Raw genomic sequence first — 57,671 nt, 5'->3', positions numbered from 1 at the left:
ATACGGAACCCTGTCCGGGCCGGCTTTCCACAACTATGGTGCCATCCATCCTGTCCACGATCATCTTTGTAATGGCCATTCCAAGGCCGGTGCCCTCTATCTTATTGACCCGGTCATCATGTTCACGGGTAAAGGAGTCAAAAATATGTTCCAGGAATTCCGGGCTCATGCCTATACCGGTATCTGACACACGGAATCTGAGATGAGCCAGGCCTTGACGGCGGGAAGGAAGCTCTGTCACGTCCACGCTGACGGACCCGCCCTCAGGGGTGAATTTTACCGCGTTGGAGAGCAGGTTCAGCAGGATCTGGTTTAGGCGGAGGGAATCAAAACACAATGACTCATGTTCGATCCCGTGGAGCCGTATATCAAAGGTCAGGTTCTTGGCAGCGGCGGAGGGCTGGATGATGCCCACAAGGCTGGTAAAGAGAGGCTCCAGGGAAGCGGTCTCCTGGTTCAGCACCATTTTCCCGCTTTCAATCTTAGACATATCCAGTATATCATTGATCAGTCCCACCAGCAGCTGGCCAGAAAGCCCAATCTTCTTCAGGTAATCACTGACCTTATCCGATTCATGGATATGATCCATGGCCAGCCTTGTCATTCCAAGGATGGCGTTCATGGGCGTCCGGATATCATGGGACATATTGGAGAGAAAACGGCTTTTAGCCGCATTCGCACTTTCCGCAGCCTTTCGGGCATTTTCCTCAGCCAAGAGGATCCTGCGGGCGGAATTACGGTAGATCATAAAAAATGCTCCCATGACAGAGGCACATGCAAAGATCAGAAAAAGAAACAGCAGGGAATCCTGGACAATGCTGTTTGCCTGCTCCATGATGACCCGGTTGGGGATGATGGAGACCACGTACCAGTCCGGAACCTGTTCCATGGGGACATAGCAGAATACATAGTCCTCCTTCTGGTACCGGAACCGGGCAGCGCCCCTTCGGCTGTTTTCCAGGGAAGCCTGGAAAGAATCAATTTCCCGGGAATCATTGCCCTGCAGGTCGATGATGTCAAAAAGGTTCTGGAAGGTGCGGTTGCTGTTGCGGTGTTGGGAGCGGATCAGTATATCCCCTTCCCGGTCCACCACGTAGGAGAATCCGGTATTGTTGTAAAAGGAAAGGGAGAACCGGTCTGCAATCTCCGACAGGGGCTGCGTTTTCTGGACAAAACCCTGAGAGCCGTCCGGCCATAAAAAACGTTCATAATACGCAAGGGTCCATACCCCTGTGCGTCCGTCCAGGAACGGCTTGCGGATTCCGCTGCCCTGAAGGCCCCTGAATATCTCCAGTTGATCCGGGTCCAGCGGCCATTCCCCTTCCAGCTGCGGTGTGTAGACGGTACCCGTATCCAGATTCACACAAAAGCAGGAGGAATTACCGGCACCGGCAAGTAGCAGCTTTTCATGGAGTTTATCCTCGTGAAAGGAACTCTCAGCGGCCAGGTCGGCGGCCAGCCAGTGGACCATCTCCTTATCCTTTTCCAGATAAGTATCAAGGGCATGACGGCCCTGGACCGTTACCTCCAGGATATCGGTCACGGATTTATTCCACAGGGCACGCTGTACGGAGGTAATATAATAAAGGCCTCCCGCAAGGGTCACGGCCACGGATAGGCATACCAGGATGATATTCCTTTTTTGTCCCTTTTTCATGATGCATCATCCCCCTGCTTTTCATTGTTCCAGGCCTCGGTCAATCCCTCCATGTGGGACACAGCCAGGTCCGCGCTGCCGCCCTCCAGCATGGTCCGGATACACTGGCGGGACATATCCCAGATTGGAAACTTCAGATTATCGTCAGAGCCGATCACACTGCGGCCATTGGTAAGGTAAGGGCCGATGGGCTGGATGGCTGCATCCTCCGCCAGCCGGTTTTCCTTCAGAGGACTGAAGGAACTTTGGCTGTCCACAAATTCCCACAGGACTTCGCTTTGAGTCAGATATTCCACAAACTCCATGGCCTCTTTCTGATGAGGGCTGTCCCCATTGATGCTGACACGGGTGTCCACATTGATGACAAGCACGCATCCATCATCCATAACAGGGTAAGGATGCACCTCAAAGCGGAAGCCGGGGTCCAGTTCACGCAGGCGTGTTACTGCCCAGGCTCCGGTGAGCATAAAGGGCTGCTTTCCGCTGGAAAACAGTACCAGATCATCCTTGGTCTTAGTGGTGGCAAGGGCTTCCTGGCGGTCGACCCACCCCAGGTCCAGCATCTGCTGCACAAGCTCAAATCCCGGACGCAGGGCTTCTGCCAGGCTGGTTTCCCCGCTGTTAAAGCGCGCCAGCCGGGAGACTGTATCCTGGGTCTGGTAGCAGGGGAGCAGGGATTTTGCGATCACAATGGTTTTTAGTGAGATGTCATTGTTTGCAACAATAGGTGTAATGCCCCGGGAGACAAAGTAGTTGCAGACATCCTCAAACTCCGTCAGGTTTTCCGGAACCTTTTGGCCATGTTCCTTCAACAGATCCAGGTTGCAGTACAGGCCAAAGGCGGAGATGGAAGTGGGAAGGTAATGAATGGTTCCATCCACAGTCATCTGGCTTTTGGCCAGGTCGCTGAAGTCATCAAGGGTGGAAATGCCGGAAAGGTCAGCCAGTCTGCCGCTGCCGCCCAGGTTCAGGACATGCTCGTGGTCTACCATGAAGATATCATCCCCATTTCCGGTGTCCAGCCTTTTGTCCAGGACTTCAAAATATTCCGGGCTTTTGATGCCGTCATAGGAGATAGAAATATGAGGATATACATCCATAAAACCGTGAAGTGCATCTTCAATTGCCATTACATTAAGTGCTTCATATTTATAACCGAAAAAAGTCAGCGGGATCATCGGTCCATCATCGGTTCCGGTACTGTCAAAAACAATATTTTCCCCCTGGTCTGCAGTGCATCCGCACATTGCGCCAACTGTCAGGATCGTGGATAAAGCGGCCGCCAGGGCCGTGGTCAGGATGTTTGCAAAGGAGCGCCTTTGTCTTTTCATATTCTTCCCCTTAGAGTTTCCCCTCATGTTTTTCTCATTTAAGTATAAACCTCATTGTATCACGATATCCGCGGCTGTACAAGGGGATTTGGATATGATATGAACAGAGTGCAAGGACGGCCTGGCAGATGACCGGGGATACCGGCCGGCAGGCGTTAAGGTGTTAAGATTTGAGATGTGAAGATTTAAAATATGAAGATGTATTGTATCAGGACAAGAAGGCGCGGACCTGCTGTTCCTCCTGTTCCCAGAGATGCTTCAGTTCGGAAGAAAACATTTCCGGTCTTTCCTCCTGGAGAAAGCTTGTAAGCCGGGATACACAGTCCCTGTACTCGGCATGTAGGCGGCGGTTTTTTAACCGTGATAATATCAGTGGATATTTCCATACCATCAGGACCTTGATGCTGCCATAACACTCCCGCACCGTGGAAAGGGGGCAGTGATCCTCTATGAATGTGAGGCATGCCTCAAAACACAGGTAGCTTTTTTCTTCTGACTGCAGAAACAGGAAATGTCTGATCAGGGCAGCTCGTTTTGCAGGGTCAGCTGATTCCCAGGTACACAGGAATATGTTTTGGACGGTCAGGTGCAGCAGCTGCAGGCTCTCCACATAAAGCCGGATTCCCTCACGGATGGAGGATCTGGAAAGATCAATGTCGGCCGGCTCCATACAGACCAGGGTTCCTTTCCCGTGGTAGGACCTGGTCATACCAAGCTCTTCCAGCAGCCCCAATGTCCGGCGCACGGTCATCAGAGGGATTCCATACCGGTCCACCAATTGGGGAAGGGACGGAAGATAGGTGCCTTGGGGGTAGGTGCCTTTTAGGATCTCCCGGATGAGCAGGGAGGCAAAGGAGTAGCGAAGCTGGGGCCTTTGCCTGTAAATGTTCCAGTGGAATGGAATTGGCGCGGCATCCTTTAGCCCGGGGTCCAGGGACATTTCGTCCATAAAAGCAAACAGAGCCTGAAGGGATCTGCCGTAGGAGTGAGCTGCCTCGGCGCGCAATGCCTCAATGGTCTCCTCACGGGAGAAGCCGGCCAGTTCCTTTCTGCCAGTCAGTGTCTCCATCCCATTGGTAAGGTAGGGAAAGCGGAGGTAGCGGACGGTTTCCCATAAAAGATTCATGGCCAGCCGGTTGTCCAGGGCGCCCACTGCCAGCAGATAGAATTCCACGGGTATGGATACCATGTTTAACGAGGGGTCCATGATACCGCGGCGAAGGGATTCCCAGTCATTGTCATCCCATTTGCGCAGCCCCTCTTTCCAGAGGGGTTCCAGGAGATAGGAGCCGGATTGGGAAATGCCCAGGATCCCCTCCCTTCTGGGTATGAAATATTCGGCAGCATTTTTTTTCATCTGGCCGGGGGACAGATCATAGGTCACAACCGCAGCTTTTCTGGCATCGACTTTTATCAGTTCCTCCTGCTCCAGCATGGACAGTGCGGAGCGTATGGTGGTGGGGGCCAGATGGAAGATATCAGATATTTTTGGAATGGATGGGAGCTTGTCACCGCAGGTATAACAGCCCAGGAGGATCCGGGCTTCGTAATATTCGTATACAAGTCTGTACAGACCATTGTCTTTTTTCATGTCATCACCTCGTTTCTCTATTTTATCACAAGGTTTTTCCCGTTTCTATCATATTCTTTATCTTCCCGCAAAAGCCTGATATTCAGTGCTGTATTATTCCCCCCACATCTGCTATAATGAAATCCGGGATTTTTAAGTCCGGTTAAAAAAAACGCAATAAAGATGGGGGATTGAGAAACAATGGCATCAGTTTTGGGAATCGATATAGGCACATCAAGCGTAAAGGTCATGCTGTTGGACGTTGAGAGAGGTGTGATCGGAGTTGAGAGCAGGGGCTATGATGTTTTGATCCCTCAGATCGGTTACGCGCAGCAGGATCCGGATACGTGGTGGGAGGCGGTGATTTCCTGCCTCTCCCGTCTTAGGACCCGATACAGCAGGGAATACCGAGAGATCGTCAGTGTGGGGCTTTCCGGGCAGATGCACGGACTGGTCATGGTGGACAGGAAAGGAAAGCCGGTGCGGCCGGCTATCCTCTGGCTGGATCAGAGGACAAAAGAGGAATGCGGGGAGCTGGACCGGATACTTTCAACGCAGCTGAAAGCAGATGTGCTGCGCAACCGGATTTTTACAGGATTCGCCCTTCCCTCCCTGCTCTGGGTAAAGAAACATGAGCCGGAATGTTTCAGGAACATCCATAAGGTCATGCAGCCAAAGGACTATATCCGTTATAAACTGACAGGGATGATGGGAGCGGAGGTCACGGATGCCTCCGCGACCCTGATGTTTGATGTGGTAAAACGCGATTGGGCGTGGCCTGTGATCGATCTGTGCGGGTTTCCCAGGGAACTATTTCCCCAATGCCATGAATCAGGGGAGATCCAGGGACCGGTGGACAGGGAGTGTTCTGAACTTACAGGCATCAGCCCCCGGGTCCAGGTCATTTACGGCATGGGTGACCAGCAGGCCCAGAGTATAGGAAACGGGGTTTTTAGGGAAGGGATGTTTATCTGCAATGTGGGAACCGGAGGGCAGGTATCTGCTTTTTCCAATGACCCTGTGTATGATGCCGGGTTCCGGACCCAGACCTTCTGCCATTGCACCGGGAAAGCGTATACCATATATGGAGCGATCCTGAACGCAGGAATGTCCCTTAAGTGGCTGAAGAACAATATACTCGGCGAATCAGACTACGACAGGCTCAGCCGCATGGCGGGGAGTGTGCCTGCCGGAAGCGGGGGGCTTATCTTCCTGCCCTATCTTACAGGGGAGAGGACGCCCCACATGGATGCGGATGCCAGGGGAATGTTTTTTGGACTGCATCTTGCCCATACGGGCAGCCATATGGCAAGGTCTGTGATGGAGGGGGTGGCATTTGCCCTGAGGGACTGCATGACGATCCTGGAGCAGGTGGGAGGTAGCTGCAAAGGGATGATCTCCTCCGGCGGCGGGGCAGCCAGCCCTGTATGGCTGCAGATCCAGGCAGATGTCCTGGACAAAGAGATCCATGTCTGCAGCGTATCGGAGCAGGCCTGCCTGGGGGCGTGTATGCTGGCCGGAGTATCCGCCGGGGTGTTGGACAGCCTTGAGGCAGCAGCAGCGCGTTTTGTGTCATACGGCGATACCGCATATCAGCCCATGCCGGAACATGTAAAACTGTATGACGGTATGTATGAAACATATGGCAGGCTTTATGAGCAGGTAAAGGAACTGCAGGTGAAAACAGTGTGACACGGCATGACCTGACACGGCTCTTAGCCTATTCGTCTTCCGCTCTCATCACGGTCACATATCCATCGACTTCCCCCAGCATCACATATCCCTGCTGGCTGCAGTCCTCCAGTATGTCCTCCTGGTCCTTCTGATATCCGGGCCTCCTGTCTATTACCACATACTGGGCGGAGTGACTGCTGTCGATCATATAGATCTCGTCCCGTCCGGATAATTGAGGGATAAAAAAGGTGGAGGAGCGCACGGACGCCTCCTGTGGGATCTCAGAGAGCAGATCTCTGGCAAGGGCTGCGCTTTCATGGCTGCGGGCATAGGTGCGGACATAAAACAGCCGGCTCTCGGCAATGATGCCGGTAAAGATAAGGCCGCACAACAGGCCCCAGACCAACAGATGAAAATTTAAGCCCAAGGCCGAAGGCCGGGATTCCAAGCCGCTGGATGAACGCCGGGACTTTACGTACAGGAACCTGTCCTGTCCCCTCCAATCGCGGAAATTCACAGCGGCCAGATAGATCAGCAGGGCGCCGGAACCGTAGGTATACTGGTAATGGATGGAGTGCTGGTACTTATAGTTGGACATCAGGTTGATGAGCAGGAAGGGAATCAGCAGCGGCCATTTTCTCCAGTTCTTTGTGAGGAGGGGCAGAAAGCCCAGGGGAAGGAGCATCTGAAGAAAGAAAACCACCTTGTCCTTAACTGCGATCTGTGACAGCACATAGGCGGGATTGACCAGTATGGTCTTAAACATGCTTATAAGGCCCAGGCGTTTGTCTGAGATGAAGTTGTCAAACCGGTTGATCATGGCACCGTCCCCAAATTGGTTGATGTACCAGATGGCCATACAGAAATACAGGCAGGAACCCACAAAGATGAGCGCTCCGTACCGGCGCTGTCTTTTACAGAAAAACGCGTAAAGACCTATACATGCCGCGTAAACCGGGGCATCCTCCTTTACCAGGAGCAGGAGGCACACCATGGCTGTCATGGTTTTGAACCGCCCTGTTTCCAGAAAATAAAAGCACCACAATATGATGACGGCGAGAAACTTATTCTCATGGAAATCGTAAAAACATCCCCCCATGAATGCGGGATACAGACAGTATGCCAAGCCAAAGCACAGGGTCTGGATATGGGAAAAACCAAAGGCCCTGGTCAGGAGATACAGGGGAACCATTCCGCTGATGACCAGGAGCGCCTGAAGCACCAGCAGGGTTTCCGGGCGGGGGACCAGCTTATAAAAAGGCAGCAGCACATAAAAGACAGGGGACAGATGCACTGCAAAATGGGATAAAAGCCCATCCCGCTCACAGGTGGTCAGAGGTTCCCACAGCTTATCCATGTAATAATACATCTGGGAAAATATTCCGAAATCGTAGGCGGATGCGTAATTGAGACGGTAGCGCAGAACCGTCATGGACGCAGTAAACAAAAACCACAGCAGGGCGGCACCTGCCAGGATGATGGGGAGTGTTCGGCCGGTCAGCCATTTATCTGTCCGTTCTCTCATTGGTTGAAATCCATTCTGTTATATTTGTTCTGGGTCTGCCCTGGCCTTAGCCGGGGCGTGTGCCTCTTACAGGATAACGCTGCCCTGAAGGGCCAGTGCTGCGATGTAGATAGCCGTGCTGGGAACCAGGGAAACATGCCTGGCGTTTGAACCGGTTAAAATAAGGTATGGAAACGCCATACACAGATAGATCCCCATCCAGATCCCTAAGAAACTTTCCAGGGATATCTGCCTTACAAAGTCCAGGGTAATGAACGGGACATGGCTGCCCAGCAGGAACATGGTGTTTGTTAAAAGCCAGCTGGCAATGCCAAGCCTGACCAGGTCCGTACCGTACTGCTTTAGCTTGAAACAAAGTTTTTTCATATGTATCATACCCGGATTCCTCCTTTTAAGCTGTGTGTACTCCCGGAATCTCCGAGAGTACACCTGTATACTAATCACTTCAACTTTAAATGTAAAGACAGGGGATGCAACTGTAAGAAAAATTAGAAAAGCCTTAAGAATTTGCATGAGGGAAAATAGAAGAATTCAGTAAGAAACTGGTTTCGGTTGATAGTTGGTAAAAATTGGTGTATCCTTAAAACGTGGGAGGCAGCGGGATCTCTATTCACTGGACGAAGTGGCCGGCAGGATAATGGAGGCCAAATCAGCCATACTTATCTATAAAAGAGATAAGGAGCTGAGAGGAACAATGACGGAACAGGATACCATAAAACTGCTGTGTGAGTGTGATGCGGGAACCCAAATGGGCGTTGCATCGCTGGATGAAGTGCTGGATTATGTTTCCAATAAGGAATTTAAGCAGTATTTGCTGGATTGCAAAGAGGATCACCAAAAGGTAAAAGAGGAAATACGATCCCTGCTGGCTGAACATCACCATGAGGGAAAGGCGCCGGGCCCTATGGCCAAAAGCATGTCATGGCTCAAGACGAATGTGAAGCTGGTCCTGAATGAATCAGATGAGACCATCGCGGACCTGATGACGGATGGGTGTAATATGGGGATCAAGTCCCTTAACAAATATCTGAACCAATATAAGGCAGCTGATGAAAAATCCAGAGCCATGGCGATCCGTCTCATCGGCCTGGAAGAGGGACTGGTGAAGGATATACGGGTGTTTTTATAACAGGATGCGGGACATGTGAGCGGCAGTACATGTCCTGTTTCCTACATAGTGCACTCCCGGAAACTCAGCCGCAAAGATGGGCCGAGGAGACTTAGAGAGTACACCATATTTGAACGGAGGAAAAAAAGATTGTCTACAGAATATTACATTTCTAACCGCAGAAAACGGGAAGAGATACTGGCATTTAACCGGTTTTGGGAAGAAAAACTCATTCCGGGGATCAAGGAACAGATCAATGAATATTGCGGAGAGGCCAACGGGATCCATGTGAACATGGGATTTGCGGAACGGGTCATGGAGGATGAGATCTCTAAAATTTGCCATGCGCCAGGAGATTCGCAGAGCTATGAGACCGCGCTCGGTTCATCCAGGTGGAATGGCAAAAGGACTCTTTTCCAGTGGGAAGGGTCTTATGTGGATGACCATATTATCAGGGATGAGGGCAGCCTGGTGGATTTCTTTTCCCATCAGGCGAATCAGGATCATTATTGTATTGTGGATGAACATGGCACCGAATATTCCATTGAAGATTTCTTGAAAAAGATCAAGTACAGCGGCGCATAGGGAACGGATATGCTTATGGACACAACCCCCCCGGCGTGATACAATGATAGTCAGAGTGTGCGTGAAAGCGGGTTCAGGACACATTTCAGGATATATTTCAGGATATCCAATAAGGCCAACGGGGGAAGAGAACCATGCCTGATATGATAAAATATGTAAAGTTTACAGCGGATGTCATTTTGGCACTGCTTTCCGAGACCACGGATGATTATCTATATCTGTGGGATATACAGAACGGGACCTTTTATATATCGGATCACGCATACAAAGATCTTGAGATCAGCCGCAGGATCGAAACAGATGTCGTATCAGTCTGGTCATCCATCATGATCCCCAAGGACCAGGAGCGCTGGCTGGCTGATATGCAGCTGATCCGGGACGGGGCCAAAGACTATCATGATATGGAATACCGCGTATATAACAGATCCGGCCAGATCATATGGGTCTCATGCAGGGGAACGGTGAAAAAGGATGAGGATGGCCGCCCTCTTTTTATGATCGGAAGGATTTCCAACATTGGAAAACAGAATAAATTTGACAATGTCACAGGGCTCATGAACCGGAGCCAGTTTGAACAGGACACGGAACTGCTCCTTAAGCGGGGGCAGGACGTGCAGGGGGTGATGGTAGCGCTGGACATTGACGATTTTAAAAATATTAATGAGAAATACAGCTACGCCCTGGGGGACAGGGCTTTGAACCTGCTGTCCGCCCTGATCTCGTCCCTGCTTCCAAAGGAGTGCCAGCTTTACCGCCTGGATGGAGATGAGTTTGTGTTCCTCCTGGAAAACGGTACGGAGGAGGGCGTGCGGTATATTTATGAAAACATTCAGATGATCATTGGCAGCCACTTTGTGGTGGAAGGCCGGCCGATCATGATCTCCGTGTCCGCAGGGGCGTGCTTTTTCCCAAGGGACGGAGAGACATGCCATAAGCTGTTTCGGAATGCGGAAAACGCGGTGGAGGTCGCCAAGATGAACGGCAAGAACCAGCTGGTGTTTTTCTCAGAGGAAATGTACAGACAGAAGCTGCGTATGATGGAACTGCAGGAAAGCCTGCATACCTGCGTCAAGGAAGGGTTTCGTGAATTTGAACTGTTTTACCAGCCGCAGGTGGAAACAGGAACGGGTGCTGTGATCGGGGCTGAAGCACTGCTTCGGTGGCATTCCCCAAAGCATGGGGAGGTATCACCGGCGGAGTTCATTCCTTTGCTGGAGGAGAGCCGCCTCATTACCCAGGTAGGGACATGGGTGCTGGAGGAGAGCATGAAGCAGTACAGGAAATGGGAAGCATATGCCCCGGATTTTATCATGAGCGTGAACGTTTCTTACATACAGCTAAAGGAAAATGGCTTGTTAAAATACCTGAAAGCAAGGCAGAGGGATCACATTCCCGCCAGGGGGATTATCCTGGAACTGACGGAAAGCTGCTGGGTGCCCAATTTGCATTTTTTGAATGAGGAATTCAGGGAGCTTCATCAGGCGGGATACGGGGTTGCCATTGATGATTTTGGGACCGGGTATTCATCACTAAGCCATCTAAAGGAACTTCCGGCCAATGTGCTTAAGATTGACCGGAGCTTTGTTACAGGAATCAGCAAGGGAAGCTACGAGTATATTTTCCTGGAGTATATTATCAAGCTTGCGCACAGCATCTCCCTGGAGGTCTGTGTGGAGGGCGTGGAGACATTGGAGGAGTTCGAGGTGGTGAAGCAGGCCGCGCCGGACTTTATACAGGGGTATCTGTTCGGAAGGCCTGTGAGTGCTTCTGAGTTTGAGACGCGTTACTTATCATAAGGCGGGCTGTGCCGGGGGGTGGATCACATGTATCATTGCAGACTTCAGATTGCTGTTTTCAGCAGGGATCCCATGGTTGGGGAAGTGGCTGGTTCCATTCAGCCAATGGAGCATTTTTCACATAGTTTGGCAGTCAGGGACATGCCGGATCCGGGGACGATCCGGGAGAGCGGTCTCATCATCTGGAATCTGGATACGGGGGAGCTTCCCTCAGAACTTCGCCTGCATTGCAAAAAGGACGCAGTACTGGTGGTGTGCGGGGAACGGCAGTGGACGGACCGGCTTGCAGCCTGTGATCTGGAGGCGGCGGACGAGGTGTGGACGCGGCCTCTGATCCGGGAGCAGGTCAGGGTGAGGATCAAGCGCTTTCTGGAGGTGATAAAGCTGCGCCGCGATCTGTACATGACCCAAAATTATCTGGATACGGCCATTGACAGTATTCCGGACATGCTCTGGTTTAAATCCTTGGACGGAACCCATGTGAAGGTCAATAAAGCATTCTGCTCCGTTGTGGGCAGGGAGCGGGAGGATGTGACAGGACGCGGTCACTGTTATATCTGGGGAGTCTCACCGGATGATCTTGAAAACGGGGAAGACTCCTGCAAGGAATCCGAGGACGCGGTCATCCGGGCCCGGCGCACCCTTCAGTTTACGGAGGAGGTCAAGTGTTCCCAGGGCATGCGGCAGCTGCGCACCTACAAATCACCGATCATTGATATGGATGGGACTACCATACTGGGCACGGTGGGGATCGGCCATGATGTGACGGACCTGGGAAATATGAGCACAGAGATCGAGATCCTGCTGCAGAGCATGCCTTACGCCATCCTGCTGTGGAACAACAAGGGAATGATCGTCAATGTGAATGCAAAATTTGAAGAGTATTTCCAGACGCTGAAAGAACAGGTGCTGGGGGAAGACTATTATAAATGGCGGGCCGGCACCTTTGAGGAACAGCATACCATCAACAGCGAGGGATATCTGGAGGCCAGGGCTGCCTTAAGGGATGGAACGGAAAAGATGCTGGAGATCCATGAGAACTCTATTTACGATATTTTCCACCATGTGGTTGGAAAACTTTGTATTTTTCGGGATGTTACCACGGAACGCGATCTGGAACGCCAGATTTTGAAAAGCTCCAATACGGATTTCCTCACCGGACTGTACAACCGCAGATACTTTTACCAATACATTCACGATCATCGGTGGAACAGGGCCGTAAGCCTGATGTACATTGATCTGGACCGCTTTAAGGGGGTCAACGACACCTATGGACACAAGGTGGGGGATGCGGTTTTGTCGCGGACGGCAGTCCTGCTGACGGAATGCTTTCCCAATGATTTTGTGGCCCGTCTGGGAGGGGATGAATTCCTGGTGGCCCGCCTGGGGGATTGTACCGTGGAACGGCTGGAGCTGGAGGCAGGCGGATTCCTGGACAGGATGACAAGCGCTTTTCAGGAATCGGATCAGATGTGCACCGTGTCGGCCAGCATTGGAATTGCCCAGAGCAACAGGCCGGACCTGGATGTGGATGTGCTGCTGCAGCGGAGCGACCTGGCCCTCTATGAGGCAAAAAGGAAGGGCAGGTCCCGGTACTGCGTATATCAGGAGAAGGATGAATAACCCCTTTTCCCTGTTGCTGCTAAACGCAGCGGGAGGGAAAAGGTTTTTTTATTTCATAACCTGTTACTATGGTAAGTATTCTTATCATGTATTATTATTATAGTAAACTCTGTGGTAGAATAGATAAGCAGAGACGAAACACGTATTTGGTCAATATATTTTTAACAGGAGGACTACCTTATGTCGGGCGGAACTATATTTAAATTTCATAATGATCTGGATACGGATCAGATTATTGCATCGCAGTATCTTTTACTGCCAACCATTGACGAGATGAAGGTGCATACATTTGAATCCCTGGATCCTGATTTTCCCCAAAAAGTAAAAGAAGGGGACTATGTGGTGGGAGGGGAAAACTTTGGCTGCGGTTCCTCCAGGGAACAGGCGCCAAGTGTCCTGAAAGCATTGGGTGTCAAGGCAGTGGTTGCCAAATCATTTGCCAGGATATTTTATAGAAATTCCATTAATATCGGACTTCCTGTGATTGTGTGCAAGGAACTTCCGGATGAGGTTGAGACAGGAGACGCCATGGAGCTTTCCCTGTCAGAGGGAGTTGCCCGGGCCAATGGGAAAGAATACCCCTGCACCAGGCTTCCTGAATATATGCAGAATATACTGAATCAGGGCGGACTGATCGCATCACTGAACAAGGAGGAGGCATAGCCATGGGAATGACAATCGCGGAGAAAATCATAGCAGCAGCAGCCGGCGTGGACAGCGTGAAGCCGGGGGATATACATACTGTGAAGCTGGACCGCCTTATGAGCAATGACGGCACCACGCATCTGACCGTTGATATGTACAACAACAAGCTTAAGAATCCGCGGATCGCGGATGCAAGGAAGCTGGTGTTCATCGTGGATCACAATGTGCCTGCGGACAATCCAAAGACAGCGGCTTCCCAGAAAAAGATGAGGGATTTTGCAAGGGAAAACAAGATCGACTTCTGGGAAGGAAAGGGCGTATGCCACCAGATCATGATGGAACACTACGTATGTCCGGGTGAGCTGATCTTTGGAGCGGACAGCCATACCTGTACCTACGGCGCACTGGGGGCATTCGGAACCGGCGTGGGCTGTACGGATTTCCTTTACGGCATGGTGACCGGGACCTCCTGGGTCCTGGTTCCTGAGACGGTAAAGTTCAACCTGGTGGGACGGCTTCCGGAGGGCGTCTATCCAAGGGATCTGATGCTGACCATCATCGGGGAAGTGGGGGCCAACGGGTGCAACTATCAGGTGATGGAATTTACCGGGGAGGGCGCCGGGACCTTCAGCGTCAATGACCGTATGGTGCTGTGCAACCTGGCCGTGGAGGCAGGCGCCAAGACCGGTATCTTTGAGGCGGATGAGGCTGCCCTGGAGTATCTGAGGGAGCGGGGGCGTGAGCCAAAGGCTGTCTTTACCAGCGATCCGGATGCGGTCTATGTGAGGGAGTATACCTTTGACCTGTCAAAGATCCAGCCGGTTGTGGCAAGGCCTGACTTTGTGGATGACGTGGTGCCTGCAAAGGATGTGTGCGGAGTTAAGATTGATGAGGCGTTCCTGGGTTCCTGCAACAATGGGCGGATCGAGGAACTGCGGGTTGGAGCAGAGCTTCTAAAAGGCAGGAAAGTGGCTGACAGCGTAAGGTTCCTGGTGGTTCCTGCAAGCCTTGAGGTCTACAGGCAGGCATTAAAGGAAGGCCTGATCGACATTTTCATGGAAGCGGGCGCCATTGTCATGAACCCCAACTGCAGTGTGTGCTGGGGGAGCTGCCAGGGTGTGATCGGTGAAAACGAGGTACTGATCAGCACAGGGACCCGCAACTTTAAGGGACGGGCAGGCCATCCCAGCTCCAAAGTTTATCTGGGATCCGCGGCAACAGTGACCGCATCGGCTATTGCAGGTGAAATCGCTCTGGCTAATTGACAAGGAAAGGAAGTTTGATCATGGAAATATTTACAGGCAGGGTCTGGGTACTGGGGGATGACATTGACACGGACATCATTATCCCAACGGAATATCTGGCCCTTAAAACCATTGATGATATGAAACAATATGGCTTCAGCCCCCTACGGCCGGAACTGGCGGCACAGATCAGGGAAGGGGATATCATTGTTGCGGGCAAAAATTTTGGGTGCGGTTCCTCCAGGGAACAGGCACCGGAGATCATCAAGGCGCTGGGCATCAAGTGCGTGATCGCCAAATCCTTTGCAAGGATCTTTTTCCGCAATTCCATCAACAACGGACTGCTGCTCATAGAGCAGCCGGATCTGTATGATGACATGACAGAAGGCGACAGCATAACGGTGACGGTGAATCACCATGTGGATTACAAGGAAAGGCAATACACGATCGCCTCCCTTCCCCAGAACCTGGTTGATATTATAAATGCAGGCGGGCTGGTGAAGGCCATGAGAAAACTGAACGGACTTGATTAAGGAGATTGCAATGGGAAACACGATCATTGAAAAGATTATTAAGCATAATACAGGTATGGATCAGGTAAAGCCCGGGGATATTGTCACGGTCAATGTGGACCGTGTGATGATCCATGATATTTTCATCCCATTTGTGGCTGAAAAGTTTGAGGAGATGGGCTTTACAAAGCTTTGGGATCCTGACCGGGTGGTGCTGATCTACGACCATCTGGTTCCGGCCAGCCAGCTGGATGATACAAGGCACTTCCGGGTGGGGGACGCCTTTGCCGCAAAGCACGGCATGAAGAATGTGCACAGAAGTGACGGGATCTGCCACCAGCTGATGACAGAGGCCGGATATGTGAAGCCCGGGGACGTGGTGTTCGGCACGGACAGCCATACCACTACCTATGGATGCGTGGGAGCATTTTCCTCAGGGATCGGCTACACGGAGATGGCAAGTATCCTGGGCACAGGGACCATGTGGATCAAGGTTCCGGAAACCATCCGGGTGGTCATTGACGGAACACTGCCGGAGGGCGTGATGTCAAAGGATATTATCCTGCGCCTGATCGGGGACCTGGGAGCGGACGGGGCCACATACCGGGCGCTGGAGTTCTCAGGAAGCACGGTGGAGTCCATGACCGTTGCCAGCCGAATGACCATGGCCAACATGGCCATTGAAGCAGGCGCCAAATGCGCGCTGTTTACGCCGGATGAAAAGACGGAAGCATATTGCGGGATCAAGTTGGATGAGTATCAGAAGAGTCTGACCGGAGATGATGACGCGGTCTACATGAGGACCATTGTATACAAGGCCCAGGAGTTTGAACCGGTCATGGCATGTCCGTCCCAGGTGGATAAGATCAGGCCGGTAAGGGAACTGAAGGGAACACCCATAGACCAGGTATTCATCGGTTCCTGCACCAATGGACGGCTGGAGGATCTGGTGGCAGCCGCCCAGGTGCTAAAGGGCAGAAAGGTGGCTGACTATGTGAAGCTGATCGTCACACCGGCCAGCCGCAGGATCTACCAGGAGGCCATTGCCTGCGGCGCCATCGAAACCCTGGCGGAGGCAGGAGCCATTATCACACATCCGGGATGCGGACTGTGCTGCGGCCGGACCGGCGGAATATTAAGCGATGGGGAACGGGTGATCGCAACCAACAACCGCAATTTCCTGGGCCGTATGGGGACCTCCAAGGTGGAGATCTACCTGGCATCTCCGCGGACAGCCGCGGCCTGCGCCGTGGCCGGAGCAATCGTGGGACCGGAGGAATTTGCGTAGAAATTTTAGGCGGAAAAACGTTCATGTAACTGAAACAGTATCATAAAGACAAACCGGAAAAGTCCAGTAAGATCAAGGATAAGAACGGTTTGTCTTTCTTTTTTTCTGACAGGGCCCAATATAACAAAACATTGGCTGCCCGAAGTTAGGACAAATCTGTTTCATTTTTTTGTATTTAAAACTGATGGAAACCAAGACAGCTGCCTTCATTTGATTGTACATTTGGCGGATTTCCATGAGTGTCCGGTGTGGTTTGGAGGTGATCTCCTTCTTTTTAATCAGGTTAAAATACCATTTTAACACTTGTGTATGTCCTGAAAATCCGGGGAAAATATAATAAAATGTAGAAAACGGAACAAGGGAGGAAGAACATGCCAATCTGTGTGAAAAGCGAAATAGGAAAGCTGAATAAAGTGATGCTCCACAGGCCGGGAAAAGAGCTGGAACATCTTGTTCCGGACGAGCTGGAACGGCTGCTGTTTGACGATATTCCGTATTTGAGGACGGCCCAGAGTGAACATGACCTGTTTGCCGGTATTTTAAAGGAAAACGGGGCGGAGGTGGTATACCTGGAAGACAGGGTAGCAGAGGTTTTAAAGGCAGATCCGGCTGTAAAGGAGAACTTTGTAAAGCAGTTTATCAGTGAGAGCGGGAACACGGCCCAGAAGTTTAAGAACCAGTTATATGAGTTCCTTATGGATATACCGGATGAAAAGCAGCTGGTGCTAAAGACCATGTCCGGTGTCGGTATCCATGAACTGAAACCGGCTTTTGGCAGCCCTCTGGTAAGCCTGGTGAAGTCAGACAGCTATTTTATCACAGATCCCATACCCAACCTGTATTTTACAAGGGATCCGTTTGCCTGCATCGGAAACGGCGTGAGCCTGAACTGCATGTATTCCAGGACCAGGCGCAGGGAAACCATTTTTGGCAAATACATTCTGGAACACCACCCGGACCATGCCGGACGCACCCCTTTCTATTATAAGAGGGAGTACCCATTTTCCATTGAGGGAGGCGATATCCTGAACCTGAGCAGAAGGGTGCTGGCAGTGGGAATCTCCCAGAGGACAACACCGGAGGCCATCGAACTTCTGGCACAGAATATATTTGAGGACAAGGGCTGTGAGGTGGAGACCATCCTTGCCCTGGATATCCCCAGTATCAGGGCTTATATGCACCTGGATACCGTGTGCACCCAGGTGGATTACGATAAATTCACCATCCATCCGGGGATCCTGGGAAGCCTGCGCATCTATGAGATATGCAGGGGAGATAAGTCAGAGCCGCTCCACGTGACAGAACTGGACCAGCCTCTCCCCGTGGTTCTGGCCACCCATCTGGGGCTTGATAAGGTGACCATGATCCGCTGCGGCGGTAAGGACAAGATCGCCTCGGAACGGGAACAGTGGAATGACGGATCCAATACCCTTTGTATCCGGCCCGGAAGGGTAGTGGTGTATGACAGGAACTATATCACCAATTCCATCCTTCGGGACAATGGGATAGAGGTGCTGGAAATGCCCAGTTCAGAGCTGTCCAGAGGCAGGGGAGGCCCGCGGTGTATGAGCATGCCTCTTGAGCGGGAAGAGATTTAAGTGAACATCATAATCATATAAAAGGAGAAGAGAAAATGGCTGTCAATGTAAGAGGAAGAAACTATCTGAAATTATTGGACTATACGCCGGAAGAGATCCGTTACCTGCTGGATCTGTCAAAGGAGTTTAAGAACATGAAAAGAAACGGCGTCCCCCACAGGTATCTGGAGAACAAAAACATCGTGCTTCTTTTTGAAAAGACATCCACCCGTACCCGTTGTGCCTTTGAGGTGGCGGGAATGGACCTGGGCATGGGAGTGACCTACCTGGATCCTGGCAGCAGCCAGATGGGGAAAAAAGAGAGTATTGCAGATACGGCAAGGGTCCTTGGCCGTATGTATGACGGGATCGAGTACAGGGGATTTGACCAGAAGATCGTGGATGAGCTGGCAGAGTACGCAGGTGTGCCGGTGTGGAATGGACTGACGGACCAGTTCCATCCCACCCAGATGCTGGCGGACCTTCTCACACTGGAGGAAAAGTTTGGCCGTTTAAAGGGCCTGAACTTTACATACATGGGCGATGCCAGAAACAACATGGGAAATTCACTCATGGTGGCGTGTGCAAAGATGGGGATTAACTTTACTGCCTGCGCGCCAAAGGAATTGTTCCCGGCCGAGGACCTGGTGAGCAGGGCCAGGGAGATCGCAGGGAAAAACGGATGCACGGTCCGTCTTACAGAGGATATTGACCAGGGGGCAAAGGACGCGGATGCGGTCTACACAGATATATGGGTTTCCATGGGTGAGCCTGACGAGGTGTGGGGCACAAGGATCAAACTTCTCCGCGGCTACCAGGTCAATGCAGAGGTGATGAAGAAAGCAAAACCCTCGGCCATTTTCATGCACTGCCTGCCATCCTTCCATGATACCAATACCACCATCGGCGCGGAGATCGCAAAGAAGTTCGGCATCAATGAGATGGAAGTCACCAACGAGGTGTTTGAGTCAAGACAGTCCGTTGTATTTGATGAGGCGGAAAACCGTATGCACACCATCAAGGCAGTGATCTACGCCACACTTTGCTGATATCTGCTTTTGGATTGACGGGAGCCTTGATTGGAGGAAACAGTGAATAAGATGAAAAAACGGATCGTGGTCGCCCTTGGGGGAAATGCCCTGGGCAGCACGCCCGGGGAGCAGATCACACATGTCCGCGCCGCTGCAAAGATCATAGCGGACCTGGCTTCGGAAGGCCATGAGATCATCATAGGCCATGGAAACGGACCTCAGGTGGGGATCATTAATTCAGCCATGGATTATGCGGCCGCCAACGGCCCCTGTACCCCATATATGCCCTTTCCGGAGTGCGGCGCTATGTCCCAGGGATTTATAGGCTACCACCTCCAGCAGGCGCTGCAGCAAAGCCTTCTGAAACGGAAGCTGGGTAAGGCGGTGGTCAGTGTGGTCACCCAGGTCCTGGTGGATAAAAATGATCCGGCTTTTGAAAATCCCACCAAGCCCATTGGAAATTTTTGTACCTATGAGGAGGCCGTGAAGCTGGAAAAAGAAAAAGGATTTGTCTTTGTGGAGGACGCCGGGCGGGGTTACCGCCGGGTCGTGCCATCCCCGGCACCTCAACGGATCGTGGAACTGGGAGCTATACGGAAAATGATACAGAGCGGCCTGCTGGTGATCGCTGTGGGCGGCGGAGGGATCCCCGTGGTGGAGGATGACCAGGGAATACACGGGATCGATGCTGTCATTGACAAGGACAGATCCAGCAGTAAACTGGCCCAGGAGCTGAAGGCAGATATGCTGATCATTCTGACGGCCGTGGACCAGGTCTATATCAATTACAACCAGCCGGACCAGAGGGCACTTTCAGAGCTGACCCTAAAGGAGGCGGATGCCTATATAAAGTCAGGCCAGTTTGCAAAGGGAAGCATGCTTCCCAAAGTAGAAGCATGTATGGAGTTTGTGAGAGCCCTGCCCGGCAGGAGCGCCATTATCACTTCCCTGGAAAAGGCGGCCCAGGCCCTCCACGGTGAAGCGGGGACAAGGATCCGCTCAGAGCCGGCTCCAAGCAGCTATGTGCCTTTAGACATGGATAGTGAATCATATGAGGCAGATATCAATTAATAAGAGAGAAAGAAGGAGAATATATGTCATTTAAAATACCTGAATACCATCATCCCGACTTTACAAAGGAACTGTTTGTAAATGCCCCCGATGCCAAATACCAGGAGGCGGATATGGACGGGGTTGCACCGGATCATTACCACAGTACCTCCATGTATCCGGAATATTTTAAGATCAACGGTAAGTGGATCCTGGCAGAGGAAAGCCGCATGGATTCCAGCGTGGTACTTTGTGATGACGGACACCTGGAAGTGGTGGAGAACCGGAACATCAAAAAAGGCGATAAGGTGATTCTGGGACGCACGGAAAAGTGTGAAGAGGGGATCTATATGCACTGCCATGGATTTGAGCAGGAAGGGGAGCAGCTGGAGGACCAGTTTGTATTCCGCCAGGGAAGAAGCCGTGAGACTTCCTACGCCCGCGACTATGACAACCTGTTTGAACTGTTAAAACATGAAAAGGAATTCGGCAACATTGTCTGGGTCATGGGACCTGCCTTTTCCTTTGACGCGGATGCGAGGGCGGCCATGCAGGCGCTGATCGACAACGGATACGCCCACGGCCTGATGGCCGGAAATGCCCTGGCCACCCATGACCTGGAGGGCGCCCTGCTGCACACGGCCCTGGGTCAGGACATCTACACCCAGGTATCCCAGCCGAACGGCCACTATAACCACCTGGATGTAATCAACAAGGTGCGCAGGAGCGGTTCCATTCCACAGTTTATAAAAGACTACAACATTGATAACGGCATTATCTACAGCTGTGTCAAAAATAATGTACCTATGGTGCTCACCGGCTCCATCCGCGATGACGGCCCCATGCCGGAGGTGATCGCCAGCGCTTACGAAGGACAGAGCGCCATGAGGAACCTGGTGCACAGATCCACCTGTGTGATCTGCCTGGCAACCATGCTCCACACCATTGCCACCGGCAACATGACCCCTTCTTTCCGCGTCATGCCGGACGGAACCATCCGCCCTGTATACCTCTACACCGTGGACGCAGATGAGTTTGTGGTCAACAAGCTGTTAGACAGAGGCAGCCTCTGCGCAACCACAGTGGTGACCAATGTCCAGGATTTCATCACCATTGTAGCCAAAGGACTGAAACTGATGTAAAAAAAGCCGGCCCCGTCCCATCCCCATTCCCTGAACGGACGGATGCCCCCACCCTTGAATCTCAATTCTCCTGCAACTCGATCGTCTGACGGAACCAGCCGGGCGTCATGGAGCGGAACTTCAGGAAGTTGCGGTTCAGGGTTTTTTCATTGTTGTATCCGGTTTCCAGGGCTATCTCCAATATGCTTTTTGTGGTTTTAAGCAGGAGTTCGGAGGCTCTGTTGACCCGGATAAAATTAAGATAGTCCGTAAAGTTCATCTCCACCTGGTACAGCAGGATACGGTTTAATTCCCTGGGGGACATGTTAAACTGTTCCGCCACGGTTTTGGGATGAAGGTCCTCGCTGTAATGGCGGTAGATGTATGAAACAACGGAATAAAAGTCCTTCCTGTCCTTGATGCGGCACATATTGCCAATGTTCTGGTAAGTGCTGCGGAAGTCATTTGCCTTCATGCCCACCCTTGCGGAGAATACCTTGCTGATATGGGCGCTGTCCACAAAACCGAGGATCTCAGACAGCTCCTCCAGGGTGAAATCAGTGTACAGAAGATAATTGATGGTTTTGCCGATCCGCATTTCACCCAAAAGGTCAAAAAATGATAGTCCGGTGGTCTTTGTAATATAAGCGCTGATGGAGGATTCACTCATATAAAAGATCTTGGACAGCATGGCCAGGGTTATCTTCTCATTCAGATGGCTGTAAAGATACTGGAATATCTCGCTGGGCTCAATGGTCTGGGGGGAAGCGGGGGCACCAGTCTCCCTTTTTGCCCGTAAAAAGCAGATGATGATCTCAATCAGTTTGTTTGTTATGTAAAGATTGCCCAGATCCCGGCTGGATGACGCATGGGAATCCCGGCCGGAATCCATGGTGGATTCCATACCAATCTCTTCCTTTATCTGCAGAAACAGTTTCTGCATGGACTCCAGGGCATCTCCCTCCAAATATAGGACAGGCTGTCTGGAAAGGGATTGCATAATGGACAGCGGATCGCTGCTGGGATTGTAGAAAGTCTTGATGATCTCATTGATATTATCGAAATAATACGCCATAACAAAAAATTGAATGGGTGCGGCCACCTCCACGATATCGCTGATCTGCCACGGCAGCACGGAAACCACGGTTCCGGGCTTTAAATGGTAGGGGCGGTTGTTCAGCATAAGCGTGCCTTCTCCGCTGTTGATCAGCCAGAATCGTGACATGGGATGGATCAGAGGCGTGGTGGGTTCGGTCAATACCTCGATATCAAAGCTGCATATTTTATTTTCATCCTGCATGGAACAGTACAGGCTTTGCATTGGTACGATCTTTGCCATAGCAGTCTCCCTTTGTATGGTTATTTGTAACTGTCCAGGAGTAATCTTGGAATACAGGGTACTCCATTGGCTATTATAAACTTTTTTTCAGGTGGAATCAAGAAGGAGGGCATGGGATTCCAATGAACTCGTAACCTTGGTGCCGTTATATGGAAAGACAAGGGTTGCGTATTTATGGGGGAATGGCGTATAATTATCTGATACAGGCACTGCCTGAAGGGGTGGGAGTCTTGAACGGAGGCAAAGATGAAAATAGGAAAAGAATTGCTGTATCTATCATTTTCGGATGTGGAATCCTTGGATTTATCAATCAGCGAGTGCATTGATGTGCTTGAGGCGGTATACAGGTCTAAAAGTAATGGGGAGACAGAGATCCCCTTAAAGCCCAGAATAGGAAACCCGGATACGGAAGGATTTTTAAAGGCATATTCTGCCTGTATCGTGGACAGGAGGGAGATGGGGACAAAATGGCTTGGGGCAAGGCCCGCAAATCCGAAGCTTTTTTCTCTTCCAACCATTACCGGATTGATTATTCTAAATGATCCTGACACCTTCTGCCCCATGGCTGTGATGGACTGTACCTGGATCACTGGCATGCGCACAGCCGGGGTCAGCGGAATCGCCCTGCGCCATCTGGTGCGGGAGGGGAATAAGAATATTTCAGTGCTGGGCTGCGGAGTCCAGGGCAGGACCCATCTGGACGCGGCGGTCAGCCAGTGTAAGGGTATTGACCGGATCTATGCCTGGGGTCCCCATGAGGACAGCCTGGAGCGATTTAAAAAGGAAATGGAGGAGCGGCACGGGATCTCCATCACCATATCCACCGATGCGGAGTATGTTGTGTCCAGAGGGGATGTCTTACTGTCCTCAACACCCTTTGGACGGGCCGATACATTTACCGTGGTGCAGAAGGAATGGCTGAAGCCCGGGGTGACTGCGATCTCCATCAGCGGCGCCAACCATTTTGAGTATGACGCGTTTATGTCATTTGACCGGTATTTTATGGATGATCATGAGGTCTATGACAAGATCCAGTCAAGACCACGGCCATGGGACGGGACGCGGTCCCTGCGGCCGGTTATGATCGGTGATCTCCTCACCGGAAGGGCGCAGGGGCGCAGGGACAATGATGAAAAGATCCTGCTGGTCACCGGCGGGGAAGGGATCTGTGATATTTCCGTTGGCAATGTGGTGATGAAACGAGCTCTTGAAAAAGGGGTGGGAACGATACTTGCGCTGTGATCCCGACAAACAAAGGAAGGAGCAGGATCATGAAACCTCACCTTTTCTTATTGGACCATTTCAATAACATGAAAATAGGGAAAAAGATCATGCTTGCCTTTGTCATGGCATCCATAGTCCCCATTCTGGCCATCCAGTTCATTGGATACAGGATGAATTCCAATTCCCTGAAACGCAAGATCGATACCCTGATGGTGGACAATCTGACCCAGCTCTCGGAACGGGTGGACCTGACCATGGACATTTACACCAACCTGGTATATCAGATCTATGTGGATGATAAGATCATAGAAAATGTAAATATCCTTATGGAACGGGAAGCCGGTGAACGGGAGGTTGCTTTCCACACCATATATAACCGGCTGCAGCAGGCTGAGAAGTCGGTAAAAGGCGTGCGCTGCATCAGTGTTATCTGTTCCAACGGCCAGTCGGTTACATATGATGCCGGCACCGGTTCCTCCATTGAGAATTTGTGGGATGATTACGGTGACCTGAGGGAGATAGCGCCTTACCGTGATGTGCAGGGCCAGCCTGGAATGCTGGTCACGCCCACAACCAGGTATAAGGGCTATGACGGGGATGAGTACTATTTCCATATCTCAAAATGTATGTATGATTATAATAATCTGGATAAAGGCGTTATTGCCACCATTGTCATGAGTGTGGACGAGAGCGTGCTGCGGGACATCTGCGCGGTTGCCATTGCAGAAGACGAGGCCGAGTACAATATAAACTTTATCACGGACCGGACCGGCTTTGTCATATCCTACCCCAATCCCTTCTATACGGGGATCAATATGAACCCAAAGCTGTCCGTACAGGAATTTGTCAGTGTGACGGGACTGTTGAAAGGCCAGAACACGGCTGTGAATACATATGTGAATGAGCACAGGGGATGGGTGTATTACAATGTATACAATAAGGATTATATGATGCGGGACATAAGGAACAACCAGATCATGTTCATTGTCATCAGTCTGACAGCCATCCTGTTTTCCAGTGTGCTGATCTGCTATATTGTGCGCAGGATCGGCAGCTCTGTGGCCCTGATCACAGATGGGATCGACCAGGTCAAGGAGGGGAACCTGAATGTGTCCGTTGCTCTGGAGAGCAGGGACGAGCTGGGACAGATCGCCAGCAACTTCAATGATATGACAGGCAAGGTCAGAAACCTGGTGGCTGAGGTGTCACAGGCAAAGGATCAGCAGAAAAATGCGGAGATCCGTGCACTGGAAGCACAGATCAATCCCCATTTTTTATATAATACCCTGGATTCCATCAACTGGATGGCCATTGAGAAAGAAGAGTATGAGATCAGCAGGATGCTGCGCAACCTTGGCGTTATCCTGCGTTACAGCGTGAACCAGAGCAATCAGATGGCCAGTGTATCGGAGGTGGCCGATTGGCTGGAAAAATATGTAAGTCTTCAGCAGATGCGTTTTAACCAGTCCTTCCGGTTTTCGCTGAATGTAACAGAAGAAGCCAGGAAGGTGATGATCTATAAGCTGCTCCTCCAACCCTTTGTGGAGAATGCCATTATCCACGGCTTTAAGGGAACGGAAAAGGGAGGGGTGCTCAGGGTGGACCTGTTCCTGTCCGAGACCGGAGAACGGCTGAATATCATAATAGAGGACAATGGAAAGGGAATGTCCCGGGAGATGGCGGAAAGCTTTAATGTGCGTGAACAGGCGGTAAAGGATGAGGGAGGAAGCATTGGCCTGCACAATGCATTTGCCAGAATGGACATGTACTATGGAAAGGAAGCTGTGTGGAATGTGAACAGCATTGAGGGAATGGGTACGGTGGTCACCCTGACCCTGCCTGTGAACAGGCCGTCTTAAGGAGGATATCATGAGGATACTGATCGTAGAAGATGAAGTGATGATAAGGGAAGGTCTGGCAAGACTGATCAAATCACATACCGGGCACACGGTGATCGGGGAGGCGTCCAACGGACAGGAGGGCCTGTCTCTTGCGCTTAGATTCAAGCCGGATCTGGTCATAACAGATATCCGTATGCCGGTGATGGATGGGCTTCAGATGATCGAAGCCCTTCACGGCATGAGTCTTCCCATCCGGGCTGTGATACTCAGCGGGTATTCTGAATTCGATTATGCAAAGAAAGCCATTCATTTTGGTGTGGACGACTATCTGCTAAAGCCTCTGGCAGCAGAGGATATTGTGGATCTGCTGGAGCGCACCCAGAGAAAGATGGAGGCGGAAGAACAGAAAAATGCCGGCACTCCGGGACAGTGCATCAAGGAGTTGATTTATGGCGGTCCGCTGTCGGAGGAGGAAGACAGACGGGTGAGAACGATCTGCGGTTTTGGCGCTTTTGTTCATTTCCAGCTGTATTTAGGATATACAGGGGATGCACCCATCGGTTATGAGGAGGAGATCGGCGGAAAGTTTGACCAGATCAGGGCACTGCTGCCTTCCGTCCGGCTCCATGTATCGTGGGACAGGGGAAGGCGTCAGTTCCTGGGTCTGGCCGCCCTGCCGGAGGATGAGGACGTATCCTGCCTGCTCTGCCAGGCAGTGGAGCGGAAGATCGTGCGGCCTTATAAGCAAAGGGACGGCCGGGCGGTCTGGGCCATGGTTTCCATGAAAGGGTGGGAGTCTGTCCAAAAGGGAGCGCGGGATGCGGAACTTCTGATCAGGGAGGCCCTGCCTGTTACGGAGGGAGATCTGGTCACCAGGGAACGCATGGACGCGGTTGACTGGAAGGAGTTCCGTTTTCCTGCCGACCTTGGCGCCGATATGAAGAATGCCCTGTGCAGGGGAGATCTGGAAAATGCCCGGAAAACGGGGGAAATGTTCATGGAGTTTATGAAAGACGGACCTTACCGGGAGCAGGAAATACGGCAGGCATATCTGAAAGCCACTTACCTGCTTTTAGATACCGTCCGCGAGATAGACGGGGACACCTACGGGCAGCTGCAGAACGCAGACCTGCTGACCCGGTGTACGGAGGCAGTTACCCTGCGGGAACTGGAACAAAGCTATGGGGATGGACTTTCCCTTGTGTGCAGCCCCCATAGGGTAAAAGAGGACATCAGCAATTACACCATCAAACGCGCTATCAACTATATCAGGGAGCATTACCAGGAGGGAATTTCCCTGGAGGAGGTGGCCGGTAAGCTGGGAATCACTCCGGAATACCTGAGTACGCTGTTTAACCGGGAGATGGGGGAGAATTTTTCCACATTTTTAAGGAAATTCAGGATCAGCCATGCAAAGCGGCTTTTGAAAGGTACGGACATGAAGGTATATGAAATCGCGGAGACAGTAGGCTACACGGATCCCAAATACTTTGCAAGGGTGTTCAAAGATGAACTCGGCATATCCCCCGGGGATTACAGGCAGATGGACTAGGCGTGAAAGATACTCTGCAAAGGAGGGATGGCATGAAATGGAAAACAGAGAGCCGGACAAAAAGACGGCCGGCCGGGTGTTATACCCTGTTCTGTATCCTGTTCTCCCTGATCTGTCTGGGAGGCTGCGGTGTGCAGATTAGGGCGCCTGAACTGCCGGGGCAGGAAACAGGGCCGCGGGAAGTGGTGCTCTGGTCCTATTATGAGACAAAACAGCAGAAAGAAGGACTGGACCGTCTGGTGGAAGGCTTTAACAACAGCCAGGATGAATACATGGCCAGATGGGAATACCAGGGGCCTTCCTCGGAATTTAAAAAGCTTTTATCCATTGGAGTGGCGGAGGGAAAGCTGCCGGATGTGGTGTTGATCGATAACCCGGATATGCGCAAATACGTGGACCTGGGCATTTTTGAGGACATCACGCAGGCCGTGGAGGGGCGGTATGATCTGTCCCAGTTTTACCCGGAAGTCCTCTCCTCGGTGCAGTATGACGGCAGATACTATGGCATGCCTTTTTGCTGCAATAACGTGGGTCTTGTGTATAACAGGGAAATGTTCCGGGAAGCCGGTATGGAGCCGCCTGAGAACTGGGAAGAATTTCTGAAGGCTGCCAGGGCAATGACCACAGGGGAGAGGTACGGTTTTATCATGTCGGCAATTGTGGAGGAGCAGTCCTCTTTCCAGCTGGTACCCTGGATCTTGTCAACCGGGGAGGAGATGGATGATCTGGGAGGGGATGGGACCGTAAAGGCCCTTGCGCTGCTGCGGGATATGGTGGAGGAGGGGATCATGCCCAAGGACTGTATCAACTGGTCCCAGGTGGATGTGGCCAGACAGTTTGCGGCAGGTAAATGCGCCATGATGGAGAACGGTCCCTGGGCCCTTCCTTTGGTGGAGGAGGCAGGCGTTGATTACGGAGTGGTCAAGCTTCCGGTAGACCAACAGAGTATTGTGGTAACCGGCGGGGAGAATTTTGGGGTCGTTAAGGGAAAGAACGTGGATGGGGTCATGGCGCTTATGTCCTATTATTATAAAGACGAAGTCATGCTCAGTCTCAATAAGCAAATGTATTCCCTGCCTCCTGTCAGGCATCTGGCGGAAAAATTCCAGGAAAAGAATCCGGTTTACCAGGTGTTTGTGGAACAGATGGACCACTGCATTACAAGGAGCGCCTACTCCTATTGGCCCAAGATCACAGGCGTGCTTTCCGAAAGCCTGTATGAGGTCATAACAGGGGGAATGACGCCGCAGGAGGCGGCAGAGCGGATCGGATCCAAGGTCCAGGGGAGAGAAAATTAAAGAGGGTGGATAATTTTAAACCTGTTTTTCCAGGGATTTAAAATATATCCACCCTCTTTAATATTTTCCCCTAACAAAACCCTCCCTCCCCTTTTATAATGAAAGCATTAAACAAGAGGGAGGTTTTTTAATGAAGAAGAGATTTGTCAGTACCTTATTATGTGCAGCAATGACTGCGGCAATGGTATCGGGATGCGGTTCGGGGAATACGTCAGGGGGAAGCACACAGGCGGCCGCCGCGGATACGGGCAGTAAAAAGGAGGTCGTTATCTGGGATTATTTTGAGACAGACGCCCAGAAGGAGATGATGACCAGCCTGCTGGACGGATTTAATTCTTCCCAGAATGAATATGTTGCAAGCCACGTTTATGTGCCCTTCTCCGATTATGAGAAGCAGCTCACCCTGGGGATCGCATCGGGAGAACTGCCGGATCTGGTCATCCTGGACGGCTGTTCCATGGCAAGCTTTATTTCACTGGGATTATTCGGTGACATATCGGACGCGGATATTAAGTGGGATGAATACATACAAGGCCCCATGGAATCCACCATGGCGGATGGCAGGCATTACGGCATTCCGTTTGCCACCAACTGTACGGCCCTGTTCTACAATAAAGATATGTTCGATGCAGCAGGGGTGGAGTATCCTGATGAGAATACCACATGGGAGCAGTTCCATGAGATGGCAAAGGCCCTGACCAAAGACGGAGTTACGGGTTTTGGAAATGCAGCCACCAATACGGACGAGGGTACGTTCCAGTGCCTGCAGTGGCTCTATACCGCAGGAGGCAGCTACACAGACATCAAGGGCGGAATCAAGGCCTATGACCTGATGCAGGAGATGATCACAGACGGTTCATGGACAAAGGAATGTGTAAACTGGACACAGTCTGACGTAAACAATAACTTTATTGCAGGCAATCTGGCCATGCAGCAGAACGGGCCCTGGCAGATCCCGGGAATCGCCAAGGATGCGCCGGATCTGAATTACGGCGTGACCGTCCTTCCCAAGATGGATGATGCCAGCGGTCAGGCCACCTCCATTCTGGGCGGCGAGAACATGGGCGTAGTTGCCAAGGATGATACGGCAGGCGCTGTTGCATTTTTAAAATATTATGACCAGACCCAGGTGATGGTGGACGCCATGAAGCAGTACGGCTCCTTCCCTCCAAAGACAGAAGCTGCCAAGGACGCTTACTGGACCGATGACCCCATCCAGGCGGAGTTTATCACCCAGCTGGAAACCTCTATCCCAAGAGGACCTTCCGCCTCATGGCCATCCTATTCCTCTGCGATCCAGAAAGGGTTCCAGGAAGTCCTGACCCTGTCAAAGACACCGGAACAGGTGGCTGAGGATACGCAGGAAGCAGTGGACGCAGTGAAATAAAAGCACAAATTCGGCGGAGGACAAAAGGGACCTGTCCCGGCCGCAGAGGTAAAAGGGATCTGCCCCCGGTCTCAGGAGCAAAGGGGACAGGTCCCCATCACAGGAGGAAAGAGGTAAGATGAAAGGAAATAGGAGAATGGATACCGCTGCTAAAATGGGCTTTTTGTTTGCGGCTCCGGCAGTGTTATATATGCTTATATTCATCGGCTATCCGATGATACAGAATATCATACTGAGTTTTAAAAATGTGGATGTGTATACATTCTCAGATGCAACCAAACAGAATTTCGTGGGGTTTCGGAACTACAGCGAATTGTTTACAGGAAAGAATTCCATCCTTTCCAAGGCGATTTTAAATACCCTGATCTTTACGGTCTGTTCAATCTTTTTCCAGTTTATGATCGGATTCGGCCTGGCCCTTCTGTTTAACAAGAAATTCCCCGGATGTTCCTTTTTCCGGGGAGTCACCATGATATCCTGGCTGCTGCCTGTGACGGTTGCCGGACTTTTGTTTAAGTTCATGTTTGCAAGCAGCGGCGGTATCATCAATCAGTTCCTCATGGGGCTGGGACTTGTGAAGCAGCCGCTGGACTGGCTCTTAAAACCCGGGCTTGCCATGGCCGCGGCTGTGGCAGCCAATATATGGATCGGTATTCCCTTTAATATGATGCTTCTCATCACCGGCCTGACCACCATTCCCGGCGATATATACGAGAGTGCCGGCCTGGACGGGGCAGGCAAGCTCCAGACGTTGTTCCTGATCACCATTCCCATGATAAAGCCGGCCATCATGTCCGTGCTCACCCTGGGATTTGTGTACACCTTTAAGGTCTTTGACCTGGTGTGGGTGATGACAAAGGGCGGACCTGTGAATTCCACGGAGCTGGTTTCCACCTATGCCTACCGTTTGTCCTTTGAGGAGTTTCAGTTCAGCCAGGGCGCTGCGGCCGCCAATGTCCTGTTTGTGATCCTGCTGGCAGTGGGATGTTTCTATATTAAGACGATCAGTGATGATGAGGTGATGTGATGAAAAAAGAGAGCAGGAGTAAACTTATTTCTTTTCTTGTGGGAGGCATTGTATTCCTGGTATTTATTTTCCCGCTGTACTGGATGATCGTTACGGCCCTGAAGACCCAGGTGGAGATCTTCTCCATCCCAACCCCTCTGTGGCCCGAGAATCTCACCTTTGAGGCCTTTGCCAAGCAGCTGTCCGCTTCCGGGGACACGCTGAGAGGATTTAAGAACAGCCTGATTATATCCTGCGGCGCGACTGCCATTGCCACGGTCCTGGCCATTCCGGCCGCATACGGCCTGGCGCGCTTCCGGTTTGGGGCCAGAAAAGGCCTGGTCCTGTTTTTCCTCATTACCCAGATGCTGCCTTCCACCCTGGTTCTCACATCCCTGTACATCATGTTCTCCAAAATGCGGCTGTTAAATACGTACTGGGCCCCCATCCTGGCGGACGCCACACTGGGGATCCCCTTCAGTATCATTATTTTGAGGACTTATTTTGTATCCATTCCCAAGGAACTGGATGAGGCGGCTAAGATTGATGGGTGCGGCCATGTGTCGGCATTTACAAAGATCATGCTCCCCATTGCCAAGCCCGGTATTGTGGTGGCAGCAGTGTTCTCCTTTGTATATGCATGGGGTGATCTGATTTACGGCATTACATTTATCACCAATCCCAATATGAGGCCCATTACCTCCAGCATCTATAATTATGTCCAGCAGTACCAGACACTGTGGAATTCCACCATGGCGTTTGGGATCATTGCCATCTCGCCGGTGGTGCTGATATTTATATTCATGCAAAAGTATATTGTAAGCGGCCTGACCAATGGCGCGGTCAAGGCTTAGAGGAGAATGACAATGAGATTACATCCAGTGGATTTAAAAAAGATTCATATCAATGACGCGTTCTGGTCAAAGCATGTGTCACTGGTCAAGGAGGTGGTCATCCCCTACCAATGGGATGCCATCAATGACAGGATCAAGGATGCGGAGCCAAGCCACAGCCTGATGAATTTTAAGATCGCGGCAGGCCTGTGTGAAGGGGAATTTTACGGAGCCGTGTTCCAGGATACGGATGTGGCCAAATGGCTGGAGGCAGTGGGATTTTCCCTTGCGGCGCAAAAGGATGAAGCATTGGAGCGCACGGCGGATGAGGTGATCGACATCATAGCAAAGGCCCAGTGTGAGGACGGCTACCTGAACACTTATTTTACCATCAAAGAGCCCGGGAAGCGCTGGGGCGACCTGTGCGAAGGCCATGAGCTCTATACGGCAGGCCATATGATGGAAGCGGCAGTGGCCTATTATCTGGGTACGGGGAAACAAAAGTTTCTGGAGGTGATGGTGCGTTTTGCGGATCTGATCTGTGACACCTTTGGAGTCCAGGAGGGGAAGATACACGGTTATCCGGGACACCAGGAGGTGGAGATCGGACTTATTAAGCTGTACCAGGTGACAGGGGAGCGCAGATATCTGGAACAGGCAAAATATTTTATCGATGCCCGGGGAGTGGGGGAGAACTATTTTCTGAAGGAATTAAACCGGCCTGGTTTTTCATACATTTTCCCGGAGTTTAAAGATTACGAACCTATTTATTCCCAGTCCCATCTGCCGGTGCGGGGGCAAAGGACAGCGGAGGGTCATGCGGTGCGGGCCATGTATATGTACAGCGCCATGGCGGACCTGGCGGAAGCCTGTGAGGATGAGACGCTGATGGAGGCCTGTTGCACCCTGTGGGACAATATGACCCAGAAGCGTATGTATATCACGGGCAGCATCGGATCCTCCGGCATCCTGGAGCGGTTTACAACAGACTATGACCTGCCCAATGACTGTAATTACTCTGAATCCTGTGCGTCCATTGGAATGGCCATGTTCGGTCAGCGGATGGGCAATATTACAGGGGAGGCAAAGTACTATGACGTGGTGGAACGGGCTCTGTATAATACGGTTCTGGCAGGGATCGCCCTGGACGGAAAAAGCTTTTTCTATGTGAATCCCCTGGAAGTGTGGCCGGATAACTGCATTCCGCGCACGTCCAGGGAACATGTAAAGCCGGTGCGCCAGAAGTGGTTTGGTGTGGCCTGCTGCCCGCCCAACATTGCCAGGACACTGGCTTCCCTGGGACAGTACATCTATGGTGCGGACCAGAACAGCCTGTATGTGAATCTGTTTATTTCCAATCAGACAAGTGTGGATCTGGGCGGCCGGGAAATCTCTGTTCAGATGCAGACCCGGTTCCCCTGGGATATGTCCGTGGATATCGCCTGCAAAGGGGTGCCGGCATCAGGGATCCGCCTGGCAGTCCGTATACCGGATTATGCCGGCAGCTTTACGGTCACCAAGGCGGGAACCCAACAGCCCCTTGCATTCAGCCGTGAAAAGGGGTATGCAGTGATCTCCCTGACAGAGGATGCCGGACTGCGCATCGAGATGGATGCCAAGGCACGGTTTGTACGCAGCAACCCGCTGGTGCGGGCTGACAGCGGAAAGGTGGCTCTGGTCAGAGGCCCCATTGTATACTGCCTGGAGGAGGTGGACAATGGTCCCAACCTGGCAGCTGTTTACGTGGATTCCGGTACTGAGATAAAGGAAGAGAAATGGGATCTGATGGGGGAAATAACAGGCCTGACACTGAGTGGAAAGAGGATATCGGCAAAAGGGTGGGGAGATGATGAACTGTACGGCCTGCACCCTGTTGTCTGGGAGGATGTGAAGCTGAAAGCCGTTCCCTATGCATACTGGAACAACAGGGGGACGGGGGAAATGATCGTGTGGGTCAAGGAACTGCTGAAGGCGTAAGGCTGTTAAAAGCCGGCACTTTTTTGATCCTGACAATCAGGAGATCTATCCGGAGCCGGATTTCTGGCTCTGTACCAAACGCGATATCGTTCCATTTGTCCTCAGGGTGGAGAAGCGGGAGGATGGAGAGTGTGAAGATAGATGTATAACTGTTTCTTATATCCGGATATCCCGGATCATACAATCTCCGGGGCAGTCCTGTTATAACGGTACTGTCCCGGTGACATGCCGCATTTTTCTTTGAATAATTTTCCAAAATAGCTGGGACTGGTGAAACCGCAGGCAAAGCAGATATCCGATATCTTCCTGTCCGTACTGGTCAGCATGTGGGCGGCCTGGGAAAGCCTGTAATCGCACAGATACTCGGTGGGGGTTCTTCCAATGACCGTCTGAAAACAGCGGAAGCATTCGCTTCTGCTTACATTGGCCGCCTGGGCGATGGAGGAGACGGCGATATCATCCCCATAATGAGTGTGTATGTAGGATAGCATGAGGCGGATCCGCTGTTCCTGGATCTTCTTGGATTTGACCTTTGAAATATCTTTTACTTCTGCAAGCCGGCTAATCAGGTATCTCCATAGTCTGCAGATCAGTTCAATGCAATATAGTTCATAGGCAGGGGAATCTTCCTTTAGAAGGGAAAACTCCATGATGCTGTTTAACAGCTGCCTGTCTTTGTCATTTTCGCTCTTTAGAAATAATCCTGCCAGTGAGGATTTGATGACCGGCAGAATGTTTTTTTGGTAAGTATTTCCTGCGGGAAGAAGTTGAAAAAAACCAGGGGAAAGTACAAAGTTAAACAGGATCGTACCAGATTCTGTTTGTTTTATATTATGGATGGTCTTGGAGTTGATAAATAGTCCATCTCCCTGATCCAGTATGCGGTATTCCCCTGAGGCAGGGCTTTGGTCAATACGGCATTCGGCCTGTCCTTTTAATAAAATACCAAATTCAAACTCATCATGCCAATGATGGTTTACTTCTCCATTCAAATATTCATCAAAATGATCCATGTAAAAGGAAATGGGAAAGGCGCTGTCCTGATACTGGATCTTTTCCAATAGGTTTCGATCTGTAATTACTGTCTTTGGGTTCATGGCTATCTCCGGTAAAACTTATATAACAAATAGGTGGCTGTTAAAATTGGTATTATATTGATAGATATTGGCACATTTATCAGATGCAAATATCGGTTTATGATTCTATTATTATATAATGTGGTTGACAAAGCTGTCAATATGCAGTAACGGGAGGCCGTTCGTATTAAGACGGATCCAGTGGAAGGGATGGAAAAAGTAATAGTATGAGCAGAATGAAAAACATGACAGAAGGGTCACCGGCAAAGCTGATCCTTTCGTTTTCGCTTCCTCTGATGGCAGCGAATCTTGGGCAGCAGCTGTATATGATCGTGGACACAATGATTGTTGGAAAAGGAGTGGGAGTGGAGGCGCTGGCCTCCGTGGGAGCCACGGACTGGTCTTACTGGCTTGCTCTGTGGGTCATTCAGGCGATGACACAGGGGTTCGCAATTTCCATTTCCCAGCATTTCGGGGAAGGGAACCAGAGCCGGATCAAGAAAACCGTGGCCATGTCCATCTGGCTGTGCCTGGGGATCGGAGTTGTGCTGACAGTATCAGGCCTGGTTTTTGCCCGATTCCTGCTTCGTATATTACAGACTCCGGATCCTATTTTCCAGGGGGCCCTGTCTTATCTTATGATCCTATACGCCGGTATCCTGGTTGTTATGGCCTATAATATGGCGGCAGCGATCCTGCGTTCTTTGGGGGATGGAAAGACACCGCTGATTGCCATTGTCATTGCGGCCATCACCAATATCCTGCTGGATCTGCTATTTGTGCTGGTATTCCGGTGGGGCGTTGCGGGCGCTGCTTTTGCAACCGTATTGGCACAGCTTCTTGCCTTTATATACTGCCTTCTTGTTATGAGGAAAATAGATTTGCTGAAAATGGAGAGAAAGGACTGGAAGCCGGAAAGCAGCATAATAAAAAGGCAGTGCGGTCTGGGGATCCCCCTTGCGCTCCAGCATGTTCTGATCGCCATCGGAGGCATGATCCTGCAGTCTTCCATTAACCGGCACGGTTTTGTCTTTATAGCAGGATTTACGGCCACCAATAAAATCTACGGTCTGTTAGAAAGTTCCGCCATATCCCTGGGATATGCGGTCACCACCTATACGGCGCAAAATTACGGCGCAGGCCTGTATGACCGTATCCGAAACGGACTGAAAAGTTCTGTGCTCATCGCAGCGGCAATGTCCGTGTGTGTGTCCGCTGCAATGATTGCAGGTGGACGGGCTGTTCTGGGACTGTTTATTGACAGCACAAGTTCCAGCGCAGCGGAAGTGTTGGAGATTTCATATCATTACCTGTTTATCATGAGCTGTCTCCTGTCTTCCTTATATTTGCTGTATGCCTTCCGCAATACGCTGCAGGGGTTGGGAAATACCGTGGCCCCCTTTTTGTCTGGAGTTATGGAGTTTTTTGCAAGGGTTTCAGTGGCTGTGTATTTTTCCCGCTTATGGGGAACAGAGGCAATCTTTTTTGCCGAGCCATGCGCATGGGCTGCAGCTACGCTGGTACTGGTCACGGTCTGTGTAAGGCAGGTCGGAAAGCTGAGAGAAGCTTAAGAGCCTTTTTTCTCATATAACGGGTTTGGAAGGAATACCGTGAATGTGGAGCCGTGGCCAGGCCGGCTTACCACCTCAATGGAACCGTTGCACAGTGTCAGGATTTTTTTAACCAGAGCCAGTCCGATCCCATTTCCCTCCATGCTCCTGTTGGGTTCTCCCTGATAGAATTTTTCAAATATATGGTCCTGGATCTCTTTGGTCATGCCGATCCCGGAGTCTTTAAAAACGATCTTGATCAGGGAACCTGCATACTCCCCATGGATACAAATATGTCCGCCCATGGGGGTGAATTTCACTGCATTTGAAAACAGGTTTGACCAGATCTGGTACATCAGCTCCTCATTCCCATAATAATGCATTTTGGGCAGATCGATACTCATATCCAGGTTTTTGGGGGACCACAAAGGTTCCATGGAAAGCACGGCCTGGCGGATCTGCTCATCAAGGGAAAATATCTGCTTATCTGACACGATCTTTTGGTTTTCCAATTTAGATAATTTCAAAATGCTGCCGGTAAGGGAGGATAACCGTTTACTGCTCTCGGAAATACGGGACACATATATTGTCTGCTCCTCGGAAAGGGGGGATGTGATCAGCAGCGATGCATATCCCTCAATGGCGGCCAAGGGCGTCTTTATTTCGTGCGACACATTTTGTATGAAATCAGATTGGAGCAGCTCTATGGAATTTAACTGCTCCATCATTTTATTAAAATTAATGGATACGGACTGCATCTCAAAGAATTTGCTGTTTGCGGGAAGCCGGATATGGAAGTTTCCGGCCACCACTTCATCCAGGGCATGGATCAGTTCATGTATGGGTTTGAAAAAATGCCTGGAAACAATGATGGTAAACAAAAGGGAAACAATGAACACAGCGATCACCATGCCGGCCAAGGGCAGCCAGGAAACAGGGGGGCCGGTTTGGACCAGCCCGGTCTGGATGGACAAAAATGTTAAGAATACCGTGATGGGAAGTCCGATGGCAAAGGGCAGGGAGACCGCTGCGATAAATGTGATCCACAATTTGAAGTTTTTCATTCGTTGATCACCGCCTTATAGCCTAGTCCCCGTACCGTGATGATCTCAAAATTGCCGTTGTCCTGAAAACGTTTCCGGAGCCGGTTGATATGGACATCAATGGTCTGGTCCTCGGTGTTGCTCTCCCTTCCCCATATCTCATCCATTAACTGGTTGCGGGTAAATATCTTGTCAGGATAAGACAGCAGTTTATAAAGCAGCATAAACTCTTTTTTAGGAGGCATGACGGACCGGTCTCCATAATTAACGGTCAGTGCATCATAGTTCAGTTCTGTCTGCTTTATGGTGAGTTTTCTGTCCGCTGCTATACCGGACCTGCGCAGCAGTGCTTTTATGCGGAGAAGCATTTCCTCTAAATTGACAGGTTTGGTCATATAATCATCCGTCCCCAGCTTAAAGCCTTTGCTTTTTGAAGAAAAGTCGTCCTTGGCTGTGATCATAAGGATCGGGAGCCTGGGATTGTTTTCACGCAAAAAGCTTACAAATTCATAGCCATCCATGATGGGCATCAGTATATCTGTTATGACCAGGTCAATATGTTCTTTTTCTATGACGGCACAGGCCTCAAGTCCGTTGCGGGCCTGGAAGGTCTGGTATCCGTCCTTTTCCAGAACAATGGAGTAAAGCTGGAGAAGGGATTCATCATCTTCCACAATCAATATTTTCAGCATAAACATCACATTTCACCTCCAAATTTAGTTTGTGTACTCTTGCAGTACACTTTTTCCATTATACACATCCATCTTAACTATCCATGAACTTTTCCATGATTTCCGTACAACCGGCAAAAAGTTATCTCTCGGGTCCGTGTGCCGGGAGATTAAAAGAGCACACATTAGACAAAAGGAGGAAATGTGAATATTTTGTGATTTCATCTTCCGTTCATCCTGGGTTGAACGAAAATTTATTTTGGTGTGCTATCATAAACCAAAACGTGCACTCCTGGAATCTCATCCCCAAAGATGGGTGCCGGGGAGATGCCGAGAGTACACAAAATATGAAAGGAAGGAAATATATGCCTAGATCAAACATTCAGGACCGGAGATGTTTGACACGATTCAGGAGGTATGCTACGGGTCACTTTTTATATCCCTGCAGCTCTTTTTTACAGGCAGGATGAAAAAGAAGGACATCATGGAGAAGTTCAGTCAAAAACTGTCATATCTGGAAAACAGCATGAGGCAGTTGGATATAAGTGATAAGTGAGGAGAGGACAATGAAGAAAAAGATTATAACAGGAGCAGTGGTTGTGGTGGTATTGTGTGCTGTTTTGATTCCCCGGTTATTGGGAAACAAGCAGTTTGCTCAGGCGGTGTCGCCGCCTGTCATGGAAGCGGAACAGCCCGTCATGGGGGATATCAGGCTGACTACCAGCCTGATCGGCAAGATTGAGCCGTCCGATGTGGTGTACATATATCCGAAGGCATCGGGAGATGTAACGGCTGTCAATGTAAAAGCAGGGGATATAGTGGCTCAGGGGCAGGTGATCTGTACCATTGATACCAAACAGGTGGAGACGGCAAAAAGCAGTATGGATTCCGCCGGGCTGTCCCTAAAACAGGCCCGGGAGGAGCTGGCCAGGCAGCAGATCTTATACAGCAGCGGAGGGATTTCTGATCAGGAATATGAACAGTACCGGGATAATGTTACCAGCGCTGAGATTTCATATAACCAGGCCAAGTACTCCTATGAAACACAGATGGAGTACAGCCAGATCACGGCGCCTATAGACGGACTGGTGGAGATCTGCGATATGGAGCCGTATGACACAGTTTCCCAGAGCAACCTGATCTGTGTTATTTCGGGAAGAGGCAGCAGGGTGGTATCCTTTTCAGCCACAGAGAGGATCCGTGGATACCTTCAGGAGGGGGATACCATACAGGTGGAAAAGGATGGCGGCTCCTACCAGGGGACCATCTATGAGATCAGCACCATGGCGGATGAAACAACAGGGCTTTACAAGGTCAAGGCCAGCATGGATGAGGACACCTTCCTTTCCACCGGTTCAGAGGTAAAGCTGTATGTGACTTCAGAAGAGACCACCAATGCAATGACCATACCGGTGGATGCTGTTTATTATGAAGATGGAGAACCCTATGTTTATGTATATACAGACGGAAAAGTACACAAAAGGGACATTGAAAGCGGTATATATGATTCCAATACCATGGAGGTGCGATCCGGCCTGACACTGGATGATCAAGTGGTGACGACCTGGAGCTCCGAGCTGTATGAAGGGGCGGAGGTTATCTTGAAAAATCAGGAGGAGGACGGACAATGAACGGATTAACAAAGTATGTCCTGCACCGGCCTGTCACAGCGGTCATGTGTATCCTCTGCCTGATCTTTTTCGGGTATTCTTCCGTAACCGGCACACCGCTGGAACTGAGTCCGGATATGGATATGCCCATGCTGATGGTCATGACGACCTACTCAGGAGCCAGCCCGGAGGATATTGATGAACTGGTGACAAAGGAAATTGAGGACCAGGTCAGCTCTTTAAGCGGTCTGAAATCCATTACCTCCAGCTCCAGCGAGGGAAGTTCCATGGTCATGCTGGAGTATGAATACGGAACAGATACGGACGAGGCATATGATGACCTGAAGAAAAAGATCGATCTGGTGTCCAGCCAGCTGCCGGATGGGGCCGATACCCCCACTATCATGGAGATGAGCATGGACTCCCAGCCGGATATTACCCTTTCCATTGATAACCCGGAAGAGGATAACCTGTACGCGTATGTGGAAGATGAGATCGTGCCGGAGTTTGAGAAGATCTCCGTGGTGGCGGATGTGAACCTGCGGGGAGGCGCAAAGGACTATGTGAAGGTGGAGCTGATCCCGGAAAAGGTGAGCCAGTATAAGATGACCATGTCGTCCATCGCCTCCGACATAAAGGCGGCCGATCTGTCCTATCCGGCAGGCGATACGCGGGTAGGAAGCCAGAAGCTGTCTGTGTCCACCCGTCTTACATATGATACGGTGGAACTGTTAAAGGAGATACCGCTGACCACCCAGGACGGAAGCGCTGTCTATCTGGAGGACGTGGCAAATGTGTATACCACCACGGAGGACAGTGACAGCATTGCAAGGTATGACGGTCAGGAGACTGTCTCTGTTTCCATCACAAAGCAGCAGAGCGCAACATCCGTGGGTCTGTCCGATGAGGTTAAGAAGGTCATTGAAACCCTGACCATGGAGAACGGGAGCCTGAACATCGTCACGGTCAGTGACTCGGCGGACTCCATTATGGAATCCCTGCTGTCCGTTGCTGAAACCCTGATTCTGGCTGTTGTGATATCCATGGCTGTCATATGGCTGTTCTTTGGAGACATAAAGGCATCCCTGATCGTAGGAAGCTCTATTCCGGTATCCATACTGGCAGCGCTGATCCTTATAAACCTCATGGGTTTCACATTGAACGTCATTACCATGAGCGCCCTGACCCTGGGGGTAGGCATGATGGTGGATAACTCCATCGTGGTCCTGGAGAGCTGTTTCAGGGCCACGGATAAAAAGCGGGGAGGGTTTGTGGAATACCTGGAGGATGCGCTGAAGGGGACCAATGTGGTTTGGGCTTCCATACTGGGGGGCACGGCCACCACCTGCGTAGTGTTCCTGCCGCTGGCATTTCTGGAGGGAATGACCGGTCAGATGTTTAAGCCCTTGGGGTTCACCATTGTTTTCTGTATGGTGGCCTCATTGGTGGCAGCCATCACGGTAGTACCTTTGTGTTATATGATGTATAAGCCCAGGGAGCGTGAAAATGCTCCGCTTTCCAGACCAGTGATCCGCATGCAGGAGGGGTACCGGATCTTAATGAAAAAGCTTCTTCACAGGAAAAAAACAGTTCTGGGCGTATCTCTGGGGCTTCTGGCATTCTCGCTTTTAATCGCCACAAAGCTGGATATGGAGCTGATGGCTTCCGATGACCAGGGTGAGGTCAGCATATCGGTGGATACAAGGCCGGGGCTTATAACGGAGAAGGTGGATGCCATCCTGCAGGAGATTGAGCAGGTGATCGTACAGAACCCCAACCTGGAGTCCTACATGACTTCCTATGGCGGCAGTTCTCTTATGGGCGGCAGTTCAGCCAGCATAACGGCCTATCTCAAAGATGACAGGGATATGTCCACGTCAGAGGTGGCCAATCTGTGGAAGCAGGAGCTGTCGGAAATTAAAAACTGTGATATTACCGTGGATGTCAGTTCTTCCATGAGCATGATGTCCTCCTTTGGAGAGAGCTATGAAGTGATCCTAAAGAGCGCAGATTATGACGCAGTGAAAGAGGTGTCATCCAATATTGTCAGTGAGCTGATGGAACGGGATGACGTTACCAAGATCCATTCCGATATTGAGAATTCCTCCCCGGTGGTGGAAGTGAGGGTGGACGCATTAAAAGCCCAGTCCATGGGGCTGACAGCTTCGGCCATCGGCAGTACGGTAAGCAGCCTGATCGGCGGTGTGGAGGCAACGGAGATTGAAGTGGACGGTGAGGACATTGAGGTCAGGGTGGAATATGCGGATGATGAATATAAAACCATTGACCAGGTAAAAGGAATTGTACTGACTACATCCAACGGAGGTTCCGTGGCACTGACTGACCTGGCAGATGTAAAGTTTGTGGACAGTCCGGCCACCGTGTCAAGGGAGGATAAGCAGTACCTGGTCACCATCACAGGCGAATATACGGAACAGGCCGACAGGGACACGGAGAACCGGATAAAAAACCAGGTGGTCACCCCCAACCTGACCAGCACCGTGACCATTGGCCTGAACTCCATGGACCAGTCCATGAATGAAGAGTTCTCAGCCCTGTTCGGAGCGATCGGCACAGCAGTATTCCTGATCTTCGTGGTGATGGCAGCCCAGTTTGAATCGCCCAAGTATTCATTTATGGTCATGACCACCATTCCATTCAGCCTGATCGGCGCATTTGGACTTTTGTATCTGACCAATTGTAAGATAAGCATGGTATCCCTGATCGGATTCCTGATGCTCATAGGTACGGTTGTCAACAACGGAATCCTGTTTGTGGATACGGCCAACCAATACCGCAGGGAGATGGATATGGACACGGCATTGATAGAGGCAGGCGCCACACGTATACGTCCTATTTTGATGACAACGTTGACAACCGTGCTGTCCATGATCCCGATGGCCATGGCTTTGGGAAATTCCGGAAGCATGACCCAGGGACTGGCGGTGGTGGATATCGGCGGCCTGACCGCGTCCACAATCCTGTGCCTCTTGATGCTGCCTGTTTATTATAAGATGATGAGTGGAAAAACAAAGCAGGAGAGTGAAACATGAAATGGTATAAAATGATGACCGCCGCCCTGGCCGCCGCTTTGGGGCTTACAGGGCCCTGGCCTGCCTGGGCTGCAAGCCCGGAATTTGCCAGGACCGGGGAGGAGTGGGCAAAACTTAGAGATGACGTGATTGAGTATGGTGAACTGGCGGACTTGATCCATGAATATAACGCAACGGTACAGAATAACCAGTATGACTATCAGAAATTCAGGGAGGATTACGGGGATACCAATTCGGAGGTGGCGGATGCATACTATGACCTGGCCCAGGATTATTACAATGATATGTCCGGAGAGGATGATGCCAGTTCCAGAATGTCGGATCTGAACCTTCAGATACTGGGGGACAATATGATGGAACAGGCGGATGAAAGCCTGGAGGACAGTAAGATCTATCTTTTGACTTACGAGCAGGCTGAAAAGAACCTGGTGGTCACGGCCCAGTCAAAAATGATCTCCTATTATGAACAGCTTTTAAAACAGCAGCAGAAGGAGGCGTCCCTGGAGGAAGCAAAGCAGGATTACAGCCTTGCCCAGGTAAAATACGCCGCAGGCACCATAACCCAGGTGGAGGTTCTGAGCGCACAGGAAGCCGTACAGTCCGCTGAAGATGAGCTTAAACAGCTGGGTTCGGAGATACGGAACACAAAAGAGACTCTGCTTGTGCTGCTGGGATGGAACTATAATGACAGCCCCGTCATAGGGGAATTGCCGGAACTGGATATGAGCAGGATAGACAGCATGGACCCGGAGAAGGATCTTAACCAGGCGCTTGAAAACAACTACACATTAAAGATCAACAGACGGAAGCTTGAGAATGCCAAGAGCCAGACCACATCCGACAGCCTTAAGACTGCCATTGCCAATAATGAGAAGCAGATAGGCGCGTCCCTGTCCAGTGCTTATAAATCAGTATTGTCCGCCAGGATCACATACCAGCAGGCGCTTACACAGGCACAGCTGGAGGAAACCAATACACAGATAGCGGCCGGCAAGCTTCAGGCAGGTATGATGACCCGGCTGGAATATGAAAAACAGGTGCACGCCAGGGACAACAGCCAGATTACCTCAAAAACAGCTGCATTGAGCCTGATGACAGCCATGGAGAATTACCAGTGGGCGGTCAATGGTCTGGCGGCGGCAGAGTAGCAGGAGGTGAGGCGGTTGATTAAAAAGAGGAAATGGGCGATGTATCTGATACTGCTGGGAATTACTGCTGTTTCCTCCTTCTGCCATGCCGGGACAGCATGGGCGGACATGGAAGAGGCTCAGGAGGAAGTACAGCAGGAGGCACAGAAAAATAAACAGGGCCCAGGTGATGAGGGGGAGGTTCAGGAATATCTGGGAGAGGAACAAAATGAAAAACTGAAGGATCAAGTGCTGGAGTACTCGGAAATCCAGGATATGATCAGAAACTATAACCCTTCTGTCCAGGAGGCGGTATCCGCCTATAACAGGACACTGGAGCAGTACGCAGACGGATGGGCAGAAATGAAGTTCGGCAAAAACAGTGTGGCCACAGATAAGAAAAATGCAAAAGACAGCGGGGACGCGCAGCAGTATTCCTACTATGCAGCGGAAGAGGCCATCTATCAGTCCGCGGCTAAATCCTACCAAAAAATGTACGATAGTATGCAGTCTGCTTCCAGTACCAGCAGCCAGCGAAAAATCGAACGGCAGATGACCGTGGCAACCCAATCCCTTGTGATCTCTTATGAAACCATGAGGCTTGAAAGAGATACCCTTGAAAAGGAAAGGGAACTTTATCAGAAACAGTATGAGCTTGCGGTTGTGAGGGAACAGGCGGGAATGGGAACGCAGGCGGACGTATTAAAGGCATTGAACCAGGTACAGTCCGCAGAGGCGTCCATTGCTTCCACGGATGAAAGCATGGCAGGTCTCTATGACTCTATCTGTCTCTCGGTGGGAAGGGATACAAACGGAGGGATGGTGATCGCGGAAATTCCCGCAGCCGATACGAAGCGGGCAGATGGGATCAATCTGGAAGAAGATACAAGAAAGGCCATTGGAAATAATGATACACTGATGAGTGACAGGCATTCCCTGCAGGCGACATCCACCTCCAGTTCAAATTATAAGCTGCGTACCATGGAGGAGGGAGAACAGAAGCTGGCCAGCAAGATGAAGAGTCTGTATGATTCGGTGCAGCAGAAAAAGAAAGCCCTGGAAACTGCTGCAACAGGATATGAGAAGGCAGGCAGGGAAAAACAGAATGCGGATACGAAGTACAGTATTGGAATGCTGAGCCAGGATGAATATTTAAGGGAGCAGATGAATTATATCCAAAGAACAGCGGAATACAGATCCGCGGATCTGGCATTTACCCAGGCCATGGATGCATATGACTGGGCCGTATTGGGAATCGCGGACATTGAAGCATAGAGGAGGGGGAGCTGCTGCCAAGGAGCGGATCAGTGAGGGGATGGGGAGATTTTCGGCACATAAAAAGGCGGATCAGCGAAGAAGGAGGATTGGCTAAAAAAACACAAGATACCGAAAGGATATTGTGATATAATGTAAAATGCCGAATAGAGAAAAAGGGGTATTATGAAGTATATGAAGAACGGATATAACAAAACAGTGTATGCCTGCTTTACCGGATATGTGGTACAGGCGATTGTAAATAATTTTGCACCTTTGCTGTTCCTGACCTTTCAGGGCAGTTATGGGATTCCCTTGAGTAAGATCACCATGCTGGTCACCATTAACTTTATCCTCCAGCTGCTGGTGGACCTGGTTTCCATTGGGTTTGTGGACAGGATCGGCTACCGGGCGTCCATGATGCTTGCCCATATCTTTGTGGCGGCAGGACTGGTATCCCTGACCGTTCTGCCGGAGGTGTTTGAGGACCCTTTTGCGGGTCTGCTGATCGCGGTCATGGTATATGCGGTGGGCGGCGGGCTCCTTGAGGTCCTGGTAAGCCCTGTGATGGAAGCCTGCCCCACGGACAATAAGGAAAAGGCCATGAGTTTGCTCCATTCTTTTTACTGCTGGGGCCATGTGGGTGTGGTTTTGTGTTCCACCATATATTTCAGGATTTTCGGCATTGGCAGCTGGAAAGCAATGGCCCTTATATGGGCGGTGATTCCCCTTTTAAATACATTTGTATTTGCAAAGGTACCCATTGCGCCCCTTACACCGGAAAATGAGACAGGGCTTACCATCAAGGCGCTTTTCTCCAAAAGGATCTTCTGGATCCTGATGCTGATGATGGTCTGCGCGGGAGCGTGCGAACAGTCTGTAAGCCAGTGGGCTTCCACGTTTGCCGAAAAGGGACTGGGTGTGAGCAAGACTGTGGGGGATCTGGCAGGTCCCATGGCATTTGCTGTTCTCATGGGAACCTCCAGGGCCTTTTACGGCAGGTTCGGCCACAAGATCAATTTGGAACGGTTCATGATCTACAGCGGCATTCTGTGCATCCTGTCCTATCTGTGCATTTCCCTGCTTCAGGTCCCTGTCCTTGGTCTGGCGGGGTGTGCCCTGTGCGGCTTGTCCGTGGGGATCCTGTGGCCGGCCACCTTCAGCATGGCCGCGGCCTCAGTGAAACGGGGAGGCACTGCAATGTTTGCCTTTTTAGCATTGGCCGGGGATCTGGGATGTTCCGGGGGCCCCACACTGGTGGGGGTGGTGTCCGGCTATTTTGGAGATGATCTGAGAAAGGGGATCCTGGCAGCGGTGGTGTTCCCGGTCCTGCTGCTGTTGGGGATCATGGGCAGCAGGAAATCAAAAACAGGCCTTGCAGTATAGGGCCTGTTTTTGTCTGAACAAGATTATAGTCAGGATAGCAGCTCTTCATAATCAGCCTGGGGCATGGGGCGGTGGAAATAAAAGCCCTGTGCGAACCGGCATCCCATTGCCTGAAGCAGTTGGGACTGGGTGCGGTTCTCCACGCCCTCGCAGATGACCGTCATTCCCAGTTCACCTGCCATCTGGATCAGGTTTCGCAGCACAATCTGTTCCCGGATCCCGGCAACCCCGTGGCACACAAAGCTTCGGTCCAGCTTGAGGATATCTGCGGTCAGCTGCTGGAGCTGTCCCAGGGAAGAATAGCCGGAGCCAAAATCATCAATGGAAATCAGGAATCCCAGTTCCTTCAGCCGGGGAAGCATGGAGACAATGGTATCGGAATCTTCAAGAAGAGCGCTCTCCGTGATCTCGATCTCCAGAAGATTTTTAGGGATCCCATAGAGGTCGGCAATGCGGCAGACCTGTTCCGGAAAGTCCGGTTCTATAAAGTGCAGCCTTGAGAAATTACAGGAAACAGGCAACAGCCGGATCCCTTGCTGCTTCCATGACTGAATGGTGCGGCAGACTGTCTCAAACAGCCAGAAGTCCACTTTTTTTACCATACCGTTTTTTTCAAACAGAGGGATAAAGGTTCCCGGCATGAGAAATCCCTTTTCCGGATGGTTCCACCGGATCAGCGCCTCGCTGCCGATCACCTGTGCGTCCCTTATGGATACCTTGGGCTGGTAATACACCTCGAATTCATTGCAGGAAAGGGCCTGATCCAGGCTGCTTTCCAGCTGTCCGGCCACAACGGCCGCCCTGCGCATCTGCTCATCATACAGCACGGCAAAACTTCCCGGTGTGTTTTTGGCATGGCGCCTTGCATAGTTTGCCAAATCCATCATCTGATGGATGTCCGGATCTTCGGCCTGGCCGGTAAGGTAAACCCCAAAGACAACATGGATCCGGTTGGGAATTTCTGTTTCTTCCTTTCTCCACTGGTCCAGTTTGTCAACGCAGGCGGTCAGGCGTAAAGTGAGCTGTTCCCAGGATTGGTACTGCAGTAACAGTACAAAATTGTCCGCGGATATACGCCCGCAGCACTCCTTGGGGCCTAAGGCCTCAGACAGGACCCTGGCGCAGGTAAGCAGCACCTTATCTCCCATGGCAAATCCAAAGGTATCATTGATAAGCTTGAATTGACGGATATCTCCGTAAAGCAGTGCAAGACCGTGCTGTTTTTTGTTTGATGTCAGGGCGGACCATTTGCCATAAAAGCCGTTCATGCTGTCCAGGCCGGTCAGCTCATCCTTGTACAGCAATTCCTGGATCCTGCGGTTGCTGCGCAGGGCGTTTCTGAGATTATAACTCACCAGGAGAATGATGATGCCAAGTATCAGGGACACTCCGCCCATCACAGGCCAGGTGTGCTGCTCCACAAATTCAGCCAGGCTTATATCCTTTGCGTCCGCGGAATTTTTGATCATAAATGCATCGACCTGTTCCGCGGGCAGGTATTGGATGCATTTGTTTAAGATGGAATACAGGCGGGGATCCGCGTTGGAGGAGACGCCGATACACAGTTTGTTGGTATACCGGCTCAGCGTGGTCTCGTTCATATCATTGTAATATATATCATCCAGGAAGGATCCGGCCGCCTGGGTGTTAAGGTAAGCTGCGTCCGCCTTACCCTGATGCACTGCATCCAGACATTCCCGTATGGATGAAAAGTAGTGGATCACACTATTGGGAAAATCCTTTGCTACTTCTTCGGAGAGTTGATATCCCTTTGGAAGGGCCAGGACCTCCTGAACTGCGGAATTGTTCCGTGTGATGAGGGAGGTGGGAGAGCTGAGGTAATAAAGGGTGGAGTTGATGTGGTTCCTTCCGTCCCAGAGGTAATCCCCATCGGACACACACAGGGCATCCACCTTTCCCTGGGACAGAAGCTCCAATGCCTCCGACTGGGGATGCGCCTCATAAACAAAGAAAAGTTCGCTGTTGCTCTCAATAAAATGGAAAATGTCGGAAACCACACCCCTGAACTCGCCGGAATTTTTATCCTGATAGGACAGGGGGGCAAATCCGGGATCGTATGATACGACCACAGGACCGGCCTGCGCCATGTACTGTCTCTCATCCCTGGTAAACACAGGCTTTTGGTTGGTGCTGGGGGAAAGGTATTTGTCATAGAGATCCGTACTGTAACCGGGATTGTTTAACAGGATGCTGTTCATGGCCCTGTTCAGGTCATCCAGCAGTCCGGGATTTTTCTTTGTCACAGCAAAATACAGGGGACTGGGGGAAAACTGGGCAACGCTGCGGTAGGAACTGTTCTTGCCAAGATGGGTGATCGCCACACCGTCCAGGACACCCTGATCCAGGGCGGACAATAGCTCGCCTGTCTCCTCATAATCAATGATATCCAGGGTGATCTGATGTTCCGCGCAGAATTCCCTGAAACGGACGCCATCGATCCCTCCCTTGATGATCCCTACTTTCATGCCTTCAAACGCTTTAAAGTCCTCGTAGTCATAGCGCTCATCATCCATGCGCACATTCAGGGTAGTATAGATGCTGCACATGGGCTGGGTTACAAACAGGATCTCATTTAACCGTTCTTCTGAAAAATAGACGGAAGGAAGGAGATCGATCTCCCCGTCCACAAGCATATGATATGCCGCATTCCAGCTCCCGGCATCCACGATTTCAAACCTGAGTCCGGACTGCTTGGCGATTTCCTGGAGGAATTCTATGTTGTAGCCGACATACTCCCCCTGCTGGTTCAGTGACATATAATCCCCGTCTTCATAATAGCCCACTTGTATGGTCTGGGTTTCATGGGTTTGGATTTCAGCGGTTTGGGGTTCAGCGGTTTGGGCAAAGACAGCGTCAGGCGTCAGAAGGCACAATGACAGGACCATGATGATCTGAACTAGGATTCGATGGGCAATACGGCGCATGGGGACTTCACCTTCTTCCAATATGATAAGTCAAAAATCTTCCATAATTATATCAGAGTTTCCTTTAAATAACAATCTGATGGTTAAAACCACAGCTTTAAAATGTTTCTTAGAATCCATACTGCAGGAATCCCCAAAGCATTTGTGGGTATACTACCCTCAGTGGACAAGGGTATTCCAAACGGCTGTTACAGGGAGGCAGATGCAATGGCAGAAAAGCAGATAAACAGGGAAGATTTCAGAACGGCTGGGTCTATATGGAGTGATTGTGCAGAGCGTCCGGCTTTTCAACGTCTGAAGACGGATCTAAAGACAGACGTGCTTGTGATCGGAGGAGGCATGGCCGGACTTTTATGCGCTTATATGCTGGACCGGGCGGGAGTGGACTATGTGCTGGTTGAGGCAGATACCATCGGAAGAGGGATCACAGAGAACACCACTGCCAAGATCACATCCCAGCACGGCCTGATCTATCACAAGCTGGTAAAGGAATTCGGCATGGAAAAGGCGGCAATGTACCTTCACGCCAATGAGGATGCCCTGAGCAGATATAAGGACCTGTGCAGGGGAATAGACTGTGATCTTGAAGAAAGGGACGCCTTTGTATATTCCCTGAAAGACACGCGGGAGATGGAAGATGAACTGGATACCCTGGGAAAACTTCACTTTCCATCGGAGTTTGTAAAGCATCCGCCCCTTCCCTTCCCGGTGGCCGGGGCCGTGCGGTTTGCGGATCAGGCCCAGTTCAACCCCATAAAATTCATCCGAGGGATTGCCGGCGGCTTAAACATTTATGAACACACAAGGGTAAGGGAACTGGCAGAGGGAAAGGCGATGACTGACGCGGGGACTGTTACAGCGGATCATATGATCGTTGCCACCCATTTTCCTTTTATCAATAAGCATGGGAGTTATTTCCTGAAAATGTACCAGCACCGTTCCTATGTGATCGCCCTGGAACATGGGCCGGATCTGAAGGGCATGTATGTGGATGCGGCGCCTGCAGGGCTGTCCCTGCGCAACTATAAGGATCTGCTGCTGGTCGGCGGAGGCGGACACCGAACGGGGAAGACGGGAGGAAACTGGGAGGAACTCAGACGGTTTGCATCCGATCATTATCCGGATGCCCGGGAATGCTGCCGGTGGGCCGCCCAGGACTGTATGACCCTTGACCATGTCCCTTATATCGGCCGGTATTCCAGACGCACCCGCGGCCTGTTGGTGGCAGCCGGATTTAACAAATGGGGGATGACGTCCTCCATGGTTTCCGCCATGGTGCTTACGGATATGGTCATGGGAAAGAAGAATCCTTATGAAGCGGTATTTTCCCCGTCCAGGACCATGCTCAGGCCGCAGCTGGCAGCCAACGGGCTGGAGGCGGCAAAGAATCTCTTAACCCTGTCAACTCCCCGCTGTCCCCATATGGGATGCGCGCTGAAATGGAATCAAGCTGAGCATTCCTGGGACTGTCCATGTCATGGCTCGCGCTTTGACGGAAAAGGGCATCTGACGGATAATCCGGCCACAGGGGACTTAAAATCAGGGAAAGGACATGTATAAGGAGATGTACAGGAGCTGAAGCGTACCGGGATTCTGAAATCCCCCCTGCTAAAAAGGATATGCTGGGAACAGCTGCTTTAACGCATAAATAAACAGGACGGCGCCGGTATCAGTCAGTGATTGATACCGGCGCCGCTTTGTCTGTATTCCATGGACTTAATTGTCGATCTGTGGTAGAATGGTATTCATGTGAGTGGTAAGAAATTACATAATTTATGGTACGGAGGACAGTATTATGCAAAAGCGAATCGTAACCATGCTTTTGGCTGCAGCGCTGCTTGTCTCCGGTGTCCTCTCCATCCTGTCCATCCATGGACTGCAGGGGAATGCGCGGATCATCAATTATACCGGCGTAGTGAGGGGGGCGACCCAGAGACTGATCAAACAGGAAATGAACGGACAGCATAATGATGCCCTCATTGCCAGATTGGATGGGATTTTAAACGAACTGGCCACCGGCCAGGGAGATAACGGCCTCCTGCGTTTGGAGAACGATGCATTTCAGGAACTGATCGCCCAGATGCAGGATCAGTGGGAAGAGATCAAGGATGAGATCCGTCAGGTCCGGCAGGGGACAGACAAGACAGAACTTTACAGGCTCAGTGAAGCGTATTTTGAGCTGGCCGACCGCACGGTTTCTGCAGCGGAGGAGTATTCAGAGCAGCAGGTGGAGCGGGCGGAACAGGGATTTTTTATTCTGGGGGCGGCGGTTATCATCCTGACCCTTTTTCTGGTGTGGTATGGCCGTATTCAGAAACAGCGCCAGAAGGCATTGACGGATGCGGAGGATGCCAACCGGATCAGGAGCGAACATCTGGACCGCATGTCCGAGGACCTGCGTGCGCCGATGGATGCCATTTCGGAACTTCTGTATGTCAGTGATGTGGAGAGCAATGACCTTCTCTTCCTGAACGAGGCCGGACGGAAAACATTTGGGGTAACGGACCTGAGGGGACAGAAGTGTTATAAGGTCCTTCAGGGTCTGGACCATCCCTGTGAATTCTGCACCACTTCATTTTTGGTGCCTGGAGAGAATTATACCTGGGAATTTACAAACCCCATTACAAAGAAGCATTATCTGCTGAAGGACCGGCTGCTGCAGTGGGACGGCCGCCCTGCAAGGATAGAGATCGCTTTTGATATCACGGAAGCGGAAGCGGAAAAGCAGGCGCTTAAGAACACCCTGGACACGGAACAGATGGTCATGGAGTGTGTGCGTATCATGTACAGGCAGCCTGACATGGCGCTGTCCGCCCCCATGGTGCTGGAACACCTGGGATGCTTTCTCTCGGCGGACCGTTCCTATCTGGCCATGCTGCGAGACGGTCTGCTGTATAATGATTTTGAATGGTGCAAAGACGGGATTGACTCCCAGAAAGAAAACCTGCAGGGTGTCCCACTGTCCTCCGTTGAACGCTGGGTGCCCATATTCAACAGCCAGAAGTGTGTCATACTTGAGAACATAGAAGATATAAAGGAAAGCTATCCCCAGGAATATGAACTGCTGAGTTCCCAGGGTATCCGCAGCCTGGTGGCCGCGCCCATGGAACAGAACGGGAATTTCAGAGGACTTTTGGGAGTGGACAACCCGCCGCCGGAGCGGATACGGAGCATCGGGTCCCTGCTGCAGACCCTGTGTTATTTCCTTATGCTGGCCTACCAGCGTACGGAAAGCGAACAGCAGCTTTCCCATATGAGCTATTATGATATGCTTACCTCCTTTTACAACCGCAACCGGTATATTGAGGACTCCGCTGCATTATCCGGCCGCTCGGGGCCAATGGGTATTGTGTACCTGGATGTGAACGGCCTTAAGGATATCAATGATGAGCACGGCCATGCCTATGGGGATAAGGTGCTGGTGGAATGCACCTGTCAGATGAGGGAGGTATTCAGGGATTCCAATTATTACAGGATCGGCGGGGATGAGTTTGTCATCATCTGCCCGGGGATCGACCAGGAAACCTTTGACATGAGGGTGGCGGATCTGCGCCATCATTTCAGGCTGAACCCCTTGTGCAAGGCTGCCATTGGGGCGCAGTGGGATCAGGAGTACGCTAACCTCCAGCAGGTCATTGCAAAGGCTGATGCAAAGATGTATGAGGATAAGAAGGATTTCTACCGCAGGAATCCCTCCTCCCACCGATACCGCCACCATAATGACCAGGTGCTCCATCTGTCTGATCCAAAGGTGCTGCAGGAAGAGATCTGTCAGGAGCGTTTTGTGGTATATCTTCAGCCTCAGATATCCTCATCTGACTGCTGTGCCGTGGGGGCGGAGGCCCTGATCCGCTACCAGCCTTATTCAGGATCCCTGATCCTGCCCGGCAATTTCCTTCCTCTGCTGGAGGAGAGCCAGACCATAAGCCAGATTGATTTTTATGTATTTGAGTATGCCTGTTCCCAGCTTAAGGAGTGGGCAAGACAGGGAAAGCAGGCCCTCCCTGTGTCGGTGAACTTTTCCAGAAGCTCCTTGTCCCAGCACGATTTTGTAGACCGCTTAAACAGGCTGTGCCGGCAGTACGGCGTGGATAAACGGTATCTGGAAATTGAACTGACAGAGACGGCCCGTGAAGGGGATGGCGTGGATCTGAAAGCCCTGATCCGCAGTCTCAGGGAAGAGGGATTTATCGTTGCCATTGATGATTTTGGGACGGAGTACGCCAACCTGGCCCTGCTGTCCACGGTTGAGTTTGACGTGCTTAAGCTGGACAAAAGCCTGGTGGATGACGTGGCCCTTAGTTCCAGGGCCCGTTCCGTGGTGGAGAATATAGTGAGTATCTGCAAAGGGATGCAGATCAAGGTGGTGGCGGAAGGGATCGAGACAGAGGAACAGCTGGAAGCGCTGCGCTCCTGCGGAGTTGAACTGGTGCAGGGATATCTGTTCAGCAAACCCATCCCCACCAGTGAGTATGAAGAAAAATATTTAAAATCATAAGAGGGGAATAATGATATGCCAGCCTTGAATTTATTGATCAAACCATCATCAGGCATGTGTAATTTAAACTGCACCTACTGTTTTTACCACGACCTGATGAGCAAGCGGGAGATCCCGTCCTATGGATTCATGTCCGGGGAGATACGGGAAACCCTGATAAAGAAGGCGCTTGACTATGCTGCAGGCCAGTGCTCCTTTGGATTCCAGGGGGGAGAACCCACCATGATCGGACTGGAGTTCTACAAGGAGTTCGTGGAGCTGGTAAAACAGTATAACCATAAGAACCTGGATGTGAGTTTTTACATACAGACCAACGGATACCAGCTGTCTCAGGAATGGGTAAAGTTCCTGGCAAAGCATCATTTCCTTACAGGGATATCCCTGGACGGCACCATACACACCCATAACCGTTACAGAAAGAACTATGACGGGAAGGATTCATTTGCCCAGGTCATGGAGACGATTGAGCTGTTTGACCGCTACAAGGCAGAGTATAATATTTTGACCGTTGTAAATCAGGCCACTGCCATGAGCGTGAGGAAAATCTATCAGTTTTACCGTAAAAATGATTTCCGTTACCTCCAGTTCATTCCCTGTCTGGATCCGATCGGGAAGGAGAAGGGAAACGAGGAATACTCCCTGCTGCCGGAGGCATATGGGAAGTTTCTGTGTGAACTGTTTGATCTGTGGTATGATGACTATCTTCATGGAAGGATTGTTTCCATCCGCACCTTTGACAATTATCTGGGGATCCTTCGGGGATATCCGCCTGAAGCGTGCGACATGCGGGGGCAGTGCAGTGTCCAGCATGTGGTGGAAGCGGACGGAAGTGTGTATCCATGTGATTTCTATGTATTGGACCAATGGAGGCTGGGAAATGTTATGGAGGATGATTTCGCTGACTACCGTGCCAGGGAAAAGGCCAGGGAATTTATAGAAAGTTCACATAACATAGATGAGGAGTGCCAAAACTGCCGCTATTTCCCGCTGTGCCGCGGCGGATGCCGCAGGGTGCGGGAGGAGAGTGCATCGGGCAGGAACTATTTCTGCCGGTCTTACAAGATGTTCTTTGATTATGCCCTTGACCGGATGGGAAGGATGAGATAAGGCGCTGTGGCCTGTGTGGTAAATAATATCGGTTCAAATATATAGCGCTTGACAGATGTATCAGGAGACATTCATAATAGGGCCTTTAGGGGCCCTTTTTCAGTTCTATCTTATCCGCCTGATAAAGCATTGGACGGTCTTTAAGAAAATGTTAAGTATTTTATAGTACTTGACATTGCATAGTAGTATGTATAATATAGTATCTAAAGGAGGACGGCCATGAATCCACAATTTAAAAAAGGGGTCCTTGAGTTGGTTGTGCTGGAATCTGTCAGGAAAAAGGACATGTATGGATATGAACTGGTGGAGGAGGTATCAAAGGTGATTGATGTAAATGAAGGAACCATTTACCCGCTGTTAAAGCGCCTTACCAATGAGAGGTATTTTGAGACCTATCTGAGGGAATCCACGGAAGGCCCCCCCAGAAAATATTACCATATAACAGCAGCCGGTGTGCTGTACCGTGACCGGCTGGAGCAGGAGTGGAATGAATTTCAGGAAAAGGTATGTGTATTTTTAAAGGAGCAGAAGGATGAATAAAAAAGAATTTTTAGAGGAACTGGGAGGATACCTTGCCATCCTGGATGAGAAGGAGCAGCAGGATATCCTGGAAGAATATTCGCAGCACATTGATATGAAGATTGAGAATGGACTAAGTGAGGAGGACGCTATCCGCGATTTCGGCCATATAGGGGAGCTGGCAGGGGAGATACTGGAGGCGTACCATGTTAATCCGGAATATAAGGGAGCCGGGGCATTAAAAGTAAAAAAGGGTACAAAGGCTGCCGCGAAAAAGGGAAAACAGCTGCTGTATACAGTGTCCGGCTTTTTCCGGAAAGGACGGGAGGCCGCCGGGCGGTTCCTGGCCCTTTGTTGGGGAAAGACAAAGAAAGGGATCGTCAGGGCCAAGGCGGCTCTGTCCAGGCCATGGAAGGGGGAGCGCCCTGCTCATGCCGGGAGATGGAGCAGGACCGGATCCGGGATCCGGACGCTGCTGCCCATGTCCAAACGAAAAGCAGGTTCCATATTCAGTGAGGGACAGGCGGCACCAGGCGGAGAAGATGGGATACCTGACAGTGCAGGATCAGTATACGGCGGTGTAATGCCTGGTGCGGTGAATACTGTATCCGGGACGAGGGCCGGGAGGACTTCCTGTCTTTCCGGTTTTAAAAAGTGGCCGGGAAAGATATGCCGCTCCATAGGAGCCTTGATGGGATACTGTCTCCGCCTGGTCCTGTTTACGGTCCTGTGGGGTATCCGGTGGTGCTGGAACTGCTGCATGATCTTCCTGGCCCTGATCAGTGCTGTTTTCACACTGGCCTTTTTGTTCCTGTTTGGAGTTGCAGCGGTCTGGCTGTCCCAGGGATTTCCGTTCATGGGCACAAGCCTGATGAGCTTAGGCCTTATCCTCTGCGGCGTATCCTTTACATACCTGTGCGTCAGCTTTCTGCGTCTGCATAAAAAGGGAAAGGAAGCAAGTGGGCGGAAAACAGATGACCGGGATACGGATGACCAGAAGGAAGAAACACAACTGAAGGAGGTACGGCATGCGTAAGTTACAAATGATTATGATCGGGGTTTTCTGCACCGGTGTTTTTCTGAGCGGGGCAGGGACCGGACTTGCCTTTTCTGAGGTATCTTCTTTTGCCTATATGGGAGAGAAGGATGCAGGAACCGTGGACATGCAAACGGAAGAATTTGAGTGTGCCTTTGAACCCCGGGAGGAGAAGTTGGCGGTTTATAATCACTATGGATCTCATTCCGGGCAGGAAGAACTGGTGGAGTCACCGGATGTACCGGAAAACACCATCCGTTTCCAGGTTACCTATAATGCGGCAGCTGTAAAGCCGTTTCTCGATTATGCGGAAAATGAATCGGCCGGTATCTATTATTCATACATAGGAGACAGTTCCGATGATTTTAAAATATTTATGGAATGCAAGGATCAGATACTGGCAGATCTAAAGGACAGAAAGATCAGCACTTACCGCACACAGACCATCAAAGAGATCAAGATCCTGGTTAATCCGTCCTCAGTGGATTCCATCCGTTTTGTGAGATGATATGGGCCGGTTTTCCAGTTACAAATAGATGAAGCACCCGGGAAACTTTCACAAGAGCTTCCCGGGTGGAGTTAGAACATAAGATGGCTGAGCGTTCAGGGGTCTTTAAAATGCCATTGACTCAAGCCAGAAATTGGAGCCGGAGCCGGCCAGGGTAACGGTGTAAGAATTATTCTGAAGGAAATTCATCCAGGTATCCACAAGGGGTGTACGCAGGTTGGAACTTCGGTAAACCGTGATGCGGTAGCGTCCCGGTGCCACATTATAAAAACGAGTAAAGTTCAGGAAATCCAGGTTGGAGACAACCAGCCGGTCATTTACGTAGATCTGCACCGGCTCACGGACCGCGGCGTTATAGAATCTGACGCGTGCAGTGGTGATTGGGAAAACATTTCCCGGCAAAAGCACGCCCCAATTCCATGACCAGTCAGGTCTAGGCGGCTGGGGTCTGGGCGGCTGGGGTCTGGGCGGCTGGGGTCTGGGCGGCTGAGGCC

General features: G+C 51.0%; 44 protein-coding genes (1 of these 44 running past the window's edge). 33 read left to right on the top strand and 11 right to left on the bottom strand.

The window, feature by feature from the left end; genetic code table 11:
• The 3 genes from CLFS41_RS09270 to CLFS41_RS09260 form a co-directional block, all read right to left on the bottom strand.
• Positions 1-1,657 carry the 5' portion of a response regulator gene (locus tag CLFS41_RS09270; protein WP_045092117.1) on the bottom strand. Its footprint begins 863 nt before the window's first position, so the window shows 1,657 of its 2,520 coding nt (coding positions 1-1,657); it begins with the start codon at positions 1,655-1,657; its stop codon lies off the left edge, out of view.
• Complete coding sequence (locus CLFS41_RS09265; RefSeq protein ID WP_052665687.1) at positions 1,654-2,988, bottom strand: extracellular solute-binding protein; 1,335 nt, start codon at positions 2,986-2,988, stop codon at positions 1,654-1,656. Before CLFS41_RS09265 ends, CLFS41_RS09270 begins: the two co-directional genes overlap by 4 nt.
• A 208-nt stretch (positions 2,989-3,196) precedes the next feature.
• Entirely contained in the window at positions 3,197-4,579 is a 1,383-nt protein-coding gene (locus CLFS41_RS09260) for a GntR family transcriptional regulator (protein WP_045092116.1), read from the bottom strand.
• Between the two features lie 180 nt (positions 4,580-4,759).
• Between CLFS41_RS09260 and xylB the strand changes: the two genes are divergently transcribed.
• Positions 4,760-6,250 carry a xylulokinase gene (xylB, locus tag CLFS41_RS09255; protein WP_045092115.1) on the top strand — a complete coding sequence of 497 codons (1,491 nt, stop codon included), beginning with the start codon at positions 4,760-4,762 and terminating at the stop codon, positions 6,248-6,250.
• Between the two features lie 28 nt (positions 6,251-6,278).
• On the opposite strand, the gene CLFS41_RS09250 is transcribed toward xylB, so the two are convergent.
• Together CLFS41_RS09250 and CLFS41_RS09245 are read right to left on the bottom strand one after the other, a co-directional pair.
• Positions 6,279-7,757: a DUF2079 domain-containing protein gene (locus CLFS41_RS09250; RefSeq protein ID WP_007859041.1), complete on the bottom strand. Its 1,479-nt coding sequence runs from the start codon at positions 7,755-7,757 to the stop codon at positions 6,279-6,281.
• A gap of 66 nt (positions 7,758-7,823) precedes the next feature.
• Positions 7,824-8,132, bottom strand: a complete 309-nt coding sequence (locus tag CLFS41_RS09245) for a hypothetical protein (RefSeq protein ID WP_007859040.1) — start codon at positions 8,130-8,132, stop codon at positions 7,824-7,826.
• Positions 8,133-8,451: 319 nt separating this feature from the next.
• Here CLFS41_RS09245 and CLFS41_RS09240 point away from each other — a divergent pair, with 319 nt between their 5' ends.
• From CLFS41_RS09240 to CLFS41_RS09185, 12 genes are all read left to right on the top strand, one after another.
• Entirely contained in the window at positions 8,452-8,886 is a 435-nt protein-coding gene (locus CLFS41_RS09240) for a hypothetical protein (RefSeq protein ID WP_007859038.1), read from the top strand.
• 129 nt (positions 8,887-9,015) lie between these two features.
• Positions 9,016-9,450 carry a hypothetical protein gene (locus CLFS41_RS09235; RefSeq protein ID WP_007859037.1) on the top strand — a complete coding sequence of 145 codons (435 nt, stop codon included), beginning with the start codon at positions 9,016-9,018 and terminating at the stop codon, positions 9,448-9,450.
• 134 nt (positions 9,451-9,584) lie between these two features.
• On the top strand, positions 9,585-11,246 hold the full coding sequence (locus tag CLFS41_RS09230; RefSeq protein WP_007859035.1) for a GGDEF and EAL domain-containing protein: 1,662 nt from the start codon (positions 9,585-9,587) through the stop codon (positions 11,244-11,246).
• A gap of 27 nt (positions 11,247-11,273) precedes the next feature.
• Positions 11,274-12,869, top strand: coding sequence for a diguanylate cyclase (locus CLFS41_RS09225; RefSeq protein ID WP_045092114.1), 1,596 nt, complete (start codon positions 11,274-11,276; stop codon positions 12,867-12,869).
• 180 nt (positions 12,870-13,049) lie between these two features.
• Positions 13,050-13,532, top strand: a complete 483-nt coding sequence (gene leuD / locus CLFS41_RS09220) for a 3-isopropylmalate dehydratase small subunit (RefSeq protein ID WP_007859030.1) — start codon at positions 13,050-13,052, stop codon at positions 13,530-13,532.
• 2 nt (positions 13,533-13,534) lie between these two features.
• On the top strand, positions 13,535-14,779 hold the full coding sequence (locus CLFS41_RS09215) for a 3-isopropylmalate dehydratase large subunit (protein ID WP_045092113.1): 1,245 nt from the start codon (positions 13,535-13,537) through the stop codon (positions 14,777-14,779).
• Between the two features lie 20 nt (positions 14,780-14,799).
• Complete coding sequence (locus tag CLFS41_RS09210; protein WP_045092112.1) at positions 14,800-15,291, top strand: 3-isopropylmalate dehydratase; 492 nt, start codon at positions 14,800-14,802, stop codon at positions 15,289-15,291.
• 10 nt (positions 15,292-15,301) lie between these two features.
• The gene (locus CLFS41_RS09205; RefSeq protein WP_045092111.1) at positions 15,302-16,558 is read left to right on the top strand and encodes a 3-isopropylmalate dehydratase large subunit; all 1,257 of its coding nucleotides are present in this window, start codon (positions 15,302-15,304) and stop codon (positions 16,556-16,558) included.
• 371 nt (positions 16,559-16,929) lie between these two features.
• Complete coding sequence (gene arcA / locus CLFS41_RS09200) at positions 16,930-18,156, top strand: arginine deiminase (protein WP_045092110.1); 1,227 nt, start codon at positions 16,930-16,932, stop codon at positions 18,154-18,156.
• 35 nt (positions 18,157-18,191) lie between these two features.
• Positions 18,192-19,184, top strand: a complete 993-nt coding sequence (argF, locus tag CLFS41_RS09195) for an ornithine carbamoyltransferase (RefSeq protein ID WP_007859019.1) — start codon at positions 18,192-18,194, stop codon at positions 19,182-19,184.
• A gap of 51 nt (positions 19,185-19,235) precedes the next feature.
• On the top strand, positions 19,236-20,237 hold the full coding sequence (gene arcC, locus CLFS41_RS09190; protein ID WP_045092142.1) for a carbamate kinase: 1,002 nt from the start codon (positions 19,236-19,238) through the stop codon (positions 20,235-20,237).
• Positions 20,238-20,260: 23 nt separating this feature from the next.
• Positions 20,261-21,358: a hypothetical protein gene (locus tag CLFS41_RS09185; RefSeq protein WP_045092109.1), complete on the top strand. Its 1,098-nt coding sequence runs from the start codon at positions 20,261-20,263 to the stop codon at positions 21,356-21,358.
• A 61-nt stretch (positions 21,359-21,419) separates the two neighbouring features.
• Here the strand turns inward: CLFS41_RS09185 and CLFS41_RS09180 are convergent, their stop codons facing one another.
• Positions 21,420-22,676: a helix-turn-helix domain-containing protein gene (locus CLFS41_RS09180; protein ID WP_007859013.1), complete on the bottom strand. Its 1,257-nt coding sequence runs from the start codon at positions 22,674-22,676 to the stop codon at positions 21,420-21,422.
• A 246-nt stretch (positions 22,677-22,922) separates the two neighbouring features.
• Here CLFS41_RS09180 and CLFS41_RS09175 point away from each other — a divergent pair, with 246 nt between their 5' ends.
• The 8 genes from CLFS41_RS09175 to CLFS41_RS09140 all read left to right on the top strand — a co-directional run bounded on the left by CLFS41_RS09175 (position 22,923) and on the right by CLFS41_RS09140 (position 33,794).
• A complete protein-coding gene (locus tag CLFS41_RS09175; protein ID WP_045092108.1) occupies positions 22,923-23,918 on the top strand; it encodes an ornithine cyclodeaminase family protein in 996 nt (331 codons plus the stop codon).
• 29 nt (positions 23,919-23,947) lie between these two features.
• Complete coding sequence (locus CLFS41_RS09170) at positions 23,948-25,759, top strand: sensor histidine kinase (RefSeq protein WP_007859009.1); 1,812 nt, start codon at positions 23,948-23,950, stop codon at positions 25,757-25,759.
• A 10-nt stretch (positions 25,760-25,769) separates the two neighbouring features.
• Positions 25,770-27,293 carry a response regulator gene (locus CLFS41_RS09165; RefSeq protein ID WP_007859007.1) on the top strand — a complete coding sequence of 508 codons (1,524 nt, stop codon included), beginning with the start codon at positions 25,770-25,772 and terminating at the stop codon, positions 27,291-27,293.
• Positions 27,294-27,325: 32 nt separating this feature from the next.
• Positions 27,326-28,591 carry an extracellular solute-binding protein gene (locus CLFS41_RS09160; RefSeq protein WP_045092107.1) on the top strand — a complete coding sequence of 422 codons (1,266 nt, stop codon included), beginning with the start codon at positions 27,326-27,328 and terminating at the stop codon, positions 28,589-28,591.
• Between the two features lie 130 nt (positions 28,592-28,721).
• A complete protein-coding gene (locus tag CLFS41_RS09155) occupies positions 28,722-29,978 on the top strand; it encodes an extracellular solute-binding protein (RefSeq protein ID WP_007859002.1) in 1,257 nt (418 codons plus the stop codon).
• Positions 29,979-30,096: 118 nt separating this feature from the next.
• The gene (locus tag CLFS41_RS09150; RefSeq protein WP_007859000.1) at positions 30,097-31,005 is read left to right on the top strand and encodes a sugar ABC transporter permease; all 909 of its coding nucleotides are present in this window, start codon (positions 30,097-30,099) and stop codon (positions 31,003-31,005) included.
• Positions 31,005-31,838 (top strand): carbohydrate ABC transporter permease, encoded by an 834-nt coding sequence (locus CLFS41_RS09145; RefSeq protein ID WP_007858999.1) that lies wholly within the window; start codon positions 31,005-31,007, stop codon positions 31,836-31,838. The genes CLFS41_RS09150 and CLFS41_RS09145 overlap by 1 nt, the downstream gene beginning before the upstream one ends.
• Positions 31,839-31,850: 12 nt before the next feature.
• A complete protein-coding gene (locus CLFS41_RS09140) occupies positions 31,851-33,794 on the top strand; it encodes a beta-L-arabinofuranosidase domain-containing protein (RefSeq protein WP_045092106.1) in 1,944 nt (647 codons plus the stop codon).
• A gap of 176 nt (positions 33,795-33,970) precedes the next feature.
• On the opposite strand, the gene CLFS41_RS09135 is transcribed toward CLFS41_RS09140, so the two are convergent.
• The gene (locus CLFS41_RS09135; RefSeq protein WP_007858997.1) at positions 33,971-34,891 is read right to left on the bottom strand and encodes an AraC family transcriptional regulator; all 921 of its coding nucleotides are present in this window, start codon (positions 34,889-34,891) and stop codon (positions 33,971-33,973) included.
• 206 nt (positions 34,892-35,097) lie between these two features.
• Between CLFS41_RS09135 and CLFS41_RS09130 the strand changes: the two genes are divergently transcribed.
• A complete protein-coding gene (locus CLFS41_RS09130) occupies positions 35,098-36,441 on the top strand; it encodes an MATE family efflux transporter (protein ID WP_052665685.1) in 1,344 nt (447 codons plus the stop codon).
• On the opposite strand, the gene CLFS41_RS09125 is transcribed toward CLFS41_RS09130, so the two are convergent.
• Positions 36,438-37,484 (bottom strand): HAMP domain-containing sensor histidine kinase, encoded by a 1,047-nt coding sequence (locus tag CLFS41_RS09125; RefSeq protein ID WP_045092105.1) that lies wholly within the window; start codon positions 37,482-37,484, stop codon positions 36,438-36,440. The genes CLFS41_RS09130 and CLFS41_RS09125 overlap by 4 nt on opposite strands.
• Complete coding sequence (locus CLFS41_RS09120) at positions 37,481-38,155, bottom strand: response regulator transcription factor (RefSeq protein WP_040415418.1); 675 nt, start codon at positions 38,153-38,155, stop codon at positions 37,481-37,483. Before CLFS41_RS09120 ends, CLFS41_RS09125 begins: the two co-directional genes overlap by 4 nt.
• A 545-nt stretch (positions 38,156-38,700) precedes the next feature.
• On the opposite strand from CLFS41_RS09120, the gene CLFS41_RS09115 reads away from it, so the two are divergent.
• The 5 genes from CLFS41_RS09115 to CLFS41_RS09095 all read left to right on the top strand — a co-directional run bounded on the left by CLFS41_RS09115 (position 38,701) and on the right by CLFS41_RS09095 (position 46,564).
• Entirely contained in the window at positions 38,701-39,765 is a 1,065-nt protein-coding gene (locus CLFS41_RS09115) for an efflux RND transporter periplasmic adaptor subunit (RefSeq protein ID WP_007858991.1), read from the top strand.
• On the top strand, positions 39,762-42,797 hold the full coding sequence (locus CLFS41_RS09110; RefSeq protein WP_045092104.1) for an efflux RND transporter permease subunit: 3,036 nt from the start codon (positions 39,762-39,764) through the stop codon (positions 42,795-42,797). Before CLFS41_RS09115 ends, CLFS41_RS09110 begins: the two co-directional genes overlap by 4 nt.
• Positions 42,794-43,945 (top strand): TolC family protein, encoded by a 1,152-nt coding sequence (locus tag CLFS41_RS09105; RefSeq protein ID WP_045092103.1) that lies wholly within the window; start codon positions 42,794-42,796, stop codon positions 43,943-43,945. Before CLFS41_RS09110 ends, CLFS41_RS09105 begins: the two co-directional genes overlap by 4 nt.
• 15 nt (positions 43,946-43,960) lie before the next feature.
• A complete protein-coding gene (locus CLFS41_RS09100) occupies positions 43,961-45,199 on the top strand; it encodes a TolC family protein (protein WP_242856810.1) in 1,239 nt (412 codons plus the stop codon).
• 165 nt (positions 45,200-45,364) lie between these two features.
• Positions 45,365-46,564: an MFS transporter gene (locus tag CLFS41_RS09095; RefSeq protein ID WP_007858983.1), complete on the top strand. Its 1,200-nt coding sequence runs from the start codon at positions 45,365-45,367 to the stop codon at positions 46,562-46,564.
• Between the two features lie 29 nt (positions 46,565-46,593).
• Here CLFS41_RS09095 and CLFS41_RS09090 read toward each other — a convergent pair whose 3' ends face one another.
• On the bottom strand, positions 46,594-49,509 hold the full coding sequence (locus CLFS41_RS09090) for an EAL domain-containing protein (protein ID WP_045092102.1): 2,916 nt from the start codon (positions 49,507-49,509) through the stop codon (positions 46,594-46,596).
• Positions 49,510-49,716: 207 nt separating this feature from the next.
• Here CLFS41_RS09090 and CLFS41_RS09085 point away from each other — a divergent pair, with 207 nt between their 5' ends.
• The 6 genes from CLFS41_RS09085 (at position 49,717) to CLFS41_RS09060 (ending at position 57,177) form a co-directional block, all read left to right on the top strand.
• Complete coding sequence (locus tag CLFS41_RS09085; protein WP_045092101.1) at positions 49,717-51,069, top strand: FAD-dependent oxidoreductase; 1,353 nt, start codon at positions 49,717-49,719, stop codon at positions 51,067-51,069.
• A gap of 235 nt (positions 51,070-51,304) precedes the next feature.
• Positions 51,305-54,007 (top strand): EAL domain-containing protein, encoded by a 2,703-nt coding sequence (locus tag CLFS41_RS09080; protein ID WP_045092100.1) that lies wholly within the window; start codon positions 51,305-51,307, stop codon positions 54,005-54,007.
• Positions 54,008-54,022: 15 nt separating this feature from the next.
• On the top strand, positions 54,023-55,114 hold the full coding sequence (locus tag CLFS41_RS09075) for an anaerobic sulfatase maturase (RefSeq protein WP_007858977.1): 1,092 nt from the start codon (positions 54,023-54,025) through the stop codon (positions 55,112-55,114).
• Between the two features lie 219 nt (positions 55,115-55,333).
• Positions 55,334-55,654, top strand: a complete 321-nt coding sequence (locus CLFS41_RS09070) for a PadR family transcriptional regulator (RefSeq protein ID WP_007858976.1) — start codon at positions 55,334-55,336, stop codon at positions 55,652-55,654.
• A complete protein-coding gene (locus CLFS41_RS09065; RefSeq protein ID WP_048930213.1) occupies positions 55,647-56,669 on the top strand; it encodes a DUF1700 domain-containing protein in 1,023 nt (340 codons plus the stop codon). Before CLFS41_RS09070 ends, CLFS41_RS09065 begins: the two co-directional genes overlap by 8 nt.
• On the top strand, positions 56,662-57,177 hold the full coding sequence (locus CLFS41_RS09060; protein ID WP_045092099.1) for a hypothetical protein: 516 nt from the start codon (positions 56,662-56,664) through the stop codon (positions 57,175-57,177). Before CLFS41_RS09065 ends, CLFS41_RS09060 begins: the two co-directional genes overlap by 8 nt.
• 105 nt (positions 57,178-57,282) lie before the next feature.
• Here the strand turns inward: CLFS41_RS09060 and CLFS41_RS09055 are convergent.
• On the bottom strand, positions 57,283-57,671 hold a 389-nt coding region (locus CLFS41_RS09055), incomplete at its 5' end, for a DUF4397 domain-containing protein (protein WP_045092098.1).

The sequence above is a fragment of the Clostridium sp. FS41 genome, assembly GCF_000954015.1.
Taxonomy (GTDB): domain Bacteria; phylum Bacillota; class Clostridia; order Lachnospirales; family Lachnospiraceae; genus Enterocloster; species Enterocloster citroniae.
The sequence above is the reverse complement of the archived record's forward strand: the minus strand, read 5'-3'. Positions and strand labels throughout refer to the sequence as shown.

What these genes read in the sequence shown, in the direction of transcription:
- CLFS41_RS09265 (WP_052665687.1), bottom strand. Translation starts at nt 2,988, where the DNA reads ATGAAAAGACAAAGGCGCTCCTTTGCAAACATCCTGACCACGGCCCTG.
- CLFS41_RS09260 (WP_045092116.1), bottom strand. Translation starts at nt 4,579, where the DNA reads ATGAAAAAAGACAATGGTCTGTACAGACTTGTATACGAATATTACGAA.
- xylB (WP_045092115.1), top strand. Translation starts at nt 4,760, where the DNA reads ATGGCATCAGTTTTGGGAATCGATATAGGCACATCAAGCGTAAAGGTC.
- CLFS41_RS09250 (WP_007859041.1), bottom strand. Translation starts at nt 7,757, where the DNA reads ATGAGAGAACGGACAGATAAATGGCTGACCGGCCGAACACTCCCCATC.
- CLFS41_RS09245 (WP_007859040.1), bottom strand. Translation starts at nt 8,132, where the DNA reads ATGATACATATGAAAAAACTTTGTTTCAAGCTAAAGCAGTACGGTACG.
- CLFS41_RS09240 (WP_007859038.1), top strand. Translation starts at nt 8,452, where the DNA reads ATGACGGAACAGGATACCATAAAACTGCTGTGTGAGTGTGATGCGGGA.
- CLFS41_RS09230 (WP_007859035.1), top strand. Translation starts at nt 9,585, where the DNA reads ATGCCTGATATGATAAAATATGTAAAGTTTACAGCGGATGTCATTTTG.
- CLFS41_RS09225 (WP_045092114.1), top strand. Translation starts at nt 11,274, where the DNA reads ATGTATCATTGCAGACTTCAGATTGCTGTTTTCAGCAGGGATCCCATG.
- leuD (WP_007859030.1), top strand. Translation starts at nt 13,050, where the DNA reads ATGTCGGGCGGAACTATATTTAAATTTCATAATGATCTGGATACGGAT.
- CLFS41_RS09215 (WP_045092113.1), top strand. Translation starts at nt 13,535, where the DNA reads ATGGGAATGACAATCGCGGAGAAAATCATAGCAGCAGCAGCCGGCGTG.
- CLFS41_RS09210 (WP_045092112.1), top strand. Translation starts at nt 14,800, where the DNA reads ATGGAAATATTTACAGGCAGGGTCTGGGTACTGGGGGATGACATTGAC.
- CLFS41_RS09205 (WP_045092111.1), top strand. Translation starts at nt 15,302, where the DNA reads ATGGGAAACACGATCATTGAAAAGATTATTAAGCATAATACAGGTATG.
- arcA (WP_045092110.1), top strand. Translation starts at nt 16,930, where the DNA reads ATGCCAATCTGTGTGAAAAGCGAAATAGGAAAGCTGAATAAAGTGATG.
- argF (WP_007859019.1), top strand. Translation starts at nt 18,192, where the DNA reads ATGGCTGTCAATGTAAGAGGAAGAAACTATCTGAAATTATTGGACTAT.
- arcC (WP_045092142.1), top strand. Translation starts at nt 19,236, where the DNA reads ATGAAAAAACGGATCGTGGTCGCCCTTGGGGGAAATGCCCTGGGCAGC.
- CLFS41_RS09185 (WP_045092109.1), top strand. Translation starts at nt 20,261, where the DNA reads ATGTCATTTAAAATACCTGAATACCATCATCCCGACTTTACAAAGGAA.
- CLFS41_RS09180 (WP_007859013.1), bottom strand. Translation starts at nt 22,676, where the DNA reads ATGGCAAAGATCGTACCAATGCAAAGCCTGTACTGTTCCATGCAGGAT.
- CLFS41_RS09175 (WP_045092108.1), top strand. Translation starts at nt 22,923, where the DNA reads ATGAAAATAGGAAAAGAATTGCTGTATCTATCATTTTCGGATGTGGAA.
- CLFS41_RS09170 (WP_007859009.1), top strand. Translation starts at nt 23,948, where the DNA reads ATGAAACCTCACCTTTTCTTATTGGACCATTTCAATAACATGAAAATA.
- CLFS41_RS09165 (WP_007859007.1), top strand. Translation starts at nt 25,770, where the DNA reads ATGAGGATACTGATCGTAGAAGATGAAGTGATGATAAGGGAAGGTCTG.
- CLFS41_RS09160 (WP_045092107.1), top strand. Translation starts at nt 27,326, where the DNA reads ATGAAATGGAAAACAGAGAGCCGGACAAAAAGACGGCCGGCCGGGTGT.
- CLFS41_RS09155 (WP_007859002.1), top strand. Translation starts at nt 28,722, where the DNA reads ATGAAGAAGAGATTTGTCAGTACCTTATTATGTGCAGCAATGACTGCG.
- CLFS41_RS09150 (WP_007859000.1), top strand. Translation starts at nt 30,097, where the DNA reads ATGAAAGGAAATAGGAGAATGGATACCGCTGCTAAAATGGGCTTTTTG.
- CLFS41_RS09145 (WP_007858999.1), top strand. Translation starts at nt 31,005, where the DNA reads ATGAAAAAAGAGAGCAGGAGTAAACTTATTTCTTTTCTTGTGGGAGGC.
- CLFS41_RS09140 (WP_045092106.1), top strand. Translation starts at nt 31,851, where the DNA reads ATGAGATTACATCCAGTGGATTTAAAAAAGATTCATATCAATGACGCG.
- CLFS41_RS09135 (WP_007858997.1), bottom strand. Translation starts at nt 34,891, where the DNA reads ATGAACCCAAAGACAGTAATTACAGATCGAAACCTATTGGAAAAGATC.
- CLFS41_RS09130 (WP_052665685.1), top strand. Translation starts at nt 35,098, where the DNA reads ATGAGCAGAATGAAAAACATGACAGAAGGGTCACCGGCAAAGCTGATC.
- CLFS41_RS09125 (WP_045092105.1), bottom strand. Translation starts at nt 37,484, where the DNA reads ATGAAAAACTTCAAATTGTGGATCACATTTATCGCAGCGGTCTCCCTG.
- CLFS41_RS09120 (WP_040415418.1), bottom strand. Translation starts at nt 38,155, where the DNA reads ATGCTGAAAATATTGATTGTGGAAGATGATGAATCCCTTCTCCAGCTT.
- CLFS41_RS09115 (WP_007858991.1), top strand. Translation starts at nt 38,701, where the DNA reads ATGAAGAAAAAGATTATAACAGGAGCAGTGGTTGTGGTGGTATTGTGT.
- CLFS41_RS09110 (WP_045092104.1), top strand. Translation starts at nt 39,762, where the DNA reads ATGAACGGATTAACAAAGTATGTCCTGCACCGGCCTGTCACAGCGGTC.
- CLFS41_RS09105 (WP_045092103.1), top strand. Translation starts at nt 42,794, where the DNA reads ATGAAATGGTATAAAATGATGACCGCCGCCCTGGCCGCCGCTTTGGGG.
- CLFS41_RS09095 (WP_007858983.1), top strand. Translation starts at nt 45,365, where the DNA reads ATGAAGTATATGAAGAACGGATATAACAAAACAGTGTATGCCTGCTTT.
- CLFS41_RS09090 (WP_045092102.1), bottom strand. Translation starts at nt 49,509, where the DNA reads ATGCGCCGTATTGCCCATCGAATCCTAGTTCAGATCATCATGGTCCTG.
- CLFS41_RS09085 (WP_045092101.1), top strand. Translation starts at nt 49,717, where the DNA reads ATGGCAGAAAAGCAGATAAACAGGGAAGATTTCAGAACGGCTGGGTCT.
- CLFS41_RS09080 (WP_045092100.1), top strand. Translation starts at nt 51,305, where the DNA reads ATGCAAAAGCGAATCGTAACCATGCTTTTGGCTGCAGCGCTGCTTGTC.
- CLFS41_RS09075 (WP_007858977.1), top strand. Translation starts at nt 54,023, where the DNA reads ATGCCAGCCTTGAATTTATTGATCAAACCATCATCAGGCATGTGTAAT.
- CLFS41_RS09070 (WP_007858976.1), top strand. Translation starts at nt 55,334, where the DNA reads ATGAATCCACAATTTAAAAAAGGGGTCCTTGAGTTGGTTGTGCTGGAA.
- CLFS41_RS09065 (WP_048930213.1), top strand. Translation starts at nt 55,647, where the DNA reads ATGAATAAAAAAGAATTTTTAGAGGAACTGGGAGGATACCTTGCCATC.
- CLFS41_RS09060 (WP_045092099.1), top strand. Translation starts at nt 56,662, where the DNA reads ATGCGTAAGTTACAAATGATTATGATCGGGGTTTTCTGCACCGGTGTT.